The following is a 55,542-nucleotide window of genomic DNA, read 5'->3' as shown; positions in this document are numbered from 1 at the left end:
CGCGGCATGGTGTTGCTCTGCACCGAAAGCAGCATGATCGGCGCATCGGCCGGGTTGGTCTTCCGGTAGCTCGGCGGTGTCGTCATGTTGTCGGGCAGCTGCCGCGTCGCATGCGAAATGGCCGCCTGCACGTCGGCGGCGGCCGCATCAATATCGCGGTTCAGGTCGAATTGCAGCACGATGCTGGTGCTGCCGAGCGAGCTCGACGCGCTGATTTCGCTGATGCCGGGGATCGTCTCGAACTGCTTGATCAGCGGTGTCGAGACCGAAGTCGCCATCGTCTGCGGTGAGGCGCCGCTCAGCTGCGCGGAAACGTTGATGGTCGGGAAGTCGACCTGCGGCAGAGCCGCAACCGGCACGAGCCGGTAGCCCGCGAGGCCCGCCAGAATGACGCCGATCGCAAGCAGCGTCGTTGCGACCGGGCGCTGAATACAGAAATTCGGGATCATTGCTCAGCCCCCACCGCGATCGTCTCGGCCTGTTGCTGCTGTTGCTGAGGCACGTCAGCGGACGCGACGTTGAGCGTCTTGTCGTCGAATTGTTCGTTGACCGCCTGCTGGTCGCTGAGCTGACCCTGGCCTTCGACGACCACATGGTCGCCCTCCGAAAGGCCTGACGCGATGGCGGTGAAGCCGCCGTTGGCCCGGGCGACGGTAACAGGCGTCAGATGCGATTTTCCGTCCTTGGCCACGAAGGCAAAGAAACCGTCGGGGCCGGGGCTGACGGCAACCGTCGGCACGACCACCTGCTGCTCGTCATTGTTGAAATGCACGACGATATTGACCGACTGGCCAGGCCACAGAGCGCCGGAGGCGTTTTCGAACTTCGCCTTGGCGAGGATCGTGCCAGATGCTGTGTCGACCGTGTTGTCGTAAAAGCTGACCGCGCCCTTGCGCACTTGCCCCTTGGTGGAATCGGGCGCCGTGCTGACCTCGACCGGACCGGAGGCCAGCGCCTTCTTCAGGACCCGCAGGTAGCGCTCCTGCAGGTGGAACTTCACATAGATCGGATCGTATTTGGCGATGGTGACGATGGCCGCACCGGCATTGACGAAGGCGCCCTTGCTGAGAGCGATATCGCCGAGCCTGCCATCGAAGGGCGCACGTATATCAGTATGCTCGAGGATGACCTGGTCCGAAGCAAGCGTGGCCTTGTCGGCTTCGACGGTTGCAGCCGCGGTATCGCGGGCAGCCCGGGCCTGATCGAGGCTCTGCTGGGTGCCGGCTTTCTGGTTGAAGAGATCCTGCGCCCGGGTCAGCGCCGTCTCGGATTCTGCGAGCGTCGCCGTATCGCGCACGATCATCGCATTGTCCTTGTTGACGGCGGCCTTGGCCGTCCGGTCGTCCAGCTTGGCGATCAAGTCGCCTTCCTTGACCGTCGCACCGTCTTCGGCCTCGATGCTGACGACGAGGCCCTGTTCCTGTGCGGCGATGGTCGTATTATCCTCGGCATCGGCCCAACCGGTCGCCGTAACATCCATGGGCAGAGCGGCCTTCACGGCCGCCACGGTCTTGATCATGGTGGGACCACCGTTCGCGCCGCGCCTGCGCCCGCCACCCTGTTGTTGACCACCCTGCTGCCCGCCGCCGCTCTGGGCCTGATCGGCCTGCGCTTGCTGATGGCCGTTGTTTTGGCCGCCCTCAGGCTTGTTGATGAACTGTGACAGATAGGGGATATCAGAAGCATAGGGGATCTTGTCCCCGAACTGCCAGAAGCCAACCGCGGCCACAGTTACAATACTGACGGTGATCCAAAATTTCTTCATGAGCGAAACCGGTTTTGTTGGGCAGATTGCGTGATTTTCTGCGGTGATTGAGCCGCCTATATTGCGGCGCAAAAAAGACATAATCACCCCGGCGATGATCACTAACCGGTTATAATGGCTTAAATTTTCGTAATGAACATCCTGTAATATTCAAACTATTCTAATATATAATCGGGTAGGCAGCGTCCTCCGCCTTGGTGACTGCCAGCGCAGGCTGTATTGGCGAAACACTATTTGATCCGAGTTGCAGGTCTTGTGCGCGGGATAGACCCTGGAAAACGCAGAGGCAGACGGTCATGGCCGAGTTGAATGCCGGTGAATTTCGCTCACTCATCACCAACATCTTTCCGGAGCTGACGGCCTCCGTTTTCCGGCTCGCGACGAAGGGCTGGGATTCGATAGCCATCGATGTGGATGACAGGCTGATCTTCAAGTTCCCGCGTGATCTGGCCGCGGAGAGGGCACTGGTAAAAGAGGCGGCCCTTCTCGGCATCATCAGGCAGTCGCTGTCGATGGCGGTTCCCGATATGCGCATCCATGACGGCCCGCCGATCTTCTCCAGCCATGCCAAGATCCGGGGCGAACATCTCATCGCCGGCGATTACGAGCGTCTGCCGGAAGCGGCCCGCCAGCGCCTCGGCGACGATCTCGCCCGCTTCTATGCCGAACTGCATGCTCTCGATGCCGACCGCCTGCGGGCGCTCGGCGCCGGACCGATCCTGCCTTGGCAATCACCTGACGCGGTGCGGGAAAAGGCGCTGCCGCTGCTGTCATCAGAACTGGTAAGTTATGCAGAGAGGATCATCTGGGATTTCATTGCTTTACCGCCAGATCCTTACGGGGTCATTTACGGCTTCTTCGACGGTCATGGCTGGAATATGGCGTTCGACCATGCCGAGTGCAGGCTGAACGGCCTCTATGATTTCTCGGATTCAGGCTTCGGCCCGCTGCATCAGGAGTTCATCTATTCGAACTTCATCTCGCCCGATCTGACATCACGCATCGTTTCGGCCTACGAGACACTGACCGGCCGCCGGCTCGACCGCCGGCGCATCGCTATCCTCACCGGCTTCCACCGCCTGTCGGAACTCGCAGAATTTGCAGACGATCCGACCTATGCCGGCGAGATGATCGACAGCGTCAAAGCATGGGCCGCTGCTGGATGATGCAGTTGCTCAGACGGAGCGCGCAGCACCCCCATCGCAACGGATCAGCGAGCCGGTGATGTAGCTTGCCGGCTGGCTGCAGAGGAAGGCCGCCGTTGCGGCGAATTCCTCCACCTTGCCATACCGCCCGACCGGAATGCGCGCTTCCTTCTCCACGCGGATCTCCTCGACGCTCTTGCCGGTTCGTTTGGCGGCCGCACCGTCGAGGTCGTCGAGCCGTGCGGTGAGAATGCTGCCGGGCAGAAGCAGGTTGGTGGTGATGCCATGGCCGGCCACTTCCGATGCGAGCGTCTTGCTCCAGCCGGCAAGGGCCGGGCGCAGCGTGTTCGACAGTGCCAGATTGGCGATCGGTTCGATCACCCCTGACGAGGCGACTGTCAGGATGCGGCCCCAGCCCTGCGCCTTCATGCCGGGCAGCAGGGCGTTGGTCAGCGTGATGACGCGCGCGACCATGGAGAGAAAATAGGTTTCGAGCTTTTCCGGCGACATGTCCTCGGTCGTGCCGGGCGTCGGGCCGCCGGTATTGTTGACGAGAATATCGAGCCCGCCGAATTTCTCCTGCACGGCCGCCGTTACGCTCGCAATGAAATTGTCCTCGGAAAGGTCGGCCCAGATCCAGTCGGCCCGGCCATTTCCTTGCTCATTGATCGCCTTGCAATTGGCGTCCAGCTGCTCGCCGCTGCGCCCGCAGAGAAGAACGTTTGCCCCTTCCTGCGCCAGCGCCTTCGCAATGCCGAGCCCGAGGCCGCGCGAGGAAGCCAGTACGAGTGCGCGTTTGCCCTTGATGCCGAGATCCATGATTTCCTCCATTTCCTGTGCCCTTTCTATAGGGCGCAAGTCCCGTGAAAGAAAAGCGCGAAGAGCGCTTTCACGGTACTCCAATAATTGACGTTAACGTAAGCGTCATATAATCTTCTGTGCGGAGGAACATCATTGTGCGAATTGGAGGATTGGCTGTCGCTTCCCGGCTCGACAATGTTTTCCGGTTTTGACAAGAGAGTACCTCAGGAATGGGGATGAACGGCCTTGAGAGAGCCGAGCGGAGACGGATGGATGACCGAAATGACTGAGCTGCCGGAACGCGAGAGCATGGAATTCGACGTGGTGATCGTCGGCGCCGGTCCGGCCGGCCTTTCAGCCGCCATTCGCCTGAAACAGGTCAATCCGGAATTGTCGGTCGTGGTATTGGAGAAGGGTTCCGAAGTCGGCGCCCATATCCTCTCCGGCGCCGTCGTCGACCCCATCGGTATCGATCGCCTGCTTCCCGGCTGGCGCGCGGAGGCTGACCACCCCTTCAAGACCGAGGTCAATGCCGATCACTTCCTGCTGCTCGGCCCCGCCGGCTCCATCCGCCTGCCGAACATCATGATGCCGCCGCTGATGAGCAATCACGGCAATTATATCGTCTCGCTCGGAAATGTCTGTCGCTGGCTGGCGACCAAGGCCGAAGAACTCGGCGTCGAGATCTATCCAGGCTTTGCCGCGACCGAAGTGCTCTACAATGACGAGGGCTCCGTCATCGGTGTCGCTACCGGCGACATGGGTATCGAGAAGAACGGCGAGCCTGGCCCGAATTATGCGCGCGGCATGGCGCTCATGGGCAAATATGTGCTTGTTGGAGAGGGCGTGCGCGGCTCGCTTGCCAAGCAGCTGATCGCCAGGTTCGAGCTCCAGAGCGGTCGCGAACCCCAGAAGTTCGGCATCGGCCTCAAGGAGCTCTGGGAGGTCAAGCCCGAGAACCACCGCCGCGGCCTCGTGCAGCATTCCTTCGGCTGGCCGCTCGGCATGTCGACCGGCGGCGGCTCCTTCCTCTACCACCTGGAAGACAATCTCGTCGCCGTCGGCTTCGTCATCCACCTGAACTACAAGAACCCCTATCTCTATCCCTTCGAGGAATTCCAGCGCTTCAAGACGCATCCGGCAATCCGCGGCACTTTCGAGGGCGGCAAGCGCCTCTCCTATGGCGCGCGTGCCATCACCGAAGGCGGCTATCAGTCGGTGCCGAAGCTCTCCTTCCCCGGTGGCGCGCTGATTGGCTGTTCGGCGGGCTTCGTCAACGTGCCGCGCATCAAGGGCAGCCACAATGCCGTGCTCTCGGGCATGATGGCCGCCGACCGCATCGCCGAGGCGATTGCTGCCGGCCGCGCCAATGACGAGGTAGCCGAGATCGAAACCGACTGGCGCAAGAGCGATATCGGCAAGGACCTGAAGCGGGTCAGGAACGTCAAGCCGCTCTGGTCGAAGTTTGGCACGGCCCTGGGTGTCGCCCTTGGCGGTCTCGATATGTGGACCAACCAGCTTTTCGGCTTCTCCTTCTTCGGTACGCTTGGTCATGGCAAGACGGACGCAGCCTCGCTGGAGCCGGCTTCACAGCACAAGAAGATCGACTATCCGAAGCCCGACGGTGTGCTCACCTTCGACCGCCTGTCCTCCGTCTTCCTGTCGAACACCAACCATGAGGAGGACCAGCCGGTCCATCTGCAGGTGAAGGACATGGCCCTGCAGAAATCGTCCGAGTTCGGCATCTATGCCGGCCCGTCGACCCGCTACTGTCCGGCCGGCGTCTATGAATGGGTGGAAAAGGACGGCGAAGAGACCTTCGTCATCAACGCCCAGAACTGCGTCCACTGCAAGACCTGCGACATCAAGGACCCCAACCAGAATATCAACTGGGTGCCGCCGCAGGGCGGCGAGGGGCCGGTCTATCCGAATATGTGATGCCGGTCGGTTGTTAGGCGCCGTAAATCCGGCGCCGAAATAACCTCGGAAAAATCTTGCCGCAGATCAATATCTTGGGCCGGCGAGTAGTATTGAAATCTGCGCCGAGCAATGCGCCGCCTATACCTGATAACGCATTCGTTATCTCTTTCTGCCGCGCCCGTTTATCATTTCATTAACCATAATCTCCTTAGCTTGCGACATCTTCTTGACGCGTTAAGGACACATTCATGACGATCTCGCGCCGGGGCTTTCTGATCGCTCTGCCCCTTTTTGTCGCCGGTTGCTCTTCGACCACTCTGAACAGCCAGACGAATTACGCCGCACTTCCGGATGAGAAATTCCCGCTGAGGCCGGTGCCGATCGATCAGATCAAGCCGGAGTTGCGCCGCACCGAAGTTGCCTATGAAAGCAGCTATGCGCCGGGCACTGTCATCGTCGATACGCCGGCGCGGCGCGCTTACTATATCCTCGGTGACGGCAGGGCGATGCGTTATGGCGTCGGTGTCGGTCGCGAGGGTCTGGCCTTTGCGGGCAATGCCTATGTCGGCCGCAAGGCGGAATGGCCGAGCTGGACGCCGACCGAGAACATGCAGCGTCGCGAGGAGCGTTATCGCAAGCTCGCCGGCGGCATGCCGGGCGGCCCGAACAATCCGCTCGGTGCGCGCGCCATGTATCTCTATCGCGGCGGAGGCGACACGCATTTTCGCATCCACGGCACCAACCAGCCGCAATCGATCGGCCTTGCCATGTCGAGCGGCTGCATCCGCATGATGAACCACGATGTGATCGACCTCTACAGCCGCGTCGAAGTCGGCGCCAAGGTCGTCGTCATCCAGGCGACAGCCTGAACCCCCAGGCCCGAACGATAGGCATGCAAAAGCCGCCGCAGCGGATCGCTGTCGGCGGCTTTTGTTTTTGGCGAATGTTTAGCGGCGCTTGGCGGCGATGCCGGTCGAAAGCGCCACGCCGATGCCGGTGATCACGGCCGCACTGATTTCTGCAAGGCCCATCTGCTCGCCGAGCAGGAAGCCACCGCCGAGCGTGGCAAGCACCGGTGTCAGCGCCGTAAAGGCGGCAGCCTGCGTTCCGCCGAGTGTGCGCACTGCCGTGCCATAGGCCACCATGGCGACAAGGCCGGAAAGAATGCCCTGGCTCAGCACCTGCAGGCCGATTTCCGGAAGAGGGGCCTGCGGCAGCGAGATGCCGAAGACCAGCGCAAGGGCGGCCATGATCAGGAAGGACCAGATGGCGATCAGCGCGCTGGCCTGGATGGCGGTCAGGCCTGAGCGGCGGAAGGCATGCGTATAGCTTGCCCAGAGAACGGCACCTGATGGTAGCAGCACGAAGCTCGTCCAGGGCAGGGAAGCATCGGCAAGGCTGCGGACGAGCAGGATCATCACACCGGCGACGATCGCCAGAAGCCCGGCAATCCGCGTGGCATCCGGCCGTTCGCGAAACAGCAGAATGCCGATCAAGGCGGTGGCAAGCGGCATGGAGCCGCCGAGCAGGATGCCCGACGAGGCGGCCGGTGTGGAGTGAATGGCAAGCGTCGTCACCAGGAAGAAGATCGCACCGCAGCCGGCGACCATGATCGTCAGCAGATGAAGCGGAAGGCCCTTTGGCAACAACCCGGTGCGCAGCCAGACGGGCGAGAGAACGAGTGCCGGAATGCCGAAGCGGATGAGGCCGATATCGATCGAACCGAGCGGCGTTGCAGCGCTGTGGCGGGTCGCGAGAAACCATGTCGACCAGATCAGCACGGTCACGGTGCCGGCCGCATAACCCAAGCCTTGCGAAGGCGATTTCTCGTTTGAAAATGCGATCGTGCTCATCGTCCTGTCCTTTCCTCCATCCGGATGTCATCCGGTTGACAAGAAGATTAGCGCCAGAGGCCAGGGCATGTCCTTGCTATCTGTGGCTCAAAAAACGTGTTATGCGCAATGATCTGCCAATTCATGCTGATGGGTTTCGCAAATATGCCAAATCTCGATAAATTCGATATTGCCATCCTGAAATGCCTGCAGGAGGATGCGCGCGCCACCAATGTCGAGATCGCCGAGAAGGTGAACCTCTCGCCATCACCCTGCCTGCGCCGTATCCGTAATCTCGAAAAGCTCGGCGTCATCCGCCGCTACACAGCCGATATTGATCGCAAGGAGGTCGGGCTCGGCCTCACCGTCTTCGTCGAATTCAAGGTTGCCCGTCACAGCAAGGAGAATTCCGAGGCCCAGCAGGCGGCACTGCTTGCCATTCCCGAAATCGTCTCCTGTTTCCTGATCTCGGGCACGGCCGATTTCCTGGCGGAAGTCGTGGTCGAAGACCTCTCGGCCTATGAGCGGCTGTTGACGGAAACGCTGCTGACCCTGCCGAATGTCACCGATATCCGCTCGAATTTCGCCATCCGCAGCATCAAGACGCATGGACCGCTGAAGCTGCCCGAGCGCAACTGACGCACCTCTCAACAAGGCATCCCAATAAGGTGATTATTTTTGTAAACTTTACTTGAAAAATTCACTTCACTTCTGTAGCGGGTGTCTCATCCGGTGTGAGGGCCGGTGATCATTTCAGTATGAGGACATTTGCCGTGAGCGTTTTTGATATTCCGCTGTCGCGCCGCCAGTTCGGCCTGTTGCTCTCTGCTGGTGCGGTTGCTGCCGTACCGAGCCTTGCCTTTGCCGATGATGACAAGCGCACGATCAAACACGAGCTCGGCACCACCGAAATCTCCGGCAAGCCGCAGCGTGTCGTCGCCCTCGAATTCTCCTTCGTGCAGGCGCTGAATGCAGTCGATGTCGTGCCGGTTGGCATTACCGACGACAACCAGCCGAAGCGTATCGAACAGCTTCTCGGCAAGAAGATCGACTACAGTTCGGTCGGTACGCGGCTGGAGCCCAATCTCGAGCTCGTTGCAGCGCTGACGCCCGATCTCATCATTGCCGATGAACTCCGCCATTCGGCGATCTACGAACAATTGAGTGCCATTGCGCCGACCATCGTGCTGAACAGCTGGGAAGGCAGCTACGAGACGATCAAATCTTCGCTCGTGACCATTGCCGATGCCCTGGGCGAAAAGGCGAAGGGTGAACAGGCGCTCGCCGCCCATGAAGCCGTCATCGCCGGACTGATCGCAAAGATCCCGGCCGGCGAAAAGCGCCGCTTCCTGCTCGCCGTCGCCAATCCGGATTCCATGAGCCTGCATAGCTCCTCCTCCTTCACCGGTTCCGTCTTCAAGGCCATGGGCCTGACGCCGGCGATCGATTCCAGCGATGCCGTGGAAAGCGGGGCAGGGATCGAGCGTCTTGTCGCCATCAATCCGGACGTATTTTTGGTTGCGACCGATACCGGCGCCACCGTGTTCGACCAGTGGAAGAGCAACACCGCCTTCAACAACATTGCGGCGGTGAAGGCCGGTATGGTCTTTCAGGTCGACCGCAACCAGTTTTCCCGTTTTCGCGGGTTGACGACGGCAGAGATGATCGCCCGCGAAATCCTCGCCAAGGTCTATCGGGCCGGATAAGCGCCAATGACGACAAAAGGCGGCGCAGCCACGCGGCATGAAACCGGCAGCCCCGTGCTGCTGGCGATCTGCCTGTTGCTGGCGCTCGCCGCAGTTATTCTGGCCGGCATTTCCTTCGGCGTCTCCGGATTGCCGGTCGCCCGCGCACTTCATCTGCTCTTTGCACCCGACGGCTCGCCGGATGGCGCGCTGGTCTGGGATGTGCGCCTGCCGCGGGCAATGCTTGCCATGCTGGTCGGCGCAAATCTCGCCATTGCCGGGGTACTGATTCAGACGCTGACCCGCAATTCACTCGCTTCGCCGCAGACCTTCGGCATCAATGCCGGGGCCTCACTGGTCATCGTCATCTCTCTTATCGCCATGCCGGACTTGGGCGCCGGCGGCACGGTCTGGCCGGCCTTCATCGGCGCGGCTGCCGTAGGTCTCGCCATGTGGGCACTGTCGGTATCGGGCGCCATGAACGAGATGAAGCTGGCCCTTGCAGGCATCTCCATCCAGCTCGTGCTTGCCGCTCTCGTGCAGGCGATTCTCATTGCCAACAATGCCGGTCAGGATATCGTCTATTGGCTCGCCGGCTCCATCAACGGCGCGCAATGGAGCAAGGTCTGGATCATACTGCCCTTCACGCTTCTCGGCGGGGGGATCGCCCTGATCGCCGGTCGTCATTTCGGGGTGCTGGCGCTCGATGAGACAACCGGTGTTTCGCTTGGCCAGAATGCCCGGCGTGTCGGCGGCCTTGCTGCAATGCTGATCGTCATTCTCGCCGGCTCCGCCGTTGCCGTCAGCGGCCCGATCGGCTTCATCGGTCTGCTGGTGCCCCATATCGTGCGGCGTCTCGCCGGCAACGACCAGCTGACAGTGATTGTGCTGAGCGCCATCACCGGTCCCTTGCTGCTGACTGCCGCCGATCTTTTGGGCCGTGTCGCCGCGTTTCCGGCCGAAACCCCTGTCGGCATCGTGACGGCCCTGATCGGCGCACCGGCTTTCGTCACCATCCTCTGGTGGCAGAGGGCATAATGACGAGTGCGGCCTTGCCATCGAAGAGCCTGCGTGCGGCAAGCGTCTGCCTTGCCGTCGCTGTTCTCATCCTCATCATTGCCGTGCTCGGCATGACGATCGGCGCCGTGACCCTGTCGGTCGGCCAAGTGCTGGACGGTGTTGCCGGCGGCAAGAGCGCCTTCATCGTCATGCAGTACCGCGCCCCGCGCGTCATCGTTTCCATCCTCGCCGGCGCCTCGCTCGGCATTGCCGGCACCTTCCTCCAAGGTGCGTTGCGCAATCCGTTGGCCTCGCCCGATGTGGTCGGCATCACCAAATGGGCCGGCCTCGGTGCCTTCCTCGCCGGCCTCTTCACCCCGCCGGCCTGGGCCGTCTGGGCCATTCCATCAGGTGTTATCGCTGGTGCGGTTACCGGCGCCTTGGTGCTGCTCGCGATCGGCCGCACATTCGGCGGCGGCATAGCGGCGTTGGCGCTTGTCGGCGTCGCACTCGGCATGCTGGCCCAGGCGTTGATGCAATATGTCATGGTGCTCGTCCCGACACGCGCCGACCAGTCGATGGTCTGGCTTGCCGGCAGTGTCTATGGCTCGACGATGACCGATGTGGTCGCTCTCTCGCTCTGGCTCCTCGCCTGTCTGCCTTTCGTGCTGATCGCCACCATCCGGCTTGATGCCGGCGGTTTCGGCGACGATACGTTGACGAGCCTGGGTATCTCGCCCGGTCTCCTGCGCGGCGGCCTCATCGTCGTCTCGGTGCTGCTCTGCGCCGGCAGCGTCGCCGCCGTCGGCTCCATGGGCTTCCTCGGCCTGCTGTCACCGCATGCCGCGCGCCTGCTCGTCGGCTCGCGCGCCCGCCACATGGTGCCAGTAAGCGCCCTGATCGGCGCCCTGACGCTTTCCACTGCCGATCTGATTGGCCGGCTGGTTGCCCTGCCGAACGAGATCCCGGCCGGCATCGTCGCTGCCCTGATCGGCGGTCCCTATGTCATTTTCCTGCTGATCAAGGAGGCAGGCCGCCCATGACTGATGCAGGTATGATTGATGCCGCCCATTCGCGCCTGTCGGCCGAGGATCTGACGCTCGGTTATGCCGCGATCAAGGTCCTCGACCATGTCGATATCGCGATTCCCGATGGCAAGATCACCGCCCTGATCGGCGCCAATGGCTCCGGCAAATCGACACTCTTGCGGGCGCTTGGCCGCATCATCCAGCCGCTTGGCGGCACCGTGACGCTGGACGGCAAAGCGATCGCCGCCATGCCCGGCAAGACGATTGCGCAGACACTGGCGCTGCTGCCGCAAAGCCCTGTTTCACCCGATGGTCTCACCGTGCGCCAGCTCTGCCGCTTCGGCCGCCACCCGCACAAAGGCATGCTGTCGCGCACGACGCGCCATGACGAGCAGATCGTCGAGGCATCGCTTGCCGCAACCGGCCTGACCGATCTCGCCGAGCGCCCGCTTGACCGCCTCTCGGGTGGCCAGCGCCAGCGCGCCTGGATCGCCATGGCGCTGGCGCAGGAAACGCCGATCCTGCTGCTCGACGAGCCGACGACCTATCTCGACATCGCCCATCAGCTGGAAGTTCTGGAACTGTTGAAGGAACTGAACGAGAAGAGTGGACGCACCATCGTCATGGTCGTCCACGATCTCAATCACGCCGCCCAATATGCCGACCACATCATCGCCGTCGCCGATGGCGGCATTCACGCGTCAGGCAGCCCCGCCGATCTTCTGAAGCCTGAGCTCATTCGCACCGTCTTCGGCATCGACGCCGTCGTGATATCCCATCCCGTTGATGGCACACCGCTCTGCCTGCCCTTCGTCGAACGTTAGAGCCATCCCAGCAAAAACGTGCAACGGGTCTGCGTCGAACCGATGGGATGGAGCTGTTCTTGTACAGAACGAACCAGATCACTGGTAATGTGCATAGGATGCATAGGTTGCATAGGATTTTTTATACGCCGCGTGGGAATTGTCAGATAGTGACATGACAGGTGTGTATCTGACATTTCCTAGAGAGCGCGGAAAAATGCCTATGCATCCTATGCATCCTATGCAGGCAGTTAAGGCCCTGCTCGAAATTGCGTCAGAACAAGGCTTTGGATGGGGATGATTTCAGGCCGGCCGGCCTGAAATCTGAAGCAGGATCTACAGCAGCGTCCCGCTGAGGATCAGCAGCGCCACCGAGAAGTAGATGACGAGCCCGGTGACGTCGACCAGGGTGGCGACGAACGGAGCCGATGCCGTTGCCGGATCGAGCCGCAGTTTCTGCAAGATGAACGGCAGCATCGAACCCGATATGGAGCCGAAGGTGACGATACCGACCAATGCGGCAAAGACCGTCAGGCCGACCAGCTGCCAGTGCGGGCCGTAATCATAGAGCCCGGCCGTCTGCCAGAAGATCACGCGCAGCAGGCCGACAAGCCCGAGAATGGCGCCGAGCACGATGCCCGTCGGCAGTTCGCGCAGCAGCACCCGCCACCAGTCGGTCAGCTTCAACTCGCCGACAGCAAGCGCCCGGATGATGAGCGAGGTTGCCTGCGAACCGGAGTTACCGCCGGAGCTCATGATCAGCGGAATGAAGAGTGTCAGCACGACGGCCTTTTCCAGCTCGCCTTCGAAATGCTGCATGGCGCTTGCCGTCAGCATTTCGCCGAGGAAGAGGGCACAGAGCCAGCCCGCACGCTTGCGGATCATGCCGCCGAAGCTGATCTTCATATAGGGTTTGCCGAGCGCTTCCATACCGCCGAATTTCTGCGCGGCTTCGGTCGTATCAGCAATCATCGTGTCGATGACGTCATCGACCGTGACGATGCCGAGCACCATGCCGTGATCGTCGACGACGGGCAGTGCCAGGAGGTCGTGCTTGCGGATCAGCCGTGCGACATCTTCCTGCTTCATCAGCGCATTGGCCGAAACCGGCGTGCCCTTTTGAGCAACGGACAGGATCGAGGCATCGGGCTCGCCGGTGATGAGGCGGCGCAACGTGACGACATGCAGCAGCGCGCCGGAATTATGATCCAGCACATAGATGGCATAGACGGTCTCGCGCGAGCGTTCGACCTGGCGCACATGGTCCAATGTCTGGGCGATCGTCCAGTCATCGGGCACGCTGACGAATTCCGTCGTCATGATGCTGCCGGCCGTGCGCGGCGGATAGCCCATCAGATGCTGGATGGCGATGCGGACAGGTTCTTCCAGGCTGGAGAACAGGCGCACGCGGTCATCGACGCCGAGTTCCAGCAGGACGTCGGCGACGCGGTCGTTCGACATGCCGTGCAGCAGGCGAGCCGAATCCGCACTGTCCATCAGCGCCAGAATGGCCGGTGCGTTGCGCAGTTCCGGACGGTCGAGAATGTTGACAGCATAGTCCTGCGGCATCCGCGAGAGGATGCGGCCGGCTTCAGCCGGGGCGAGCCCGTTCAGCGATTCCACGCGCTCGGCGATGGACGCAACACGGCTGTTATTCATAAAGGCACGGGCGGCATAGCCGGCCCGCAGGGGGAAGCGATTGATATTCATTGGCTCGCCTTTCCGTCGATCCGCCGTAGCGTCCGAACGGGCGAGCCTGGAGCATCCAGGTCAGCGCACGACGGCCGCGTACGGCAAAGGCAATCGACTGCTACTGTCGCTTGGCATCTTGATGATGGCTCCGTTGATATCCGTGCAAAACGTGTGTCACGCACGTGTCGCACTAGGTGGTCTCGAATGCGGAAAAAGTCAAGTTGCTTAAATGCTTAACGCCACAATGCCGCACCCTCGGCGCGGCATTGTAAGTCAGTATCGTTTACGTATTATTTCAAACGATTGAAAAAGCTGGTTCCGAAGTCCGAAAATTCAGAATCCGGCGAGAACCACCTTGCCCTTCATCCTGCCGCTCTCGACCATGGCGTGCGCCTTTTTCAAGTTCACGGCATTGATCTTTCCGACGGTTTCCGACAGCGTCGTGCGGATCTTGCCGGTGTCGACCAGCTCGGAAATCCTGTTCAGGATCTTGTGCTGCTCGATCATGTCGGGCGTGCCGAAGAGCGGACGGGTAAACATCAGCTCCCAGTGAACCGAAGCGGCCTTGCGCTTGAAGGGAACGATATCGAAGGTCTTGGGATCGTCGATCAGCGCGAACCGGCCCTGCGGCGCGAGCGCTTCCACGATGTCGGCGACATGCTTGTCCGTATTCGTGGTGGAAAAGATGAAGCCCGGCGCGCCGATGCCGAGGGCTGCGACCTGCGGCGCGATCGGCCGCGAGTGGTCGATGACGTGATGGGCGCCGAGCTCCTTCACCCAGTCCTGCGTTTCCGGACGCGAGGCCGTGGCGATGACCGTCAGATCCGTCAGCACACGGGCGATCTGGATGGCGATCGAACCGACACCACCCGCACCGCCGATGATGAGCAGGGCAGGAGCCGCACCCGGAACGGGATCGGTGACGCGCAGCCGGTCGAACAAGGCTTCGTAAGCGGTGATGGATGTCAGCGGCAGGGCGGCCGCACCGGCGAAGTCGAGAGTCTTCGGTTTCCTGCCGACGATGCGCTCGTCGACGAGCTGGAATTCTGCATTCGATCCGGGGCGGTTGATGACGCCGGAATAGAAGACTTCGTCGCCTGGCGCAAACAGTGTGACATCGGAACCGACGGCCTTGACGATGCCGGCGGCATCGAAGCCGAGCACCTTTAGCTCATCGACGGGCGGCGCCATGTTGGCGCGGACCTTCACGTCGACGGGGTTGACGGAGACCGCCTTGATCTCGACGAGCAGGTCGTGGCCCTTGGCCTCGGGTGTGGGCAGTTCGACATCGATCAGCGAGGTTTCGGCGGCGATTGGCTGTGGGGTCTTGTAAGCGATGGCGCGCATCTCGGGAAGCTCCTGTGTTCATTGTACGAGAGCTAGATGCGACCTATGTTCCGGCAACGCAAGAATGCACAAATTCTGTACGTAGTACCAAAAAGGATACTGTAAATGTCACGCCCGCGCGCCAAACTGGTCGAGAATTTCCCCGGTTGCCCGGTGGAGGCGACGCTGACTTATCTCGATGGAAAGTGGAAGGGCGTGATCCTTTTCCACCTGATGGACAAGACTTTGCGCTTCAACGAGCTGAGACGCCATCTGCCGGCGATCACCCAGCGCATGCTGACCAAGCAGTTGCGCGAGCTGGAAGAATCCGGCGTGATCTCACGAACTGTTTACCCGGTCGTACCGCCGCGCGTCGAATATGCGCTGACACCGCTCGGCTCCACGCTGAAACCGGTCATCCGGGCGCTTGCCGCCTGGGGTGATGAATTCGTCTTCTGCAGCCCCGAGGGACGGGAGCTGCGCATCGCAAAGGCTCTAAGCGCTCCGGCTGCGGAGCTCCAGGCGTAGCGACGCTGCGAAGACGAAGAGGCCGAGGAAAGACAGAACCGCGCCGACGTAGCCGGTCGCCGCAAAGCCATAGCCGCCGGCAATGACGAGACCGCCGAGCCAGGCGCCGAGTGCGTTGGCGATGTTGAAGGCCGAGTGATTGGACGCGGCCGCCAGCGTCTGCGCATCGGCAGCAACATCCATCAGGCGTGTCTGAAGCGCTGGGCCTGCCGCAAAACCGCAGCCGACGAGGAAGACACAGAGCCCGAGCATGTAGGGGTTCGAAGCGGTCAGCGAGAACATCGTCAGCACGACGATATTGTAGACCAGCGAACCGCCGATCGTGCCGAGCAGCGACTTGTCCGCTAGCCACGAGCCGATGACATTGCCGGCATTCATGCCGACGCCGAACAGCACGAGCATGAGGGCAACGGCCGTTTCCGGCAGCATCGCTACCTGCGTCGTCGTCGAGGCGATATAGCTGAACATGGCGAACATGCCGCCATAACCGACAGCGGCGATAGCGAGCGTCAGCAGGATCTGCGGACGACGGAAGGCGCTGAGTTCACGCAGCGCGCTTGCCCCTTCCGAGACCTTGTCGTGCGGCACGTAGAACCAGATGAGAGCGACCGTCACGAGGCCGATGATGCCGACGGTCAGGAAGGCCACCTGCCAGTCGAGTGCCTGGCCGAAGAACGTCGTTAGCGGCGTGCCGAGCAGGGTTGCGACCGTCAGGCCGAGCATGACACGGCCGACGGCCCGTGCGCGGCGATGCACTGGCACCATAGACGCGGCGACGAGTGCTGCGACACCGAAATAGGCGCCATGCGGCAGACCGGTGATGAAACGCAGCACCGCGAAGCTCTCAAAGGTCGGTGCGACGGCGCTCAGGATATTGCCGACGGCAAAGAGCAGCATGAGGCAGAGCAGCAGCGTGCGCCGCGCCATCTTGGCGGCGAGCACGGCAATGACGGGTGCGCCGATGACGACGCCGAGCGCATAGGCGCTGATGACATAACCTGCCTGCGGGGTCGTGACCGAGAAAGTATCCGCTACATTCGGCAGCAGGCCCATGATCGCGAATTCGCCGGTGCCGATGCCGAAGCCGCCGGCGGCAAGTGCGAGTTGGACCAGGGCAACGGTCATGGCCGAGGGAAGCGCTGCCTCCGGCCCGGAATCGATAGAAGCATCGATGGAATCGTTGACGGCAACCTGGCTCACGGGCGGTCCTCGGAGGATCTGTGCTTGGTGACGGCCGCTGGCGGGACGCGCAGGGCCGGTCATTTGCAATTGGTGGGCAGAAATGGCGGGGGGCGGAGATATCATCTCAATCATCCCATCTATTGAACGGCAAGCTGGAAGCGTCGAGTGCTCTTTTTGCAGTGCAGCGTCCTGCTATCTGCATACGTCCATTGCAATATTTGTGTTTCGGCGGTGTGACCGGGAAAACCATCCGGCTTGAAATCGCAGGTGCATCAACCATTTCTTGAGGGCAGAGATAGCGGGATAGGAACAGGCACCTCATGAAGCTCGTCGGTTTTTTCAATCGCGACGGCGGTACCTTCAGAACGACAGACATGCAGGCATATGAAAGGCGCGCGGAAGAAGTCTTCCGCGAAGCAGGCCACGATTTCGATGCCATCGTCTTCTCCGGCAACGAGATCGTTCCCGCCATGGAACGGGCCGCACGGCGCGACGATATCGACGGTATCGTTGCCGGCGGCGGCGACGGCACCATTTCGGCAGCAGCATCGATCGCATGGAAGAACGGCGTGGCGCTCGGCGTCGTGCCGGCCGGCACCATGAACCTCTTTGCCCGCTCCCTGAAAGTGCCGCTCGATATCTGGCAGGCGCTCGATGTGCTGGCTTTCGGTGAGCTCGACAATATCGATATCGCCAGCGCCAACGGAAGGCCGTTCATCCATCAGTTCTCCGCCGGCCTGCATGCGCGCATGGTGCGCTACCGCAATTCCTACAGCTACCGCTCCCGCCTCGGAAAGATGGGCGCCAGCACTCGCGCTGCCTTCGGCGTCGTCTTCAATCCGCCGGAATTCGAGGTCGAGTTCGAGGCGGCCGGCATGAAGGAGACCCGACGCGTCTCGGCGATATCAGTCTCCAACAACCCCTTCGGCGAAAACGCGCTGCTCTATGCCGACAATCTGCGCAGCGGCGAACTCGGCTTCTACACGGCAAAACCGCTGAAACCGCTCGGCGTCGCACGGTTGGCGATCGACATGCTGCGTGGCAAGTTCCGCGAAAACGATGCGGTCATGGTCCTGCATCCGGCCGAAGTGCATCTGCACTTCCCGAAGCTGCGCGCCAAGGCGAACTGCGTGATGGACGGCGAGCTTCTGCCGCTGGAGCGCGATGTCACCGTCAAGCTGCATCCGGGCGAGCTGAAGGTACTGGTCAAGCAAGGTCTCGCCGCACAGGAAGGCGAACGGGAACGGCGCGAACCGGCCGCGTGACTTTCAGAACGAAGCGGAGCGCCTAGCCCTGAAAGGAATGAGAGCGCTTTCGACGATATCCCGGTCCGCCTCGTCGCCGAAAACACAGGTGCGATTGCGCCCCTTCTTCTTCGCGCAATACAGCGCCTCATCGGCCGATGCGATGAGCTGTCGCCAGCCTTCGGCACCGCAGGCGACGCCGATGCTGACGGTGATGGAGAGATCGACGCCGGTTTCCGCGTCACGGATGACATGCGCCTGAATGCGGCTGCGAAGTTCTTCGGCAAAATCCAGGGTGTTCGAAAGATCGGATGTGGAAACGAGAACGGCGAATTCCTCGCCCCCATAACGCGCGACGATGTCAGTCGGACGCATTGCGCCCTGTAGCAAGGTGGCGATTTCGATGAGCACGGCATCGCCCGTCAGATGGCCATAGGTGTCGTTCACCGTCTTGAAGTGATCGATATCGATCAGCATCAGGCAGATATCTTCCTCGCGCTCCGAAGGGGCATTGCCGAAGCCTTCCAGCGCCCGGCGGTTCCAGACACCGGTCAGCCCGTCCTTTTCGGCCTGCATCTTCAGGCGGGCCTCATACTCGGCCCGTTCGTCCAGCTTGCCACGCAACAATTCCAGCGCCTCGAACAGGCTGCGCATCTCCGGCGCCTTGGAGATCGTCTCCACGTCGGTCACGGGACTGCCGTCTGCGAACTCGATGATCTGGCGTCGTGCCGTCAGCAGCGGACCGAGCATGTGAAGGCGGATGGAGCTGAAGAGCGTAAACAGCACGGCAAGAGCGGAGGCCGTGATCACAGCGATGACCGCCAGGCGATAGGAAGCGGCGTAGTGCTGGGCCCTGTAGCGTTTCACGACATCGTCGAGAAAGACCGTGCGCAGCCGTTCGAGCGGCTGCAACGTCGGAACATAATCGCGCGTCAGATCAACGGCGGAAACCGAATAGTCCCCCGAGATCTTGCCTTGCTCGATCAATATCTTAACGAGTTCGAGGCCAGACCCGAAAAAGATCGTATCGACATCCTTCATGAGCTGCGCAGAGAGCGCATCGTGATCGCTGACGATCGTCTGGCCCTGCATCAACGCGCGCAGTTCCAGAAGCCGGCCAATGGTGCGGTTTGCGTCGGTGATATGGCTGTCGCGCAAAGGCTGGCGGGTGGCAATTGGGCCCATGATCTGCGAGGCAGCCCGGCCCCCGTATTCGCGCATATCGCTGATCATCCGTCCCGTCAGGAATGGTGCGGTCAGTTCCGACCGGCGGGTGGTGAAAGCGGCTATGTGCCAGTCCACGACATGCTGGAATGTTTCGATCACCTGGATCATTTCGCCGATCGCGTTCTGCACATCGTCGGGGTCGCGGTCGGCGAGCGGTGTTGCGGCAACGCGGTCGACGGCTTGGCGAGCCCTGCGAAGCTGCGCCCTTGTCTCAGCGAGCGCCGCCTGGAGATCGGGAAGGGAGGAGGATACATCGACTTCGGGCGGCTCATCGAGCGCCTCGAGCGAGAGATCGCTGATGCGCCGGAAGACCTTCAAACGCTCCGTTGCGGGCGCGCTGCTATTTGGCTCGATCGCCATGATGTCGTTGGCCGGTCCGCGCTCCGCCGACATGCGGCTTGCCGCTTCCAGAACCTGGCGGAAGCGCTCGACAGCCAGCAGATTGTCATTGGCGGAGCGGTAGCTTTCATAAGTCGGAATGAGAGCGCTGGCTGTCAGAATGAGGGTCAGAAACGCCACGATGACGGTCGCAAAGAGCAGCTTTCCCTCAAGAGTGATGCGGTTCATCAAACCGATCCCTTTCAACTCGTCACCCAATCCGGCCCCGTTGCCGGCTTACTGAATATGCTGATATCGGGCATATATTACCGATTTTGAGTATAGATCATCGATAATGCCAACAGGGTTAAGAAAAGCGTTTAAGTGAAAGCTATGTGGCCGGCTCTATTAACTAGAGGCGCGCAAGATATGTACGATAGTCGAAATCCGACACGGTGCGCAGGTACGCTATTGCTTCCTTGTACTTCGTATCGCCATACAACTTTCGATACTTGTCGCCGAAGATATTGGCGATGAACGCCGACTGCCGGAAGGCATCGACCGCCGTCAGGAAATCATGCGTCAGACGCTTCGCGCCCGGTGATGTAGAGGCGGGCGTCGTTTCCTCGCCGGGATCGAGATCTCCATCGAGGCCGAGCAGCATGCCGCCGAGAATGGCCGCCAGCAGCAGATAGGGATTGGCATCTGCACCCGCCACGCGGTGCTCGATGCGCGCCGCCGGCCCGTTGCTATCAGGAATGCGGATTGCCGTGCCGCGATGCCCGCTACCCCAGGTCAGATCGGTCGGCGCAAACGAGCCCGGCTGGAAGCGGCGATAGGAATTGGCAAAGGGGGCGAAGACGAGCTGCGCCTCCTGCATGGTCTGCAGCAGGCCTGCGGTTACCGATTTCAGAAGTGTTGGCTCGCCGCCCTTGGCATCGAGGATATTGTTGCCATCCCTGTCGATGATGCTGGCATGCACATGCAGACCCGATCCGGCCTGGTCCGAATAGGGCTTGGCCATGCAGGTCGATTTCAGCCCATGCTTTCGCGCCGCCTGCTCGGCAACGCGTTTCAGGTAGAGGCAATCATCGGCCGCAGCCAGCGCATCGGGCCGGTGCAGCAGGTTGACCTCGAATTGGCCGGGGCCGAATTCCGCCGTCGTCGCCTCCGCCGGCAGGTTCATCGCCTTGGCATAGGCGCGCAGCGTCTGCAGATAGCCGTCGAGCGCATCGACAGCACTCATGTCATAGAGCTGGAAACCATTCGGCTCGCGGCGATAGGTGAGGCTTGCAGGCGGGGAGGGAATGCCCGTCTCGCGCCAGTTCTCCTCGACCACATAGAATTCCAGCTCGGTCGCGACGACGGGCGTCAGCCCGCGTTCTGCATAGCGTTCAAGCACGGAAGCGAGAATGCCGCGCGGATCCATGAAGCTGCGGCTGCCGTCGAACTCGTGCATCGTGGCAAGCACCTGCATCGATCCCTCGGGCGCCCAGGGCATCGGCGTCAGGCTGCGCTTATCGGGAATGACATTGCCGTCGGGGTCGCCGATCGTCAGCGACAGGCCGGTGATGTCGTCATTGTCATCGCCCCAGATATCGAGCGACTGCGTGGAGGTCGGCAGGCGGATATCGCCGGCCCAGACTTTCTTTTCGGCAGAAAGCGGCAGTTGCTTGCCGCGCAGATCGCCATTCATGCCGACAACGAGGATCTCGAAACGCGGATCGTCCTCTCCAGCCTGTTTGCCGTTGCTTGCCATGACCTTGAAAATCCTCTCGCAGAAGGCCAAGGTCGTAAACCATCACCGAAAGCCTTTCAATCCGAAGGTCTAATCATGTCCGATACTTATCCGCTGTCGAACCTTGCCGCGATCGATGCCGCCCATCATCTGCATCCCTTCTCCGACATGAAGAAACTGAATGCCGACGGCACGCGCATCATCCAGCGCGGCGAGGGCGTGCATATCTTCGATGCCAACGGCAAAAAATATCTCGATGGCTTCGCCGGCCTCTGGTGCGTCAATATCGGCTATGGCCGCAAGGAAATCGCCGATGCCGTCGTCAGGCAGATGAACGAGCTTCCCTACTACAACACCTTCTTCGGCACGACCTCGCCGCCAACGACCCTGCTGGCTCAGAAGGTGACGTCCAAGGCCGGGCCGCACTTCAACCATATCTTCTTCACCGGCTCAGGCTCGGAGGCGAACGACACCTGGTTCCGCATGGCCCGCGTCTATTGGGCCGCCGTCGGCAAGCCCCAGAAAAAGACGGTCATCGCCCGACGCAACGGCTATCACGGCTCGACGGTCGCCGGCGCCAGCCTCGGCGGCATGAAATATATGCATGAGCAGGGCGACCTGCCGATCCCGGGCATCGTCCATATCGGCCAGCCCTACTGGTATGGGGAGGGAGGCGATCTCACGCCGGCCGAATTCGGGCTGAAGGTCGCCCGCGAGTTGGAAGCCAAGATCGATGAGCTCGGCGAGGAGAACGTCGCCGCCTTCGTCGCCGAGCCGATCCAGGGTGCCGCCGGCGTCATCATCCCGCCGGAGACCTACTGGCCGGAGATCGACCGCATCTGCAAGGCGCGCAATATCCTGCTCGTCACCGACGAAGTCATTTGCGGTTTCGGCCGCCTCGGCGAATGGTTTGGCCATCAGTATTTTGGCGTCGAGCCGGATTTTGCACCGATCGCCAAGGGGCTGTCGTCAGGCTATCTGCCGATCGGCGGCGTGCTCGTCAGCGATCGCATCGCCGATGTGATGATCAACGAGGTCGGCGATTTCAATCACGGCTTCACCTATTCCGGCCATCCGGTCTGTGCTGCCGCAGCGCTCGAAAACCTGCGTATCCTCGAGGAGGAGAAGCTGGTCGAGCGCGTTCGCGACGATATCGGTCCCTATTTCGCAAAGAAGTGGGGCGAACTTGCCGAGCACGATTTCGTAGGACAGGCGGAAAGCGTCGGCCTGATGGGCGGCCTGCAGCTTGCCGCCGACAAGAAAACCCGCACCCGTTTCGAAAAGCCCGATCCGATCGGTTCGCTGGTGCGCAATCACGCGCTCGCAAACGGCCTCGTGCTGCGCGCCACCGGCGACCGCATGCTGGCCTCGCCACCGCTCGTCATCAGCCATGAGGAGGTCGATGAGATGGCACGCATCACCAAGATTGCGTTGGATGCTGCCTGGAAGGAGTTGCGCGCTTAAAGGCGAAGCGGCAGCAGAAATCCGCTGCCGTTTTTCACCTGGCATTGTCTAGCCGACCCAAACGGAAACAATCCGCTCGCTCGTGGGGTTGAGCTCGATGTTTGCTCTGTCGCGCACATAGTCCTGCGTAAGCATGTCGCCCGTATGGTATACACGCAGCTTCATGCCCACCAAATCATGCGCTCCTTGGTTCGTCGGTGCTAGGTCCGCAAAACGAAATGGAAACGGGAGCTCCCCACCGCCAGCCTTCGTGATAGTGCGCCAGGGGAACGGCCAAGGGACAGGTAGGCCTTCTGCCATGGGGGACATCTCTGACTTTTCCTCAAGCGGCACCTCGATGTCGTTTTTGCGAGCATGGATGCGTACTCCTTTGAGCGGCTTGCCCTGACCCCAGTAGTTGTCTACGTCCAGCTGCGCGGCAGCCTCCGCCACTATCGGCAGTACTATCGGCAACGAGATCCCCGTCGGAGGGGTTGCGTAAAAGTCAAAATCCTGGACGCCGTCGCTCGGCGCGACGATGTAAAACCGGGGGGACAATTGTGGATTCGTCCATCCGCTCGATGGTACCTTACCCACGCTATGAATCACCAACGTGCTCGGCTTTTTGCCGAAGTAGGTTGCTGTGCCTGATACAACTTCCATAACCTGTTCCATAAGGTGCCTCCCGCGCTTGCTGTCGAGCAAGCAACTCCTCTGAATTTTGCTGGGCTTGGACTGGTATTTACTGCGCATTTTACAACGAAAGCGCTGCCTGACCTCTTGAGTACAGAGCCTCAAGACATTGTCACTTGAAATACATAATTTATATATTGCTAATATATTGGTTGCGCGAAGTCAACCAGATGTTGTGAGTGTAAAAAGTACAATTCTGCGTCTCGAGGCTACGCCAATATGCGGAGCCTGCTAATTTCTTCGGCGATGCGCAAAGAGTGTCATGGTGCCTATCTGGCGGGCCGCAACAATCCGGCCCTCAGGGGTAGGCGACGGCATAAGCGAATTGATAGGTGTCACCCGGCTGGCCATAGATATATGGCAGGGCAACGATATGCGTCTCCGGCTGCTTCAAGCCGTTTTGCGCAATGACATCCTTAAAATAGTAATCCGGCCAGGCCGGCGGCGTTCTGCCCTTGTCGTCGCGCCAGACGAAGACGACGGGATGTTTCGCATCCAGCTGGAACTTCGGCTTGAAGTCCGGATAGAAATAGGACTGCACCGGGGTGCCCGGCATTTGCAGACGCATATTGCCGTCGAGATGCGGATCATAGCCGACGATCAGCCCGGGCTCGCCGCCGATATCCCTGCGGATGATCTCGGCAAAACTGTCGTAGGGAATGTTCAGGCGCTGATAATCGCCGAGGAGCGGCCCCCAATAGGCCCGCATGGCAAGCACGGCGAGCACCGCGCCCATGATGACGCCACTTACCGCAAGCGATGCCCGTAAGGGCGCGCCTGCATCGACTTCGGCACTGTCGGCCTTCATGCAGATATAGAGCGGCAGGATGAGGAAGAGTGGTGTCAGCCATCGGTCGGCGACGTTGTCGACGCCGGCAAGCAGGATCATCAGCGCAATAGCCCCGATCTCGATCAACAGGATGCGTCCGGCAATTCGTGTCCAGCGGCTGGAAGCGCGCCACATTGCCCGCAGCGATTTGGCAAAGAGCGCCAGAAAAATGACGACCGAGACGCCGGCGATGCCGACCATCGCGGAGATGAAGCGGAAAAAGCCGGTCGATACCTGTGACAGAAAACCTTCGCCCGCACCGGTCATCTTGTGCAGCGTGCGATCGACGGCAAGGTCGAGATGCTGCAGGAACCACAGCGCGTGCGGCAGCACAATAGCGATCGACAAGACGATCGTCAGCGCAAGCCGCCAGTCGAAAATCCGCTTGCGAAAATCGGTGTCGATGAGGGCGGCGACCAGAGCGGCGGCAGGAAGAAGCGCGAAATTATACTTCGATATCATGCCGATGCCGGTCGCAATGCCGACAATGGCATAGGAGATTGCCGAGGGCGTCTTCAGTGTGCGGAAAAAGCCGTAGAGGAACAGCGAGCTGGCAAAGATCGTCGCCACCGAATGCGTCAGATCGCGCTGCGCCTCGAAGACGACCTGCGGCACGGTGAGCAGGCCAAGCGTCGCCAGCACCACCAGGCTGCTGTTCTTCAATGTCAGCCGCGCCGTCAGCCAGTAGAAGGTGTAGGAGAGGAACAGCATGCTGCATTTGAGCAGCGACAGCGAAAAGAGCGACACGCCAAGCAGCGATGTCACCCCGTACTGCACCCAGTTGTAGAAGGGCGGCTGCGAATTATAGCCGAAGGCGAACCACTGCGAGAGCAGCATCTGCTCCGCCTCGTCCAGCTCCAGCGCATTGGGGATGCTGAGCCGCACGATCAGGTGGAGCAGAAAATAGGTTCCGAGCACCGCCAGGATCAGATGTGGCCGGCGGCTGAAAAGGCTCTGCACGTCAGCTTTCTCGAGAGAAGATCTGGCGCACGATATAATTCGGCGAGGCGTCGTCGCGGTAGTAAGTCCGGGCGATCATCTCCGCCAGGATGCCGGTCGTGATCATCTGCACGGACGAGAGCAGCAGCACGACGCCGACCATCAGCATCGGTCGCGTGCCGATATCGTTGCCCATGATGAACTTGTCGAAGCCGAGATAGATGAGGATCAGCGCTGCAAGGCCGCCGAGGCCGAGGCCGAGCGAGCCGAAGAAATGGCCGGGACGCGCCTTGTAGCGCATGAAGAACATCACCGACAGCAGGTCGAGGATAACGCGGAAGGTGCGCGAGATGCCGTATTTCGAGGTGCCGTGCTGGCGTGCGTGATGGGTGACAGCCATTTCGCCGATGCGCGAGCTCGGCACGACGCCGGCAACCCAGGCCGGGATGAAGCGGTGCATCTCGCCCATCAGCTTCACCTGCTTGATGATCGAGGCGCGGTAGATCTTCAGGCTGCAGCCATAGTCGTGCAGCTTCACGCCGGTGATGCGGCCGATGAGGTAATTCGCGCACCAGGAGGGGATTTTGCGCAGCAGCAACCCGTCCTGGCGGTTCTTGCGCCAGCCGACGAGCAGGTCGAGTTCGCGCCGTTCCAGCTCCGAGACCATCGAAGGGATATCCTTCGGGTCGTTCTGCAGGTCGCCGTCCATGGTGGCGATCAACCGGCCTCGCGCCGTATCGATGCCGGCCTGCATGGCGGCGGTCTGGCCGAAATTGCGCTGCAGCTCGACGATGCGCAGCGTCAGCTCTTCGCGGTTGACGAACTTGCGGGCATTGACGAGCGTTGCGTCCGTGCTGCCGTCGTCGACGAGGATCAGTTCCCAGCGATGCGGATAGTCCACCATCGCCACGGCAATGCGCTCGACGAGCGGGCCGATGCTTTCTTCCTCGTTGAATACAGGAACGACCAGCGACAGTTCGAGCGGTTGCACCTGATCATTCGCATCGCGAATGGACTCTACCGTTGTCTGCAACTTTCATTTCTCCTAAAAGGCGCGGCAATGGAAGCCAATGGAAACCAGCCGCCGCAGCCAAACTTAGGAAGCCTGATACATGAAGACCCCGAGTGTTGAAAGCGGGCAATCCTGGTTTCTGCGCAATCGCATGAGCCTCCTGACGGTCGCAATCGTCGCAGCCTATGCACTTTTCATCGAATGGTTCTGGGGCTGGTCGGTCATACTGGAACAATGGGCAGCCGTCGGTCCACGTCCGGTCATCGGCGCGCTGATACTCCTGACCAGCACCTATTTCCTGCGTACATGGCGCATCTACGATTATTTTCCACGGGAGACGGCAGGCCGTTTCGCAACGCTCTTCCGGGTGACCCAAATCCATAACCTTCTGAACATCATGCTGCCCTTCCGCGCCGGCGAGACCAGCTTTCCGGTGCTGATGCGCACGGAATTCGGCATTCCCCTGACACGCGGCACCTCCGCCCTGCTGGTCATGCGGCTGTTGGACCTGCATGCGCTGCTGGCCGCCGCCGGCCTCGGCTTTGCTGTGGCCGCCCCGAACGCAGCCCTTGCATGGCTTGTCTGGGTCATCTTCCTGTTCCTGCCGGTCTTTGCCTTTGCCGCCCGCAAGCCGCTGCTGCGCCTCGGTGCAAAACTTCTGCCGCGCAAGGCGCAGGCACTGCTTCATGAAATCGAGAATGGACTGCCATTCGATGCCGTCGCCTTTAGCCGTGCCTGGGCGATGACCATCGTCAACTGGCTGGTGAAGGTGCTGGTGCTCGCCTGGGCGCTCGGGCTGATGGGCGTGATGCCGATGGCCGCAAGCTTCGGTGGCGCGCTGGGCGGTGAGCTTTCCTCCGTCCTTCCGGTCCACGCGCCCGGTGGCGTCGGCACCTATCCGGCCGGCATCACTGCCGGCGCTATCGCCTTCGGTGCTTCAAGCGAACGCGCTGCGCTGGGTGCGCTGGCCCAGGCAAGCGTCAACGCCCACCTGCTCATCATCGTCTCGGCTCTGACCGGGACCGCCATCTCGCTTCCCCTCGGCCGCCGCCGCAAGGCTAGGTCGTAAGCTCCAGAATGCGCTTGCGCAGAAAGACCTGTTCCGGTTCCTGCCGGCAGAATGTCAACGCCGTCTCATAAGATTCGATCGCTTCGGCCCGGCGTCCGAGCCGGCGCAGGAAATCCGCCCGCGCCGAATGGGCGAGGTGATAGGTCGTCAGCTCTCCCTTGCCGAGAATGGCGTCGACAAGCGCCAGTCCTTTTTCCGGCCCCTCGGACATGGCGATTGCCACGGCGCGATTAAGCTCGGCAATTGCTGAAGGGTGGGCGGCAATCAGCAGGTCGTAATAGAAGGCGATGCGCCGCCAGTCCGTTTCCTCGATGCTGCCGGTCTTCGCGTGCTCCGCCGCGATCGCCGCCTGGACCGTATAGATGCCGATATCAGGCGTGCGCATGGCGCTTGCGAGCAGCGAAAGCCCCTCTGAAATCTTGCTTCGGTCCCAGCGCGAGCGATCCTGATCGGCAAGCAGCACCAGCGCGCCATCGACATCCTGCCGTGCAGCACGGCGCGACTCCTGCAGGAGCAGCAGCGACAGCAGGCCCGCGACATCTGGATGCGGCAGCAGAGTTGCCAGCAACCGCGCCAGCCGGATCGCCTCGGCCGTCAGGTCGGCGCGGACGATCGTGTTGCCTGAGGATGCCGAATAGCCCTCGTTGAAGACGAGGTAGATGACATGCAGCACCCGGTCGAGACGCTCCGGCAGTTCCGCCCCGACAGGCACTTCATAAGGGATATTCTCCGTCCTGATGCGGTTCTTGGCGCGCACGATGCGCTGCGCGACGGTCGGCGCCGGCACCAGGAAGGCATGGGCAATCTCTTCCGTCGTCAATCCGCAGACCTCGCGCAGCGCCATCGCGGTCTGTGCATCGGCGGCAAGAGCCGGATGGCAGCAGATGAAGATCAGCCGCAGCATATCGTCCTCGATCGGTTCCATGTCGCCGATCTCCGTTTCTGTGCCATCAGGGTAAAGGCCGTCCTCGATATGCTGCAGCGAGGCGTTGAAGCGCGCCCGCCGCCTGAGGTGATCGATCGCCTTGAAGCGGCCGGTCGAAACCAGCCAGGCGACGGGATTGTTGGGCATGCCGTCAACCGGCCATGTTCGCGCCGCCGCCGCAAAGGCGTCGTGCAATGCTTCCTCGGCCCGGTCGAAATCACCAAGCAGGCGGATCAGCGTCGCCAGAACCCGGCGCGAATGTTGCCGGTAGATATCCTCGATCACCTGTTCCCCGATCACCTGTTTCAACGGCCGACCCTCACTGCGGCAGGGTGAGCAGTCTTACTGGCCGCAATTCGACCGCTCCGACCCGGACGCTTGGAATGCCCGCAACGACCTTGCGTGCATCTTCCAGATCGGCCGCCTCGATGATGTAGATGCCGGCCAGATGTTCCTTGGTCTCGACATAGGGGCCGTCAGTCGAAGACAGAGTGCCATCGCGCACCCTCAACACCGAGGCACTGTCGGGACCTTCCAACGCATCGGAATGGATCATGATGCCTTTGCGCTGAAGTTCCTCGTCATACTGGAAATGCGCCCTGACGAGCTCGTCGCCCTCGGCCTGGCTGAGTGTGCCGTCCGTATCGGCGGAATTATAGATGAGGCAGACGAAGCGCATGGCTATCTCCCATCCTTGATCGAATAGCCGGGCCGGATTTCGATCGATGCATATTTGAGGATCGGGAAGGTGGAGATGATCGCCTTCGCTTCCTCCATATCCCCAGCCTCGATCACCACGAAGCCGCCGAGATGTTCCTTAATTTCGGCGAAGGGTCCATCCGTCGCGGCAACGGTGCCGTTGCGAACCCTGAGCGTCACGGCCTGCTCCGGCTCGTAGAGCGCCAGCGCGCTCAGCATATGGCCGCTTTCGCGCCAGCTGTCGTCGCTGACAATGCATTCTTGGGTGACGGCCTCCCATTCCTCTGGCGTGACCCGCTTGCTCTTTTCGGTATCGAACCAGATCTGGCCCAGAAACTTCATGGCGTCACCTCCTCAGCCGAATTCATGAATGGGGCGAACCTCGATCGCGCCGAGCTTTGCCAGCGGAATGCCGGCGGCAACACGGATCGCGTCATTGAGGTCCTTGGCGTCGATCAGGATGAAGCCTCCAAGCGCCTCCTTCGTCTCGATGAAGGGGCCGTCGGTGACCGACATCTCGCCGCCGCGCACCCGGACCGTGACCGCCGATTGCGGCGATTGCAGCGCCTGGGCAACGATCATATGACCGCTGTCGGCAAGATCGCGGTCATAGGCGAGCGAATCCCGGTCGAGCTTGTTCTTCTCTTCCTGCGACATGGCCGACAGCACCGTGCCGTCGAACCAGACCTGGCAAAGATATTTCATGCTTATCCTCCACGCTGTGCTTTCACAGCCCTTGGACGAACAGCCTAGGCGCTTTTCGACAGGGAAGAAAAATATCTTTTAAGCGGCCTGAATGTCGAACAGCCGAGGCAGCGCTCGACAAAGCTTCATCTGACAACATCGAGGAGATGGAGCAATGAGCATGCTTGAAATCGGAATAGCACATCTGATCGTCACACGCGGCGCACGCAAGATGCCGCCGCTTGAGAATGCCGAGGTGATAAAGGTGCTGGTCAGGACCGTGATTGCGCTGGCGGCGTTTGCCGGCCTGATCGCAGCGCTGCAGCTTGCCGCAAGCGCTTGAGAACAGTACGCGGCCCGACGGACAAGGCCGGGCCGCGCCTGATATCTTATTGAAACGCCGTTTCGAAGAAGCTGCGCAGCTTGCGCGAATGCAGGGCTTCCGGCGGCATGGCGGCAAGCTTCTGGATCGCCCGGATACCGATCTGCAGATGCTGGTTCACCTGTGTACGGTAGAAGGCGGTCGCCATGCCCGGCAGCTTCAGTTCGCCATGCAGCGGCTTATCGGAAACGCAGAGCAGCGTTCCGTAGGGTACGCGGAAACGGAAGCCGTTGGCGGCGATCGTTGCCGATTCCATGTCGAGCGCGATGGCGCGAGCCTGCGACAGGCGCTTAACCGGGCCTGCCTGGTCGCGCAGTTCCCAGTTGCGGTTGTCGATCGTGCCGACCGTGCCGGTGCGCATGATGCGCTTAAGCTCGAAGCCTTCGTAACCGGTGATCTCGGCAACGGCAGCCTCGAGCGCCACCTGCACTTCGGCAAGTGCGGGGATCGGCACCCAGACCGGCAGGTCGTCATCGAGCACATGGTCTTCGCGCATATAGGCATGCGCCAGAACATAATCGCCGAGCCGCTGGCTGTTGCGTAGGCCGGCGCAATGGCCGAGCATCAGCCAGGCATGCGGGCGAAGCACGGCCACATGGTCGGTGATCGTCTTGGCGTTGGAAGGACCGACGCCGATATTGATCATGGTGATCCCGGCATGGCCCTTCTTCTTGAGGTGATAGGCCGGCATCTGCGGCAGGCGGGCAAGCGTCACATCCGTTTCGGGACCGCTTGATCCTGCGAGCGTGACGATGTTTCCGGGCTCCACGAAGGCCGTATAGCCGTCGCCGCCTTCGGCCATCATCTTGCGCGCCCAGGAGCAGAACTCGTCGATATAGAACTGGTAGTTCGTAAACAGCACGAAGTTCTGGAAGTGCTCGGCACCCGTCGCCGTATAGTGCGACAGGCGGGCCAGCGAATAGTCGATGCGCTGTGCGGTAAAGGGCGCCAGCGGTGAGGGCTCGCCCGGCGGCGGCAGATACTCGCCATTGGCGATCTCGTCATCCGTCGTGTTGAGGTCAGGCGTATCGAAGAGATCGCGTAGCGGAATATCGACGAAAGCCGCCGCAGACGCTTCCACATGCGCGCCTTCGCCGAAGGCGAAGTGCAGCGGGATCGGCGTCGAGGATTCGGACACCACGACAGGCACATTGTGGCTCTTCATCAGGAGCAGCAGCTGCTCCTTCAGATAATGTTTGAAGAGCTTTGGCCGCGTGACCGTCGTCGTATAGACGCCCGGTGCCGTCACATGACCATAGGAAAGGCGGGAGTCGACGTGGCCGAAGCTTGTCGTCTCGATGCTGACCTGCGGGTAGAAAGCGCGGTAGCGGGAGGTGACCGGCGCCCCTTGCGCGAGCTTCGTGAAGCTGTCGATCAGAAACGAGGTGTTTCGCTCGTAGAGCTCCGTCAAAGCTTCGACGGCTTTTGCCGGATCATCGAAGGCTTGCGGCTCGAAAGGGTGAGGGGACGAAATGTCGAAAGCGGACAGGGGATAGATTCGTTTGCTCATGGCGCATTATAGGGGGTTGTTTTTAACAAGCAAACGACGCGCGAAGGCTGAGACCCAGATTTTTCCGATATCTTTCCAGGTCTCAGCGGATGGTGGTGCAGTAACCGCCGCTGCTTTCCAGGCAGGTATAGTTCGCGCCGAAATGCGACTGCAGTGCGCCGCCGCCGCCAGTGCGCACGACGACTGCCGAAAACGAAATTGCGAAGATCGCCGCAAACAGCGTTATGATTGTAAACCGTCTCGCCAGAATGAACACGTCCACGTCCTTACCCCGATATACGCCCTTCATGGTGTTGTTTTGCCATGATGTGGCTGAACGGGTGCTGAGATAGCGGTTCATTTTGCGTTCAGTTTCTGAGGCCGGCTAAGGTTCTCAGAACCTGCCTGAGCGTTTCAGAGACGGGTCCAGGTTTGCGTTTTGCAGAAGACCTGCATCACGCAGCCCTGCATCTTGAGCGAGCGGCCGGAGATGCTGCCCGAGCCGCTATAGGTCTTGTCGTCGGCAGGATCGGTGATCTCACCGCTATAGCTGCCGCCGGTGCCGGACAGTCTGCCGATCTTCTTGCCGGCATATTGGCCAGTCTTCAGCGTGATGCAGTAAGCGCCGCCGCAGGGCGCAATCACCGCCGTGTCGCCGGCGCGGGTCTTCCAGTTGCCGACGATCGGTTCATCCGCCTGTGCAAGGCCTGCAATAAGTGCCAGCGCGCCGGCGAGAACGAGGGTACGGATCATCTCTTCCTCCATGAGATATGAAATGGCGCGAAAATAACTGACGCGAACGTAAAGGTAAATACGCTGCGGGAAGGGCCTGAAATCGGGCTTTCGCCAGCTGTTTTTTCTGCGGATCGTCTGATCGATGCTGATTTCACGGTAAACAAATCCTCAATTTCCAAATCTGAATTTTTCGTAAAAGGCGCGCAAAAATCCTTAATTTGCAGGGATTCCGATGTTTAACAAAAACCCAAGTTTACCAAGCATTTGCACTTTGTTTGCGTCAAATTAATCATGCATTTTAGGCGTTTTTTGAAAGCCGTTCGGCATAGTGAACCCATCAAACGAGCGGGGCAAACCCGCCGGACCGGAGAGGCCGAAAGCCGCAGAAGATGGCAAGGCCCAAAGGTAAAACAGGGTACGTCTTAACAGGCTAAACAGGGATAGAACCGATGGCACGCTTTGAAATGCACAATGCTGAAATGGCCACCATGGGTGGCGAAAACAACAGCGCCGATGTCTTCTGCGAAATGGGTCTGATGTATGCGACCGGCCGTGGTTGCGAGATCGATCTCGTCTCCGCTCACAAGTGGCTGAACATCGCCGCAATCAAGGGCAACGACCGCGCCGCCGAGCTGCGCGCCGATGTGGCCGCTTCGATGAGCAAGATGCAGCTTGCCGAAGCGCTCCGCGCCGCCCGCGAATGGATGACGATCCACTAAAGCATGTCGTCGCCTGGCGCGACATGCACTGAGGACCGTCTCCAACAAGATAATTCGAAATAACAACCTCAAAAGAGGGGAGCTGGCGGGGCGCTTTGGACGGGGCCGATGCCAGGAGAAGGAAACCGCGACCGGCGCCTCCCGCCGGCCGCGGTTTACCCATTTTGGTTTCCCATCGTCAGGCTAGTTTTTTCAAGACCAGCGGGAGCGCTTCTTCGAGCAGCGCCATATCGGCTTCCGGCCCGACGCTCACACGAATGCAGCGGTTGAGCGGCGCAACACCCGGCATGCGAATGAAGACGCCGTGCTCCATCAATCCGTCGACGATGGCCCGTGCGTGAGCGCCGTCGCGCCCGGCATCCACAGCCACGAAATTGGTGGCCGATGCCAGCGGCTGCAGGCCGTTGGCCCTGGCAATATCAGCGATCCTGTCGCGCGCGGCATGGATTTTCCCGATCACTTCGGAAAGATAGGCCTGATCCTTGAGGGCTGCGAGTGCGGCGACCGTCGCAAGCCGGTTCATGCCGAAATGATTGCGGATCTTGTCGAAGGCCTGCGCCGTGCCCGACGTCGAGATGGCATAGCCGACGCGGGCGCCGGCAAGCCCGTAGGCCTTGGAGAAGGTGCGGGTGCGCACGATGTTCGGCAAGTCGATGAGCGACCCGATCGACGGCAGGGCGGAGGCCGGGCCGGTCTCGCTATAGGCTTCGTCGAGGATCATCAGGCAGGTTTCCGGCAGGGCACGCGCGAAGGCGACGATCTTGTCGGCATCCCACCAGCTTCCCATCGGATTGTCAGGGTTGGCGAAATAGACGAGCGGCGCGTTCTCGCGCTTGACTGCATCGAGCAGCGCGTCGAGATCTTCACGGTCGCCGGCATAGGGAACGGTGACCAGTCGGCCGCCGAAACCGTTCACATGGAAATTGAAGGTCGGATAGGCGCCGAGCGAGGTCACGACGGTGCCGCCGGGCTCGATCACCAGCCGCACGATCTGGCCGAGCAGCTCGTCGATGCCGCCGCCGATGGCGATATTGGCCGGTGTCACGCCGAGATGGACAGCCAGCGCCTCGCGCAGCACGTAGTTTTCCGGATCGTTATATTTCCAGATATCGCCGGCCTGTTCCCTCATGGCGGCAATGACCGAGGGAGCCGGGCCGAAGCCGTTTTCATTGGCGCCGATGCGCGCTTCGACCTTCAGGCCGCGCTGGCGCTCGATGGCCTCGGGGCCGATGAAAGGAACAGTGGAGGGCAGGGCGCTGGCAAGCGGCGTAAAGCGCGAGAAGGCAGACATGCGAGGGCAATTTCCCGGAATTATTGAAAAAGCCGCGCAACAATAGGCTCTCGCTTTGCCAAGGCAAGCAAGATTATTTCTCGTTCGTGACGGCTCAGACGCGGCTGCCGTTGCGGCGGGCGTCGATCGCTTCCGTGTTGCCGATCATGAAGTCGGCGCGCACTACCTTGCGTAGAACATCCGGCTCTATCAGGTTGATGAACCGAACGCCGATACGCTCATGATGGCGGTAGACCTCGGCACAGCCGATGCGGTAGGCAAGCCCCAGGATGTTGAGATAATAATGTTTGGGCAGGCCTGCCGTGGTCGACACGACGAAAGTCGCGCCGCCCTGGGAAATATCGAGGATTTCGGCGCTGCGCATCGAAATCCCGGTCAGACAGGGGCGAACGGCGACGATACGAGCCGGTCGTTTGACGTTGAACTCCTCCCAGCGAATGTCGTAGACAGCCGACTTCACCGTGGCGAGGTGCGTTGCGCGGAGCATTTCCATTTCGCATTCTCCGTCAGACAGTTCAAATTTCAGGCTGTTCGACGGAGAGGCTCACACGAATGTTTTTCACATTCGTCAAATATAAAACTACAATTTTAACGAGTTTGAAATTTGTGCGTTAGCGGCACATCTATTGTGCCCTCTTGGGAATAAACCATCGGCGCTCAGGCCAGCAATCTTGCCGCGCAATAGCCCCCCGCAGCACTAAGTGCCGTCAGAAAGGTTCCCCAGACCATATCTACAAGGCTCATGGCGAGCGGCCAGTTCTTCAGTGTCGACAAATTAGTGATGTCGTAGGTGCCGTAAGCCGCCAGTCCCAAAATGGCACCATAGAGCAGCGCCGTGCCGATCGAGCCGCTGGAAAGCCCAGGCAAAACCGCAAGTATGACAATTGCAACCGTGAAGAGCAGATAGAAAAGCGCCGCGATGGCAAGGTTCGGCGAGGGCAGCATCAGCTCGCCCAGCTGATCGCGATAGAAGGTGCGGGCGACGATGCCGAGCCATATTGCGTCGATGACGGCAAGGGTCAGAAGGCAACCGGCATAGGCGACAAGCGCTGTCTTCATCGTCTTTGATCTCCCGCTTTGTCCCTTTTACGCCATGGCCTGCCCTCCGGATCGCCGTTGATTCTCTTTCCGCAGATTTTTCCCGAACTCTTTCAATTGCCGGGCGTTTTTCCTCAAGCGGTACGCTGCTTCCAATCATGAAAGCGAGGAAATCAAATGACTGATGTCAAAGTCCCCTGGGAATCCTGGGTCGTTGTCTGCGATGGAGCGAAAGCCCTGATCCTGCAGAATGCTGGCGATGCGGAACTGATGAATCTCCAGGTCCGCGAAACGCTCACGCAGCCCAGCCAGCCTGACCGTGAACTCGGCACAGACAAGCCAGGGCGCTCTTACGCGCCTGACGGACTGAGCGGAAGCGCCATGGAGGAGACCAACTGGCAGGACCAGGCCGAAGCCGACTTCCTGAAGGAAGTTGCCGTAAAGCTCGATGAGCTCGTGCATGAGAAGGAGGCAAGCCGCATCGTTCTGGTGGCACCGCCGCGCGCGCTCGGTACGCTGCGGCCCAATCTCAGCGCCGATGCGCAGGCAGCGATCTCGGCCGAAGTGGCGAAGGATTACACCAATCTGCCAATCGACCAGATCGAGCGGCACCTCGCCGCTTGATCGCGATAAACCATCGCTGTTCGAAACGCGGGTCGTATGGCCCGCGTTTTCTTATGCGGAGAAGGCTGAAAATCAGAGGCTGGTTTCGAAGCTCAGCCGCAGCACGTGATGCAGGAATTCGGGATTCAGCAGCATGTTGAAGCTGATGGTCACGAACTCGTCTTCGCGCTTGACCACGGTCGCGCCGATCTCGTCATGGATGCCGAGGATTTCCAGGAAGAAATTCTGCGGCATTTCCAGGCTGGGGCTGACTTCCAGCAGCGCGCCGGCGAGCGTGATGGTGCGGATCAGGCAGCGGACTTGCGTGCCGGTGCTGAGGTGATGGCCGACGAAGATAATGTTGCCGGGCCGATCGAGGTTGAATTCTCTGTAAGCCTGTTCGGGCTTGGGATGTTCTGTGTCGAGGTGCATCTGAAAGGCCATGTCAGCCTCCGCTTGTTGTATGATCAGACTTTAACGCAGGATTGCTCACATCTGCTGAACAATATCTTTAAAATTGAAAGCTTGTGCAAAATCTAACGGCATAACGCTTTTATTGTCGCCGATACTGTCCAGAATCTGCCCATTTTTTCACCAGATGTGTGCCGATCTTGACTTGGCGTCTGTCGTCGCGCATAGAAAAGCCGGTTCGAGGCACCGGCCGCTCGCGGATGAAGATCCATGGTGAAGCCCTCGCGATCATGGTCACAGCCCCTGTGCATGCTGACTGACGGCAATGCGAGCCCCCCTGACAGTCGAATGGCATGCCTTTGAAAGGCTGAACCCATGACTCGTATACCCATGACTGGGACCTATCCACCGGTCGACGAACTGAAGGCCCAGGCAAAGCGCCTGCGCCAGGCCATGACTGAGCGCGGCAGCGAGATGAGCCATGCCGCCGCTCTCGAACTGATCGCCCGCCAATATGGTGCCCGCGACTGGAACACGCTGTCGGCCCTTGCAGCCAAGCCCAATGACAAGCCTACCTCGCCGATCTTCGTCGGCGCCCACATTCGCGGACGTTACCTGAACCAGCCCTTCACCGGCAAGGTTCTGGCGCTTTCGGCTATCGCAGGCAGCGAGTTCTACAGGGTCACAATTCATTTCGATGAGCCTGTCGATGTCGTGACCTTCGAGAGCTTCTCGGCCTTCCGCCAGCGCATCCACGCCCAGATCGACGAGAACGGCGTTTCACCGCGCAAGACATCGAACGGTCTGCCGCATCTCGTTCTCGATATCTGATCGCCAAATCGTTGCCCGCAACACCCGGATTCCGTCCATGACCTCGAGTTCTGAAACCAATGCCTTTCTGACCGGCCCGCTGCTTGCCGTTTTTGCACGCACGGCGCTGCCGATCATTATGATCACTACCATCAACGGCCTATTCGCCGTGGTGGACGCCTATTTCCTCGGCGCCTATGTCGGCGCTGGCGCACTGTCAGCCGTTACCCTGATTTTCCCTGGCCTGATGATGCTCGTTGCCCTGCAGTCGCTCGTCTCGAACGGCATGGCAAGCATCCTTGCCCGCGAGCTTGGCGGCGGCAATCGCGATGCCGCCCGGCGCACCTTCGCGGCTGCCCATGTGCTGGCAATCGTGGTGGTGCTTGTCATCAACGTGATCTACTGGACCGTCGGCTGGCACGTCGTCGCAAATGCGGCAGGTGGTGACCTCACAGTAGCCGAAAATGCCCGCACCTTCATGGGTATCATGGTCGGTGCCGCGCCCATCGCCTTCTTCCTGTCGCTCAATATCGACGCCCTGCGCAGCGAAGGCCGGATCGGCTTCATGACCATGGTGATGCTCGCCGCCACCGCACTCAACATCGCCGCCAACTGGTTCTTCATGGCGATCCTGCAATGGGGTGTGGCCGGCTCGGCATTGGGTTCCGTGCTGGCACAGGCGATCTGCCTCGTTGCCGTGCTGATCTACCGCTGGCGCAATGAGCGCGCACTTCGTCCGGCATCCCGCTTTCCGCTTTCGGATTGGCGGCCGATCCTGGCGCTTGGTGCGCCGATGAGCCTCGGCTTTATCGGTATCTCGCTCTGCTCGGCAGCCGTCATCTTCAACCTGTCGATCTGGGGCGAGGGCGATTATGTCGCAACCATCGGCGCCTACGGCATCATCACCCGTGTCATGACTGTCGCCTACCTGCCGCTGCTCGGCCTCAACATCGCCTTCCAGACGATCTGCGGCAACAATTATGGTGCAGGCCTTTCCGAACGCGTCGGCCGCAGCCTTCAGATTGCCCTGATCGCAGCCCTCGTCTACTGCACCGGCGTAGAGATCACGGTGGAATTGCTGGCGACCCGCCTCGGCCACGTCTTCGTCGCCGACCCGGTCGTCATTGCCGAGGTCTCCCGCATCCTGCCATGGACGGTCGGCGCCTATTTCCTGTTCGGGCAGATGATGGTGCTGTCAGGCTATTTCCAGGCGATCGGTGATGCCAAGCGTGCGGCGATCTTCGGCCTGTCGCGCGCCTATCTCTTCACGCTGCCGCTGACTTTCCTGCTGCCGCATGCTTTCGGGGAGATGGGTATCTGGATGGTGCCGGTCTTTGCCGAAGCCTGCATGTTCCTGCTGGCCTTTGCCGTGCTTGCCCGTAATGCCAGGCGGCTCGGCTGGCGTTATGGCCTGCTGCCCGCTTGAAGACAAAGCAATTCCAGCAAAACTGTGCAGCGGTCTTGTATCCGGAATTGCGTAAAAGAAGGCCACGCCTTTTGGGGGCGCGGCCTTGTTTTCAATCCTTGGCGGCTGCGGGTGTAGCAGCCTCCGCTTCCCCCAGCGCCTGCGCGCATTCCTCGCAGCAAACCTCGACGGTCTTGCCGCCAAGCTTGACGCTGATGGCATCAGGCCCGAGTTCACAGTCGCAGGCAGCGCATGTGGTCTTCTTCATCTTGTAATCCTCCGGTTGGGTCCCCGTCTGGGGTAGGATCATAAGACCACTGCTGGCCCTTTCGTCGCTGTCGAATTCTTTAGCGACTTTACGCCCGCAGCCGCGTTGCGCGCTGGAACTCTGCCGGCGTCTGGCCATAGGCCTGGCGGAAGGATGAGGTGAAATGGCTGTGGCTGGAAAAGCCGAGATCGAGGCCGAGCGCAGTCAGATCCTCATACTCACCGAGCAGATCGAGCGCACGGGCAAGGCGAAGCCGAAGCTGATAGCGGTAGAGCGGCGTCGCCTCCACCTGCTGGAAAACCTGCGTGAGATAGACAGGCGAAACGCCGACTTCGGTGGCGATTTCCGCCAGCGTCCACCGCCGGGCAAGATCGGAGGAGAGAACGAGCTTTGCCCGATCGACAAGCTTCTGCCGTCCAGCGCTGGCACCCGCCGCATGCGAGGTGCGCTCGCCGAGCGAGCGGCGCACGAGCGTCAGCGCCAGCGTTTCCGCCTCCAATGTCTCGGCAACGTTGCGGCGAAGGCCATGGCGCAGAAGGGCGACAAGCGCCTGCGCGCGCGGATCGACACGCCGGCGCTGGCGTTTGAAGCCGAATAACTCGCCGGCCTGTACCTGATCCCTGGGCGCAAGCTCGGCAAGCAGGGATTCGTCGATAGACAGATCGATGCAGGCATCACCGCCATCGACCGGATGGCTGATGCGGTAGCCTTGTCCGGCATTGAAGAACAACACCTGATTGGCTTCCGCGACAGTGTCGTTGCGCCCGACATGGCGCATGAAGACGCCGCGATAGGGATAGACGAGACTGGTCTTGTGGGCGCATTCCTCGTCGCCCTTATGACGGCATTCGCCATTGCAGACGATGTCACGGATCGTGACGGTCTTCGTCTTCAAGAGCAATGCGGTCGAAAATTGCGACATCGTTCTTTCCGGAATTCGGGCGGCGAGCATCACCCGCCGCACCAGCCTATCACAATCCTTTGTTGTTCCAGTAGTGGCTTGAGATATGCACGTCGCTTTCGATCTGGCCGCGGGAAAGACCGATATCTTTAAGCTGATCGTCGGACAGTTCCATGACGGCGCTGCGATTGCGCTGCTCGACAATCTTGCGCGCCAACCAGCGCAAACCATCAAGGAGTTTGGCAAGAAGACGGGATTGCCTGATTTCTGTCCGGCGAGCGGTCTGAGAGTAAACGGTAAGGCTTGAGCCGCGCATGGTGTTCCTCCATCCATTGCGTTTGAATGGGAGGATTGAACCATTTGCGCGGCTCGCCCGCTGTCAGATTATTTAGCGATCTGCGGCCGGTTCAGGCCTTCAGCAGCCACTCATGTTCCGGCGCATTGTAGAATTTCCAGACACGCTTCGGCCCGGCCATGACATTGAGATAATAGAGATCATAGCCATGCGTCGCCGCGCACGGGTGATAGCCCTTCGGCACCAGCGTCACATCGCCGTCTTCGATGGCCATCGCCTCATCGAGCGAGCGGTCGTCCGTATAGACGCGCTGAAAGCCGAAACCCTGCGGCGGGTTGAGGCGGTGATAATAGGTTTCTTCCAGCATGCTCTCATGCGGAAGATTATCCTGATCATGCTTGTGCGGCGGATAGGAGGAGGTATGACCGCCAGGCGTGATGACCTCGACGACGAGCAACGAATGCGCCGAGCTGTCATCCTCCGGCATGATGTTGTTGACGTGGCGCACATTCGTGCCCTTGCCGCGCGTCACCGGCGGGTGCGTGCCGGGCGGAATGGCCTTCGCCTCATAGGTACCGCCGCCGGGTGCGGAGCAGACAGCAAGCTCGAGATCGGTCTCGGCCGTCACCGACCAAGTCGATTCCATCGGTATATAGAGAGCATGCGGCGCGCCGTCGAAGGGGCTCATGCGCTCGCCGAGCGTGCCGAAATCCCTGGTGCCGGCCGAAGCCTTGCCCTTGCCGCTCACCCAGACGAGGCAGACCTCACGTTCGCCCGTCTCGCCCGAGGCCGTCTCGCCCGGCTTCAGGCGGTACATGTCGAAGCCGACATAGGTCCAGCCGGCGCTTTCGGGCGTCACATGCGTGACGCGGCCGGTCTTGCCTGACGGTTTTACCTTGAGGTTTGGCATTGGTGTTTCTCCTCCGTTATCCCTTCGGGAAACCTTCCGTCTCCACCGTATAACCAGCCGCCGTCATGACGCGCATCAATTCCGCATGGCCGATCTCCGCCATCTTCTGCGGCGGCGCCTTGCGCGGATCCTGCTCGGCCTCGACGACGAACCAGCCCTCATAACCGTAATCGGCGAACCGCTTGACGATGGCGCCGAAATCGAGCGAGCCGTCGCCCGGCACGGTGAAGGCGCCGAGCGCCACAGCATCGAGGAAGGATTGCTTGCTGCGATCCAGCCCGTCGACAACGGACTTCCGGATATCTTTGACGTGCACATGGTTGATGCGGGCGTGGTGATTGTCGATGGCACGCAGCACGTCGCCGCCGGCAAAGGCCAGATGCCCGGCATCGAGCAGCAGCGGAATGCCGGCACCCGAATTCTTCATGAAGGCATCGAGTTCCGGCTCGGTCTCGACGACGGCCGCCATGTGGTGGTGATAGGAAAGCGGCATGCCCTGATCGGCGCACCATTCGCCAAATTCGGTGACGCGGCGCGCATAGGCCTTCATCTCGTCATCGGCAAGACGCGGCTTGGTCGCGAGCGGCTTGGAACGATCGCCCTGGATCGAGCGGCCGACTTCGCCATAGACGATGCAGGGCGCATTGACCGCCTTGAACAGTTCGATCATCGGCGCAATGCGGTCCTTGTTGGCCGCAAGCTCCTCGTTGACCAGCGTACCCGAGAACCAGCCGCCGCAGAGCGTCACGTCGGCAGCGCGCAGAATGGGCAGCATCTCCTCAGGGTTGCTCGGGAACCGGCGACCCTGCTCCATACCAGTAAAGCCGGCGGTGCGGGATTGCCGCAGGCATTCTTCGAGGGACACGTCGTCGCTGAGTTCAGGAAGATCGTCGTTCCACCATGCGATGGGCGACATGCCGAGTTTGGCCTTCATCGATAGTCTCCTTAAAATAGTGCGGAGGAGCGCTTCCGCTCCTCCAGAAAATGAAAGCAATCCGATCAACCGACGCGCTGGGCGGCGCGTGCCTTGACATAGGCCTCGTGGGCCTTGTTGACCTCGCCGCGCGGGCTGACTTCCGGCACCGCGACATCCCACCAGTGGCCGCCGGCATCCGTCGTGATCAGCGGGTCGGTATCGATGACGAAGACCGAGGTACGGTCGTTCTTCTTCGAATCGGCGATCGCCTGTTCCAGCTCGGCGATGGAGGAAACCTTCACCGCAATGGCGCCCATCGCTTCCGCATGCGCACGGAAATCGATCTCGGGCATTACCTCATGATAGGAGTCCTTCAACAGGTTGTTGAAGTTGGCGCCACCGGTCGCCATCTGCAGGCGGTTGATGCAGCCATAGCCTCTGTTGTCGAGCAGCACGATATTGAGCTTGAGGCCGAGCATGACCGAGGTCGCAAGCTCGGAGTTCATCATCATGTAGGAACCGTCGCCGACCATGACGACGACGTCCTTTTCCGGATGCGCCATCTTGGCGCCGAGGCCGCCGGCAATCTCGTAGCCCATGCAGGAGAAGCCGTATTCCATGTGGTAGCTGCCGGGAACGGTGGCCGGCCACAGCTTGTGCAACTCGCCCGGCAGGCCGCCCGCCGCACATAGCAGCGTCGTCTTCTCGCCACCGATGGAACGAACCACGGCACCGATGACCTGAGCGTCGGAGGGCAGGGCGGCATTGGTAGTGCCCATAGCCTTCGCGGCAGCCTCCATCCAGACATTCTTTTCCTTGGTTGCCTTCTCGGCAAGCGCCGCAGGCGCCTTCCAGCCAGAGAGACCGGCCGAGAGTGCCTTCAGTCCCTCGCGCGCATCGGCGACCAGCGGATGGCTGTCATGCTTCAGGGCGTCATAGGCTGCGATGTTCAGGCTGAGCAGCTTGAAACCTTCATTCTTGAAGAGCGCCCAGGAACCGGTGGTGAAATCCTGGCAGCGCGTGCCGACGGCAATCACCAGATCGGTTTCCTCGGCAATCGCATTGGCAGCCGATGTGCCTGTCACGCCGACGGAACCGAGCGCCAGAGGATGACGCTCGTCGATCGCCGACTTGCCGGCCTGTGTGACCACGACGGGAACGCCATGCGCTTCCGCAAAGGCCGCAAGCTCCTTCGTCGCCTGCGAATAGAGGACGCCGCCGCCGGCGACGATGACAGGTTTCTGCGATGCCTTGATCAGCGCAATGGCATTGGTAAGCTCGTCGGCATCCGGCTGCGGACGGCGCACCGTCCAGACCTTTTCCTCAAACAGGCTCTCCGGGTAATCGAAGGCTTCCGCCTGAACGTCCTGGCAGAGCGACAGCGTCACAGGGCCGCAATCGAGCGGATCGGTCAGCACCTGCATGGCGCGCTTCAGTGCCGTGATGATCTGCTCCGGCCGGGTGATGCGGTCGAAATAGCGCGAGACCGGGCGGAAGGCGTCATTGGCTGACACCGTGCCGTCGCCGAAATCCTCGATCTGCTGCAGCACCGGATCGGGCGCGCGATTGGCGAAGATATCGCCGGGCAGGAAGAGCACCGGGATGCGGTTGACATGCGCCACACCGGCCGCCGTCACCATGTTCAGCGCGCCGGGGCCGATCGAGGTCGTGCAGGCCATGAAGCGCTGGCGGAAGCTCGCCTTGGCATAGGCGATCGCCGCATGTGCCATGCCCTGTTCGTTGTGCGCGCGATAGGTCGGTAGTTCCTGGCGCACCTGGTAGAGCGCTTCACCCATGCCGGCGACATTGCCATGGCCGAAAATCGCCCAGACGCCGCCGAAGATCGGCACCTTTTTGCCGTCGACGATAGTCATCTGTACTTTAAGGAAATGCGCGACGGCTTGCGCCATCGTCAATCTTACCGTCTTGCCCATCAGGCGCCTCCCAAATTCACTCTCTTAATTGAGGCCACGCGTTTTCAGCCAGGCCTCTGTCAATTGTTTGAAGCGGCCTGCCATATCGGCGATCGCTTCCTCGTCGTTGATCTTGCCCGAAAGCCATCCGCGTGCGGCATCGGCAAAGATCGTGCGGCCAACCGCAAAGCCCTTGACCGAGGGAGCAGCCAGTGTGGCCTCGAAACCCTTCAACAGTTCGTCGGCGGGAGCCTCGAGCCCCAGCAGCACGATACCGCGGCACCATGGATCATTTTTGGCAATCACTGCATCGATCTTCTTCCAGGCCCCGGTTGAGGCCTGCGGCTCCAGCTTCCACCAGTCGGGCTTGATACCGAGCGCATAGAGCTCTTCCAGCGCCGTCGAAACCGTATCGTCGGTCAGCGGTCCGTTCTTGCTGGAGATGATCTCGACCAGCAGTTCGCGTCCGACCTTGCGCGCGGCTTCAAAGAGCGTGCGCAGCTTCTCCTGCTGCTCGCTCTTCAGCGCTGCCGGATCGTCGGGATGGTAGAAGCACAGGCACTTGATGCAATGGTCGAGCGGCCATTCCACCAGCTGCGAGCCGATATCCTGGCTGAATTCGAAGCGCAGCGGCTTGGAGCCCGGAAGCTCTACCGGCCGGCCGATCCAGGTGAAATCCTTCGTGGCGGCATCGAAGAAGGCATCGCGTCCGAAGCGCTCGTCGATCAGCATGCCATAGCCCTGCCGCCCATCTGCGACGCGGGAGGCTGCTTCCACCGCCAGCCGCTTGAAGGCGACGATCTGCTTGTAGTCGACGCCGAGCTCGTCGCAGACGCTGGTCAATTGCGAACGGTGATCGATGGCAAGCGCCATCAGAAGCGGGACTGCGCCCTTGCGGGTGGAGGCCCAGTGAATGTGGTTGATCGCCTCGTCCTTGCGCAGCGCGCGGTGTTTGCTGCCGTTCTTCAGGAAGAAGTCGAGCTCCGCCCAGGTCGGATATTCCGGCGAGCAGAGCAGGCGGGAAACGGCAAAGGCGCCGCAGGCGTTCGCCCAGGTGGCACAGGTCTTCAGGGGCTCATCCTTCAGCCAGCCGCGCAGCAGGCCGGACATAAAGGCATCGCCCGCGCCAAGTACGTTGAACACCTCGATCGGGAAGCCCTGACCGATGATGCCGTCTTCCAGATTGTCGCTGATCGGGCCGTCATAGACGATGCAGCCCATCGCCCCGCGCTTCAAAACGATGGTCGCCGGTGAAAGGCGACGAATCTCCTTGAGCGCACCGAGTACGTCATCCGCGCCCGATGCAATCAGGATTTCCTCTTCCGTGCCGACGATCAGATCGCAATCCGGCAGCGTCTCCTTCATCTTCGAGGACACGCGGTCAGACTTCACATAACGCTCGAAACCCTCGGCATGGCCGGCAAGGCCCCAGAGATTCGGCCGGTAGTCGATATCGAAGATCACCTTGCGGCCATTGGCCTTGGCAATCCGGATTGCCTTTCGCTGTGCTGCCTCGGTATTCGGCCGGGAGAAATGCGTGCCCGAGACGAGCACGGCGCGCGACGACTTGATGAAGTCCTCATCGATATCGCCTTCGTCGAGCGCCATGTCGGCGCAGTCGGAACGATAGAAGATCATCGGCGAGACGCCTTCAGCCTCTACCGCCAGCAGCACCAGCGCCGTCAGCCGATCCTTGTCGGTCTTGATGCCCTTGGTCTCGACACCTTCACGCGCCGACTGTTCGATGATGAAGCGCCCCATCTGCTCGTCGCCGACGCGGGTGATCAATGCCGATTTCAGCCCGAGCCGCGCCGTGCCGATCGCGATATTAGCGGGGCAGCCGCCGACGGACTTCGCAAACGAGCCGATGTCTTCCAGCCGCGAACCGATCTGCTGGCCGTAAAGATCGACGGATGAGCGACCGATGGTGATTACGTCGAGGGTCGGCTCCGGCTGTGAGCCCGGATTCGATTGTACCATGATGTCCTCCCGCTAGATTTTTACGCGGCCTGGAACGCCCGCGAATTTTGAATAATGAAACATCGGTTCCGTCTCTTTGTCAATTCGGAATGTTTATTCCATTTTGGTCTTTACGGGTTTTGAATGCTGTAACTTGCGCCGCCGCTCGGCAATGGCAACCGGCAGCGCCATGGTGAGCGCCATCGAGGCCGAGAGTGAACGAAAACCGCCGAAATCAGCCTCCGCTACCTCGAACCAATGAGTCGCGCAGGCCGCCAGCGGCGAAAAGGCCGAATCGGTGATCGCAATGACCGGCACGCCGCGATCGGCAAGTTCCTGGCTCTGGGTGAGGCTGTCGGCGGCATAGGGCGAAAAGCTCGCCGCAATCGCCGCATCGCGCGGCGTGGCGAATTGCACCATCTCCGGATCGACGCCGTTCGGTGAGGCAACGATCTGATGGCGGATGTTCAGCTTGGAAAAGGCATAGGTCATATGCGCCGTCAGCGGATAAGAGCGCCGCTTGGCGATAAGATAGATGGTCTCCGCCGCCGCCAGGATATCGACAGCCTTGGCAAAAGTGTCCGTCTGCACCGTCGCCGCAAGCCGGTTCACGGATTGGCTGGCCGCCGAAATGAAGCCGGAAAGCAAGGTCGCATCCTCGTCATCCCCGCCGGACTGTTCCAGCGTGACGAGGCGTTCCTCATAGCTTAGCGTCCGGTCGCGCAATCGCTCGCGAAAAATGCTCTGGAGATCGGAGAAGCCCTCATAGCCGAGGTGATGGGCGAGGCGCACCAGCGTGGACGGCTGCACATCGGAGGCTGCGGCAATGCTCGCCGTCGTGCCGAAGGCGATCTCGTCGGGATTGCCAAGAGCAAAGGCGGCAACCTGCGCCAACCGCTTCGGCATGCTCGCCTTGCGCTCGATGATCGTACTGCGCAGGCTTTCGAAATCGCGCGGCACACGCGCTCTTTGGGGGTCACTATCCATGCTGACAGCTCAGAAGATGAAACAAATATTCCATATTTCGGAGCATAAACGATTTCCTCGAAGCCGCCTAATTGTTTTTAATAGGCTGAAAATGAAGGGTTTTAGACAGTTTTCGACAAGGCGAGGCGAAATGATGCATCAGGACGTGCTTGTCAAAATGGTCCAAATATTCCAAAAATTCTCCGGATTTGAGGAGGAGACCCTAACATGAAGCCACTCGGCATAGGTTTGATCGGCACCGGTTATATGGGCAAGTGCCATGCGCTGGCATGGAATGCAGTGAAAACGGTCTTTGGCGATGTCGAGCGCCCGCGCCTCGTGCATCTTGCAGAGGCGAATGCAGAGCTCGCAAGCGCCCGCGCCGCCGAATTCGGTTTCGAGAAAGCAACGGCCGATTGGCGGGCGCTGATTGCCGATCCTGAAGTGGATGTCGTCTCTGTCACCACGCCCAACCAGTTCCATGCCCAAATGGCGATCGCTGCCCTGCAGGCCGGCAAACATGTCTGGTGTGAAAAGCCGATGGCGCCCGCTTATGCCGATGCCGAGCGTATGCTTCAGATCGCCAGGCAGTCCGGCAAGGTCGCTGTGCTTGGCTACAACTATATCCAGAACCCGATCATGCGGCATATCAAGACGCAGATCGGCGAAGGCGCGATCGGCTCCGTCAATCATATCCGCGTCGAAATGGACGAGGATTTCATGGCCGATCCCGACGTACTCTTCTACTGGAAGAGCGAGCTGTCGGCCGGTTACGGCGCGCTCGACGATTTCGCCGTCCATCCGCTGTCGCTGCTCTGGTATCTCTTCGGCCATGTCGAGGCCGTCACCACGGATATGGTCAAACCCTATGCTGACCGTCCTCAGAAGGAAGGCGGCAGACGCGCGGTCGAGAATCACGATGCGGCCAATGTCTTGATGCGCCTCGGCGGCGGTATCTCCGCCGTGCTGATGGCAAACCGCGCCGCCTGGGGCCGCAAGGGCCGCATCGCGCTGCAGATCTACGGCTCGAAGGGCTCTATTCTCTATGATCAGGAGCGCATGAACGAATTCGAGCTCTATCAGGCCGAAGGACGAGGCTCTGAGCAGGGCTTCCGCAAGATACTGGCGGCTCCCGCCCATCATCCCTATGATCGCTTCATTCCGGCGCCCGGCCACGGCCTCGGCTTCAACGATCTCAAGATTATCGAATGCCGCGAGCTGATCCGAGCGATTTCCGGAGAGCCGGCGTCTATCGTGACATTCGAAGACGGTCTCAGGATAGAGAAGTCGGTTCATGCCATGGCACAGTCCTTCCATGAGCGCCGCTGGATCGAGATCGGCTGAGGCAATGGCCTCGCTTCCGTTGACGGCGTTTGGGGCAGGGGATAGGCCTTGTCCCTGTGGAAGAGCTGATATTCGGGAGTGACATCGTGACGGATAGACTGGTGATCATCGGCGCGGGGCAGGCAGGCTTCGCATTGGCAGCCAAGCTGCGTGCGCTGAAGGATGCGCGTCCGATCACGCTGATTGGCGCCGAAGACGTGCTTCCCTACCAGCGCCCGCCGCTGTCGAAGAAGTATCTGCTCGGAGAGATGGCCTTCGACCGCCTACTGTTCCGTCCCGAGCATTGGTACCCAGACAATAATGTCGAGATCCGTCTCTCGACCTGGGCCGAGCAGATCAAGCGCGATACGCAGCAGGTCCTGCTGCAGGATGGCTCCGTTCTCGACTATGGCACGCTGGCACTTGTGACGGGCTCCACGCCCCGCCGCCTGCCGGCGGCGATCGGTGGCGATCTGGAAGGCGTCTATGTCGCCCGCGACAAGCGTGACGCCGATTTGCTGGCAGGGGAAATGCGGCCCGGCCGCCGTGTGCTCATCATTGGTGGCGGTTATATCGGCCTCGAGGCTGCGGCCGTCGCCCGCCATCTCGGTCTTGAGGTGACTGTCATCGAGATGGCCGACCGGATCCTGCAGCGTGTCGCAGCGAAGGAAACCGCCGACATCATGCGCGCGATCCATAAGAGCCATGATGTGACGATTCGCGAAAAGACCGGCCTGAAGCATCTGATCGGCAAGGATGGCCGGGTGATCGGCGCCGAACTTTCCGACGGCAGCACCATCGACGTGGATTTCGTCATCGTCGGCATCGGCGTGGTGCCGAACGACCTTCTGGCGAAGGACGCAGGGCTTGAAGTCGGTAACGGAATTATCGTCGACGAATTCGCCCGCACATCCGACCCGTCGATCTTTGCGGCCGGCGATTGCGCGAGCCTGCCCTGGCAGGGCGGCCGCATCCGGCTCGAATCGGTGCAGAACGCCGTCGATCAGGCGGATGCCGCCGCCGCTGTCATCGCCGGCGGCAACGAACCCTATGATCCGAAGCCCTGGTTCTGGTCGGATCAGTATGATGTGAAGCTGCAGATTGCCGGCTTCAATATGGGCTATGACGATACGTTGCTGCGCCCCGGCGCACGCGAGGGGGCAAGCTCCGTCTGGTATTTCCGCGAAGGCAGGCTGATTGCCGTCGACGCCATCAATGATGCAAAGGCCTATGTGACAGGCAAGAAGATGCTGGAATCAGGCATCAACCCCGACCGGGCAATTCTGGCCGATCCTGCAGCCGATCTGAAGCAGTTGCTGGCCTGAGGTTAAGCCCGGCGTAAAGCGCTCGGCAGGCGATCTCTGTTTTGAGCTGTCGTCATCACGTTTGCCGGCTTTATAAAGGCCGTGTGAAAAACTTTAAAAAGAGCTTGATCGTCCGGGAGAATACCCATATCAGGGCTCCCACCGGAGAGGTGGCCGAGTGGTCGAAGGCGCTCCCCTGCTAAGGGAGTATACCAGGAATGGTATCGTGGGTTCGAATCCCATCTTCTCCGCCATCAACCAATTGCCCGATATTGCTGCCGATTGCCGCGCGCCCCCAACCGGCATAGCGAGCCGCCGAATGTTCGCCGTGGCCCGATAGTGTCTCCGCCGAAGGCGGATGAGCCTGGTGTCTTTACTTCGGTGGGAGATCCTCGTCCTTCGCTCAATCAGTCGGGGCCGTAATTGATGTCCCCCTTTCGCTTCCGACGACGTCCCGGCGTAAAGTGCTGGGAGCTGTCGACCATTCAGGCGCGAAAGCAAGCCAGCTACGTCCAGCAGGGGCGCTGTTTGCGGCTTTGCGGAAACGATATCAGGAGCCTGCTGCGAAAATGGCCTCAGGCTCATCGCCATGCTGGCGATCGGCGCGATGCGCCTCCCATCAGATGCCTTTAGTCGGGAAAGCGGGAAACGCCTGATCGAGGAAGTGCTTCACGGGGCGTTCGACGCACTGGAAGCGGAAATCGATCCCGATCACCAGAAGTCTTCTCTTTGCCGGAATGAATGGCCGCTTCGCGTATGCCCGTCTTGGCGATTGTAGGCGTTGGGCGGATAACGCCCTGCCTTCAAACTCATGGGATGTTTACGGCTTACTGCTTGTCGCCGTTGCAGGCAGTTTTCCTGTTCGTGAAGCCGGGCGCCGATGATCGGAGCGAGAATCGGGCTGGACGCGAACCGAATCGCAGGCAGGAATCAACGGCTCCCCTTGGCGTGAAAACTGAAATCGGTTTCGACTCAAATATTGCGCGGCCTCGCGCAACCGATCGCCGGTCTTGCCGAAAAGGCGGATTCAGGCAGGAAAATAGTGCCGATTTGGCACGGCGGGACGCGCTGCCCTCTTATAAAGCCCAATAAATACCGGGAAAATAAGCACTTTCTTAACAAAGCCTAAACAAGCGGCGGCCCCGTTGCCCAACTTGTGGCCTTTCAGCAACAGGGTTTCGGTAAGGCTTTCGTAAACCCCTCCCGAACACAAGTTGGTGATTGCGTGACAGCTTTCGTCTTGTATTTTCACTCTCGGAAGCAAGGGCTTGACCGCCCGACTTCTTCAAACACCGGAGATGGGGCAGGGAAACGCTGTCCAGGCGTGACCTATCTCCGATCGAAACTTGAATTGGAGGTCATTATGAACATCAAGAGCCTTCTTCTCGGCTCCGCTGCTGCTTTGGCAGTAGTATCCGGCGCTCAGGCAGCTGACGCAATCGTTGCTGCCGAGCCGGAACCGGTTGAATACGTTCGCGTCTGCGACGCCTACGGCACCGGCTACTTCTACATCCCGGGCACGGAAACCTGCCTGAAGATCAACGGCTACATCCGTTTCCAGGTTAACGTTGGCCAGAACTCCGGCGGTCGCGACACCAACGACTCCGATTGGGATGCGACGACCCGTGGTCAGGTTCAGTTCACGGCCAAGAGCGACACCGAATACGGCCCGCTCACCGGCGTGATCGTTCTCCAGGCCAATGCTGACAACGCATCCAGCCAGAACACGAAGCTCGACTCCGCTTACCTCGACGTCGCCGGCTTCCGCGCTGGTCTCTTCTACTCCTGGTGGGACGATGGTCTCTCCGGCGAAACGGACGACATCGGCTCTGTCGTAACGCTGCATAACTCGCTCCGTTATCAGTACGAAACCGGTTCCTTCTACGCTGGCCTCAGCGTCGACGAACTGGAAGACGGCGTCTTCCAGACCGGCGAACGTCCGAACAACGTCGGCGTTGCCTTCGGCCTCGGCGGCAAGGCTGGCGCCTTCAGCTACCAGGTCACCGGCGGCTGGGACTTCGACAACGAAGACGGCGCAATCCGCGCTATGGGTACGGCTGAACTCGGCCCGGGCACGCTCGGCCTCGCAGCTGTCTACTCCAGCGGCCCGAACTCCTACTACTCGCAGTCTGAATGGGCAGTTGCTGCCGAATACGCCATCAAGGCAACTGACAAGCTGAAGATCACTCCTGGTGTTCAGTACTACGGCAACTACTACGGCACGCCGAAAAAGGTTGGTGTTCCGAGCGATTGGGATGGTCTCAGCGATGCCTGGAAGGCCGGTCTGACGCTCGACTACCAGATCGTCGACAACTTCTACGCCAAGGCTTCCGTACAGTACCTGAAGCCGGAACATCAGGACGACACTTGGACGGGTTATTTCCGTCTGCAGCGCTCGTTCTAATTCGAGTTGACTTCGGTCATAGAGAAGCCCGGCTTTTGAGCCGGGCTTTTTTGTAATTGCCACCTTCGCTGTGGCGGGGGGTGTTTTGATGTGTCGGCGCCAAGCGCATCACGAAAGCTCAGCGCAGTCTGCCGATAAATGTCCTGATCAGCTCCGGAATGTCTCCTAGATGCAGAAGGGGTGCGTGGCCTTGGCCCTTCGCCACGATCTGCACCATGTCAGGATGTCGTTTTGCCATTTCATCCACAGTCTGCCGCGATAGCAGATTGGAATTCTCTCCCCTGATAACCAGCAGCGGTGTGGATCGCAGACCCCCGAATTGCGGCCAGAGGTCGGGCAGGGGATTGCTGAAATCGATTGTTTTCAGCTGCTCGGCAATGGTTGGATCGTAATCCGTGGCCGGCATACCGTCTCGTTCCCTATAGATGGTGTGCGCCATGCCCTCCCAGTCATCGAGACCGAGTGCGGGAAAGACAGCACCGTGATTCTCTTTGAGAATATCGACCGCCTCACTCCAGCTTTGAGGTTTGCGGTCACGGTTGAGATAGTCCCTGATCGCCATCAGCCCGGATGGCTCGATGACCGGGCCGATATCGTTGAAGATAACGCCTGCAAGCAACTCCGGCTTCATTGCCGCCAGCAGATGCAGGATCAGTCCGCCGCGCGAGGTCCCAATGAAGATGGCGCGGTCGATGTCGAACGCAGCGCAGGCGGCAATCACATCGCCGCATTCGACAGCGAGATTGTAATTCGCCTTGTTATCATCCCGATCAGACAGGCCACGTCCGCGATAGTCCAATGCCATGACTCGCCGTGGGAAAGCTGCGTCCCGCGATAGAATCAATGCAAGCTCGTGGAAATCGCGGGTATTGCGCGTAAGGCCCGGCAGGCAGACGATTGGCAACCGGTCGGTATCTCCGCCGGTGAACTGGTAATTGCGGGCATAAAGCCTCAGCCCATCGGCCGACCTAAAGAATTTTTCGGTAAACCCGTTCGTGACTGCGTCAGCCATGACATCTCCATCCCGTCTGCCAGAACGAGATGTAGCGTGCTTTCGGCAAGTCTGCCAATCGGCCTCAGGTCGCGCCGCGACCCCCGATGAGGTCGCGCTCGATGTCAGGTGTCTGACCCAGGCGGGCCTTATAGACCTCGTAATTCTCCATCACCCGCTGCACGTAGTTGCGCGTTTCGGGGAAGGGGATGCGCTCGATCCAGTCGACGATCTCGTCGACCGGCTTGCCGCGTGGATCGCCGTAGCGGCCGATCCATTCCGGCACGCGCTTCGGTCCCGCATTATAGGCGATGAAAGTCAGAATATAGGAGCCGCCGAAGGCGTCGATCTGCTCGCCGAGATAATGCGCGCCGAGCGTCGCATTGTAGCCGGCATCGGCCGTCAGCTTGTCCTTGGAATAGGTGATGTTGTGCCGCTTGGCGACGGCCTGAGCTGTGCCCGGCAGGAGCTGCAGCAGGCCACGGGCATTGGCGGCGGAAACGGCAGCCGGATTGAACGCGCTTTCCTGGCGGGCGATCGCATAGGCGAGCGCCTTGCCCGAGCCGGATATATTGGCGTTGGCCGGAATGACGCCGACAGGGAAGGCCAGCGCCGCGACATCGATGCCGCGCCCGTACGCGATCTTGCCGATCTGCAGCGAGAGATGATGGTCGCCTGCTTGTTCGGCCTTGGCTGTCAGGATTGCCAGTTCGCCGGGGCTTTGAAGCTGGTCGGCCAGTGCCAGATAGATGGCTGCCGCACGCCAGCCGTGACCGGCCGATTCGAGCCGTCCGATCGCCTGCACAGCCTCGCGCTGCTGCAGGTTCTGTCGGTCTGTCGTCGTCGGCGACGGATAGGTGACGTTCAAGGTTTTGCGCCCGAGCCGCTCAGCCGCCAGCTGGCCGTAAAAAGTGCCCGGAAAATTCGCGGCCTTGGCGAAAAAATCGCTGGCCTTGCCCGGCCCGCCGGCTTCCGCCGATCGCCCGAGCCAATACCAGGCACGGGAAACGGAAAGCGGGCCGTTCGAAACCTGCAGGATCTCGCGGAAATGCGTCTCGGCCGTCGTCGGGTCCTGCAGTCCGCGCAGCGCATACCAGCCGGCATGGAACTGTGCTTCGACGATATCCGTCGGCACCGTTGCGACGGAGGCGGAAACGATCTGGTAGGCCGCCTTGAACTGTCCCTGGTCGACGAGACCGCGGCTGATGATCCGCTGCTCGTTCCACCATTCGCCCGAGTTCATCAGCTCAGTCCGGTCGCGGGGTATCTCCTGCAGCAGCTTGGCGGCGTCGAGATACTTGTCCTGCTTGCGCAGATATTCGATGCGGGCGAAGAGAAAACCCGGATCGCTGCGCCATTTCGCATCAACCGCATTCAGCAATGCGCCCGCGTTACCCGCATTGTTGTCGACGGCAGCCCAGGCCTTGTAGAGCGACTGTGCCTGGCCCATGTCGCCGAAGCGCTTGGCCTGTGCCACGCGACCGCGATACATCAGGTAATCCATCCGCGTCTTGTGGTCGGCGGCGGTCAGCAGGCCGGCAAATTCGCCGAGAATCTTGTCTTCAGTTGCCTTGTCGAGCGCCTGTCCGCGCCAGATCTTGCCGATATATTTCGCCGCCTGCGCAGACTTGCCAGTCGCGATGAGCGCACGCGACATAATGATCGCGCCCTGCCACGTCTCGGGCGCCGTATCGCCGAAGGCGTTCAGCACGGCAGCAGGGGCTGGGTTCTCGTCATAGAGCGCGCGCTCGGAATTGCCGCGCAGACGTTCCAGACCTGGCCAGCCATTCAGCTCGTCCGAAGCACTGGCGATCTCATAGGAGGGAACGCCTTTCAGGCCGGAGGTCGCGATTGCCCAGGTCAGGATATGGCGGTCGAGCGTACCTGCCGCCATGGTGTTGCGGATGGCAAGCGCCTGTTGCGGATCCTTGTTGGAGAGCGCATCGAGACCAGCCTTCAGATCGCTGTCGACAGGGGCGATCGCCGCATTGCGCGGAATGGACCCGGTGGTGATCGCCTCGGGGAAAGACGCGGTTTCCGGCACGAAGCCCAGCGGCTTGACGACCGGCGCAGGGGCGCCCTCGCCGGGGAGCGGCGACGCAACGCTGCCCCATGCCGCGGCCACCAGGCCGAAGACGGACAGGATCAGAACGGCTCTCTTCATCCGGATTACTCGCAACGAAACCATGCCCCTCCATTTGGCTGGAGGCATCTTAATGAAACCTTACCGTCTCGGGTAAAATTCATTCACATTTGCTATCGGAATTTGCCCTAACCGATCTATGCGCGCTTGTCGCAGCCTTTTTGCCGCTCTATGGTGCGCAACTCTTATTCATGGAATGCGGCTGAAGCAAGGATATCGGCCGTGAGGAGCTTTGCATGTTCAATGGGTCCATCCCCGCGCTCGTAACCCCCTTCACCGATGCCGGACTGATCGACGAAGACAGCTTCGCCGCCCATGTCGCCTGGCAGATCGGGGAGGGCAGCAGCGGCCTCGTTCCGGTCGGCACGACCGGTGAGTCGCCGACGCTGTCTCATGCCGAGCACAAACGGGTGGTGGAGCTCTGCATCGAAGTTGCGGGCAAACGCGTACCCGTCATGGCCGGTGCCGGCTCGAACAATACGCGCGAAGCGATCGAACTTGCCCAGCATGCCGAGAAGGTCGGCGCGGACGCTGTTCTGGTCGTCACGCCCTATTACAACAAGCCGACGCAGAAGGGTCTGATCGCTCATTATTCGGCGATCGCCGAAGCTGTGAAGCTGCCGATCTATATCTACAACATCCCCGGCCGTTCGGTTGTCGACATGACGCCGGAGACGATGGGCGCGCTTGCCAAGGCGCACAAGAATATCGTCGGCGTCAAGGATGCGACCGGCAAGATCGAGCGCGTCTCCGAGCAGCGCATCACCTGCGGCAGGGAGTTCCAGCAGCTTTCCGGCGAGGACGCGACGGCTCTCGGCTTCAACGCCCATGGCGGCGTCG

At 60.7% G+C, this 55,542-nt stretch carries 55 protein-coding genes and 1 tRNA gene (2 of these 56 cut by a window edge); 23 read left to right on the top strand and 33 right to left on the bottom strand.

The window, feature by feature from the left end:
• Both AC1DM5_RS19410 and AC1DM5_RS19405 read right to left on the bottom strand, forming a co-directional pair.
• Window positions 1-449: part of an efflux RND transporter permease subunit coding region (locus tag AC1DM5_RS19410; RefSeq protein ID WP_477822657.1), annotated on the bottom strand (this coding region is incomplete at its 3' end). Its footprint begins 1,182 nt before the window's first position; the window shows 449 of its 1,631 annotated nt.
• Window positions 446-1,765, bottom strand: coding sequence for an efflux RND transporter periplasmic adaptor subunit (locus tag AC1DM5_RS19405; RefSeq protein ID WP_477822658.1), 1,320 nt, complete (start codon window positions 1,763-1,765; stop codon window positions 446-448). The genes AC1DM5_RS19410 and AC1DM5_RS19405, both read right to left, overlap by 4 nt.
• 296 nt (window positions 1,766-2,061) lie before the next feature.
• On the opposite strand from AC1DM5_RS19405, the gene AC1DM5_RS19400 reads away from it, so the two are divergent.
• The gene (locus tag AC1DM5_RS19400) at window positions 2,062-2,931 is read left to right on the top strand and encodes a phosphotransferase family protein (protein WP_477822659.1); all 870 of its coding nucleotides are present in this window, start codon (window positions 2,062-2,064) and stop codon (window positions 2,929-2,931) included.
• A gap of 9 nt (window positions 2,932-2,940) precedes the next feature.
• On the opposite strand, the gene AC1DM5_RS19395 is transcribed toward AC1DM5_RS19400, so the two are convergent.
• Entirely contained in the window at window positions 2,941-3,729 is a 789-nt protein-coding gene (locus AC1DM5_RS19395; protein ID WP_007825239.1) for an SDR family oxidoreductase, read from the bottom strand.
• A 255-nt stretch (window positions 3,730-3,984) separates the two neighbouring features.
• Between AC1DM5_RS19395 and AC1DM5_RS19390 the strand changes: the two genes are divergently transcribed.
• Both AC1DM5_RS19390 and AC1DM5_RS19385 read left to right on the top strand, forming a co-directional pair.
• Window positions 3,985-5,649, top strand: a complete 1,665-nt coding sequence (locus AC1DM5_RS19390) for an electron transfer flavoprotein-ubiquinone oxidoreductase (protein WP_477975433.1) — start codon at window positions 3,985-3,987, stop codon at window positions 5,647-5,649.
• A gap of 230 nt (window positions 5,650-5,879) precedes the next feature.
• A complete protein-coding gene (locus AC1DM5_RS19385) occupies window positions 5,880-6,500 on the top strand; it encodes a L,D-transpeptidase (protein WP_477822661.1) in 621 nt (206 codons plus the stop codon).
• A gap of 78 nt (window positions 6,501-6,578) precedes the next feature.
• Here the strand turns inward: AC1DM5_RS19385 and AC1DM5_RS19380 are convergent, their stop codons facing one another.
• Window positions 6,579-7,484 (bottom strand): DMT family transporter, encoded by a 906-nt coding sequence (locus AC1DM5_RS19380; protein ID WP_477975431.1) that lies wholly within the window; start codon window positions 7,482-7,484, stop codon window positions 6,579-6,581.
• A gap of 144 nt (window positions 7,485-7,628) precedes the next feature.
• Between AC1DM5_RS19380 and AC1DM5_RS19375 the strand changes: the two genes are divergently transcribed.
• The 5 genes from AC1DM5_RS19375 to AC1DM5_RS19355 all read left to right on the top strand — a co-directional run bounded on the left by AC1DM5_RS19375 (window position 7,629) and on the right by AC1DM5_RS19355 (window position 11,999).
• Window positions 7,629-8,102, top strand: a complete 474-nt coding sequence (locus tag AC1DM5_RS19375; protein ID WP_037071926.1) for an Lrp/AsnC family transcriptional regulator — start codon at window positions 7,629-7,631, stop codon at window positions 8,100-8,102.
• A 134-nt stretch (window positions 8,103-8,236) separates the two neighbouring features.
• A complete protein-coding gene (locus tag AC1DM5_RS19370) occupies window positions 8,237-9,169 on the top strand; it encodes an ABC transporter substrate-binding protein (RefSeq protein ID WP_477822663.1) in 933 nt (310 codons plus the stop codon).
• 6 nt (window positions 9,170-9,175) lie between these two features.
• A complete protein-coding gene (locus AC1DM5_RS19365) occupies window positions 9,176-10,186 on the top strand; it encodes a FecCD family ABC transporter permease (RefSeq protein WP_477975429.1) in 1,011 nt (336 codons plus the stop codon).
• A complete protein-coding gene (locus AC1DM5_RS19360) occupies window positions 10,186-11,190 on the top strand; it encodes a FecCD family ABC transporter permease (RefSeq protein ID WP_477822665.1) in 1,005 nt (334 codons plus the stop codon). The genes AC1DM5_RS19365 and AC1DM5_RS19360 overlap by 1 nt, the downstream gene beginning before the upstream one ends.
• Window positions 11,187-11,999 carry an ABC transporter ATP-binding protein gene (locus tag AC1DM5_RS19355; protein WP_477822666.1) on the top strand — a complete coding sequence of 271 codons (813 nt, stop codon included), beginning with the start codon at window positions 11,187-11,189 and terminating at the stop codon, window positions 11,997-11,999. Before AC1DM5_RS19360 ends, AC1DM5_RS19355 begins: the two co-directional genes overlap by 4 nt.
• A gap of 315 nt (window positions 12,000-12,314) precedes the next feature.
• On the opposite strand, the gene mgtE is transcribed toward AC1DM5_RS19355, so the two are convergent.
• Window positions 12,315-13,688, bottom strand: a complete 1,374-nt coding sequence (gene mgtE, locus AC1DM5_RS19350; protein WP_477822667.1) for a magnesium transporter — start codon at window positions 13,686-13,688, stop codon at window positions 12,315-12,317.
• Between the two features lie 315 nt (window positions 13,689-14,003).
• The gene (locus tag AC1DM5_RS19345; RefSeq protein ID WP_477822668.1) at window positions 14,004-15,017 is read right to left on the bottom strand and encodes a zinc-binding alcohol dehydrogenase family protein; all 1,014 of its coding nucleotides are present in this window, start codon (window positions 15,015-15,017) and stop codon (window positions 14,004-14,006) included.
• Window positions 15,018-15,122: 105 nt separating this feature from the next.
• On the opposite strand from AC1DM5_RS19345, the gene AC1DM5_RS19340 reads away from it, so the two are divergent.
• Window positions 15,123-15,524: a winged helix-turn-helix transcriptional regulator gene (locus tag AC1DM5_RS19340; protein WP_477822669.1), complete on the top strand. Its 402-nt coding sequence runs from the start codon at window positions 15,123-15,125 to the stop codon at window positions 15,522-15,524.
• Here the strand turns inward: AC1DM5_RS19340 and AC1DM5_RS19335 are convergent.
• On the bottom strand, window positions 15,492-16,724 hold the full coding sequence (locus tag AC1DM5_RS19335; protein ID WP_477822670.1) for an MFS transporter: 1,233 nt from the start codon (window positions 16,722-16,724) through the stop codon (window positions 15,492-15,494). The two genes, AC1DM5_RS19340 and AC1DM5_RS19335, sit on opposite strands and share 33 nt — an antisense overlap.
• Window positions 16,725-17,026: 302 nt before the next feature.
• Here AC1DM5_RS19335 and AC1DM5_RS19330 point away from each other — a divergent pair, with 302 nt between their 5' ends.
• Window positions 17,027-17,971: a diacylglycerol/lipid kinase family protein gene (locus AC1DM5_RS19330; protein ID WP_477822671.1), complete on the top strand. Its 945-nt coding sequence runs from the start codon at window positions 17,027-17,029 to the stop codon at window positions 17,969-17,971.
• A 3-nt stretch (window positions 17,972-17,974) separates the two neighbouring features.
• Here AC1DM5_RS19330 and AC1DM5_RS19325 read toward each other — a convergent pair whose 3' ends face one another.
• The gene (locus tag AC1DM5_RS19325) at window positions 17,975-19,744 is read right to left on the bottom strand and encodes a GGDEF domain-containing protein (RefSeq protein ID WP_477822672.1); all 1,770 of its coding nucleotides are present in this window, start codon (window positions 19,742-19,744) and stop codon (window positions 17,975-17,977) included.
• A gap of 163 nt (window positions 19,745-19,907) precedes the next feature.
• Entirely contained in the window at window positions 19,908-21,284 is a 1,377-nt protein-coding gene (locus tag AC1DM5_RS19320) for a glutamine synthetase family protein (protein ID WP_477822673.1), read from the bottom strand.
• A 45-nt stretch (window positions 21,285-21,329) separates the two neighbouring features.
• On the opposite strand from AC1DM5_RS19320, the gene AC1DM5_RS19315 reads away from it, so the two are divergent.
• Window positions 21,330-22,697 (top strand): aspartate aminotransferase family protein, encoded by a 1,368-nt coding sequence (locus AC1DM5_RS19315; RefSeq protein WP_477822674.1) that lies wholly within the window; start codon window positions 21,330-21,332, stop codon window positions 22,695-22,697.
• Window positions 22,698-22,745: 48 nt separating this feature from the next.
• Here the strand turns inward: AC1DM5_RS19315 and AC1DM5_RS19310 are convergent, their stop codons facing one another.
• From AC1DM5_RS19310 to AC1DM5_RS19300, 3 genes are all read right to left on the bottom strand, one after another.
• Window positions 22,746-23,351: a hypothetical protein gene (locus tag AC1DM5_RS19310; RefSeq protein ID WP_477822675.1), complete on the bottom strand. Its 606-nt coding sequence runs from the start codon at window positions 23,349-23,351 to the stop codon at window positions 22,746-22,748.
• Between the two features lie 316 nt (window positions 23,352-23,667).
• A complete protein-coding gene (locus AC1DM5_RS19305; protein WP_477822676.1) occupies window positions 23,668-25,158 on the bottom strand; it encodes an ArnT family glycosyltransferase in 1,491 nt (496 codons plus the stop codon).
• Window position 25,159: 1 nt separating this feature from the next.
• Entirely contained in the window at window positions 25,160-26,170 is a 1,011-nt protein-coding gene (locus AC1DM5_RS19300; protein ID WP_113324177.1) for a glycosyltransferase family 2 protein, read from the bottom strand.
• Between the two features lie 79 nt (window positions 26,171-26,249).
• On the opposite strand from AC1DM5_RS19300, the gene AC1DM5_RS19295 reads away from it, so the two are divergent.
• Window positions 26,250-27,218 carry a lysylphosphatidylglycerol synthase domain-containing protein gene (locus AC1DM5_RS19295; RefSeq protein ID WP_477822677.1) on the top strand — a complete coding sequence of 323 codons (969 nt, stop codon included), beginning with the start codon at window positions 26,250-26,252 and terminating at the stop codon, window positions 27,216-27,218.
• On the opposite strand, the gene AC1DM5_RS19290 is transcribed toward AC1DM5_RS19295, so the two are convergent.
• The 4 genes from AC1DM5_RS19290 to AC1DM5_RS19275 are packed head-to-tail and all read right to left on the bottom strand — an operon-like array spanning window position 27,208 to window position 29,547.
• Window positions 27,208-28,443: an RNA polymerase sigma factor gene (locus tag AC1DM5_RS19290; RefSeq protein ID WP_477975437.1), complete on the bottom strand. Its 1,236-nt coding sequence runs from the start codon at window positions 28,441-28,443 to the stop codon at window positions 27,208-27,210. The two genes, AC1DM5_RS19295 and AC1DM5_RS19290, sit on opposite strands and share 11 nt — an antisense overlap.
• Before the next feature lie 19 nt (window positions 28,444-28,462).
• Entirely contained in the window at window positions 28,463-28,822 is a 360-nt protein-coding gene (locus AC1DM5_RS19285; protein ID WP_477822678.1) for a YciI family protein, read from the bottom strand.
• Window positions 28,823-28,824: 2 nt separating this feature from the next.
• The gene (locus tag AC1DM5_RS19280) at window positions 28,825-29,184 is read right to left on the bottom strand and encodes a YciI family protein (RefSeq protein WP_439014472.1); all 360 of its coding nucleotides are present in this window, start codon (window positions 29,182-29,184) and stop codon (window positions 28,825-28,827) included.
• 12 nt (window positions 29,185-29,196) lie between these two features.
• Window positions 29,197-29,547, bottom strand: a complete 351-nt coding sequence (locus AC1DM5_RS19275; protein ID WP_007821693.1) for a YciI family protein — start codon at window positions 29,545-29,547, stop codon at window positions 29,197-29,199.
• Between the two features lie 154 nt (window positions 29,548-29,701).
• Between AC1DM5_RS19275 and AC1DM5_RS19270 the strand changes: the two genes are divergently transcribed.
• Window positions 29,702-29,869 carry a hypothetical protein gene (locus AC1DM5_RS19270; protein ID WP_477822679.1) on the top strand — a complete coding sequence of 56 codons (168 nt, stop codon included), beginning with the start codon at window positions 29,702-29,704 and terminating at the stop codon, window positions 29,867-29,869.
• Between the two features lie 46 nt (window positions 29,870-29,915).
• On the opposite strand, the gene amn is transcribed toward AC1DM5_RS19270, so the two are convergent.
• The 3 genes from amn to AC1DM5_RS19255 all read right to left on the bottom strand — a co-directional run bounded on the left by amn (window position 29,916) and on the right by AC1DM5_RS19255 (window position 32,150).
• Window positions 29,916-31,418, bottom strand: coding sequence for an AMP nucleosidase (gene amn / locus AC1DM5_RS19265; protein ID WP_477822680.1), 1,503 nt, complete (start codon window positions 31,416-31,418; stop codon window positions 29,916-29,918).
• Window positions 31,419-31,500: 82 nt separating this feature from the next.
• Entirely contained in the window at window positions 31,501-31,680 is a 180-nt protein-coding gene (locus AC1DM5_RS19260; RefSeq protein ID WP_477822703.1) for a hypothetical protein, read from the bottom strand.
• Between the two features lie 131 nt (window positions 31,681-31,811).
• On the bottom strand, window positions 31,812-32,150 hold the full coding sequence (locus AC1DM5_RS19255; protein WP_477822681.1) for a DUF2147 domain-containing protein: 339 nt from the start codon (window positions 32,148-32,150) through the stop codon (window positions 31,812-31,814).
• Window positions 32,151-32,581: 431 nt separating this feature from the next.
• On the opposite strand from AC1DM5_RS19255, the gene AC1DM5_RS19250 reads away from it, so the two are divergent.
• Window positions 32,582-32,851: an SEL1-like repeat protein gene (locus AC1DM5_RS19250; protein ID WP_007821684.1), complete on the top strand. Its 270-nt coding sequence runs from the start codon at window positions 32,582-32,584 to the stop codon at window positions 32,849-32,851.
• A gap of 178 nt (window positions 32,852-33,029) precedes the next feature.
• Here the strand turns inward: AC1DM5_RS19250 and AC1DM5_RS19245 are convergent, their stop codons facing one another.
• From AC1DM5_RS19245 to AC1DM5_RS19235, 3 genes are all read right to left on the bottom strand, one after another.
• Window positions 33,030-34,142 (bottom strand): pyridoxal phosphate-dependent aminotransferase, encoded by a 1,113-nt coding sequence (locus tag AC1DM5_RS19245; protein ID WP_477822682.1) that lies wholly within the window; start codon window positions 34,140-34,142, stop codon window positions 33,030-33,032.
• Between the two features lie 94 nt (window positions 34,143-34,236).
• Window positions 34,237-34,635: a hypothetical protein gene (locus AC1DM5_RS19240; RefSeq protein ID WP_007821677.1), complete on the bottom strand. Its 399-nt coding sequence runs from the start codon at window positions 34,633-34,635 to the stop codon at window positions 34,237-34,239.
• 164 nt (window positions 34,636-34,799) lie between these two features.
• Entirely contained in the window at window positions 34,800-35,201 is a 402-nt protein-coding gene (locus tag AC1DM5_RS19235) for a DUF2177 family protein (protein ID WP_477822683.1), read from the bottom strand.
• Window positions 35,202-35,357: 156 nt separating this feature from the next.
• Here AC1DM5_RS19235 and AC1DM5_RS19230 point away from each other — a divergent pair, with 156 nt between their 5' ends.
• A complete protein-coding gene (locus AC1DM5_RS19230) occupies window positions 35,358-35,804 on the top strand; it encodes a baeRF12 domain-containing protein (protein ID WP_477822684.1) in 447 nt (148 codons plus the stop codon).
• A 72-nt stretch (window positions 35,805-35,876) separates the two neighbouring features.
• Here the strand turns inward: AC1DM5_RS19230 and AC1DM5_RS19225 are convergent, their stop codons facing one another.
• Window positions 35,877-36,215 (bottom strand): hypothetical protein, encoded by a 339-nt coding sequence (locus AC1DM5_RS19225; RefSeq protein WP_112544807.1) that lies wholly within the window; start codon window positions 36,213-36,215, stop codon window positions 35,877-35,879.
• A gap of 369 nt (window positions 36,216-36,584) precedes the next feature.
• Between AC1DM5_RS19225 and AC1DM5_RS19220 the strand changes: the two genes are divergently transcribed.
• The gene (locus tag AC1DM5_RS19220; protein ID WP_477822704.1) at window positions 36,585-37,025 is read left to right on the top strand and encodes a glyoxalase superfamily protein; all 441 of its coding nucleotides are present in this window, start codon (window positions 36,585-36,587) and stop codon (window positions 37,023-37,025) included.
• A gap of 37 nt (window positions 37,026-37,062) precedes the next feature.
• Window positions 37,063-38,430, top strand: coding sequence for an MATE family efflux transporter (locus AC1DM5_RS19215; RefSeq protein WP_477822685.1), 1,368 nt, complete (start codon window positions 37,063-37,065; stop codon window positions 38,428-38,430).
• Between the two features lie 91 nt (window positions 38,431-38,521).
• Here AC1DM5_RS19215 and AC1DM5_RS19210 read toward each other — a convergent pair whose 3' ends face one another.
• The 8 genes from AC1DM5_RS19210 to AC1DM5_RS19175 form a co-directional block, all read right to left on the bottom strand.
• Entirely contained in the window at window positions 38,522-38,677 is a 156-nt protein-coding gene (locus AC1DM5_RS19210; RefSeq protein ID WP_477822686.1) for a hypothetical protein, read from the bottom strand.
• A gap of 88 nt (window positions 38,678-38,765) precedes the next feature.
• Window positions 38,766-39,599 (bottom strand): helix-turn-helix transcriptional regulator, encoded by an 834-nt coding sequence (locus AC1DM5_RS19205; RefSeq protein ID WP_477822687.1) that lies wholly within the window; start codon window positions 39,597-39,599, stop codon window positions 38,766-38,768.
• A 49-nt stretch (window positions 39,600-39,648) separates the two neighbouring features.
• A complete protein-coding gene (locus tag AC1DM5_RS19200) occupies window positions 39,649-39,894 on the bottom strand; it encodes a DUF1127 domain-containing protein (RefSeq protein ID WP_477822688.1) in 246 nt (81 codons plus the stop codon).
• 91 nt (window positions 39,895-39,985) lie between these two features.
• Window positions 39,986-40,783 carry a 5-deoxy-glucuronate isomerase gene (iolB, locus tag AC1DM5_RS19195; protein ID WP_007821653.1) on the bottom strand — a complete coding sequence of 266 codons (798 nt, stop codon included), beginning with the start codon at window positions 40,781-40,783 and terminating at the stop codon, window positions 39,986-39,988.
• 16 nt (window positions 40,784-40,799) lie between these two features.
• On the bottom strand, window positions 40,800-41,717 hold the full coding sequence (gene iolE, locus AC1DM5_RS19190) for a myo-inosose-2 dehydratase (protein WP_477822689.1): 918 nt from the start codon (window positions 41,715-41,717) through the stop codon (window positions 40,800-40,802).
• A 65-nt stretch (window positions 41,718-41,782) separates the two neighbouring features.
• Window positions 41,783-43,633, bottom strand: coding sequence for a 3D-(3,5/4)-trihydroxycyclohexane-1,2-dione acylhydrolase (decyclizing) (gene iolD / locus AC1DM5_RS19185; protein ID WP_477822690.1), 1,851 nt, complete (start codon window positions 43,631-43,633; stop codon window positions 41,783-41,785).
• A 24-nt stretch (window positions 43,634-43,657) separates the two neighbouring features.
• The gene (locus AC1DM5_RS19180; protein ID WP_477822691.1) at window positions 43,658-45,592 is read right to left on the bottom strand and encodes a bifunctional 5-dehydro-2-deoxygluconokinase/5-dehydro-2-deoxyphosphogluconate aldolase; all 1,935 of its coding nucleotides are present in this window, start codon (window positions 45,590-45,592) and stop codon (window positions 43,658-43,660) included.
• 93 nt (window positions 45,593-45,685) lie between these two features.
• Window positions 45,686-46,558 (bottom strand): MurR/RpiR family transcriptional regulator, encoded by an 873-nt coding sequence (locus tag AC1DM5_RS19175; RefSeq protein WP_439014480.1) that lies wholly within the window; start codon window positions 46,556-46,558, stop codon window positions 45,686-45,688.
• Between the two features lie 207 nt (window positions 46,559-46,765).
• Between AC1DM5_RS19175 and AC1DM5_RS19170 the strand changes: the two genes are divergently transcribed.
• From AC1DM5_RS19170 to AC1DM5_RS19150, 5 genes are all read left to right on the top strand, one after another.
• Window positions 46,766-47,881: a Gfo/Idh/MocA family protein gene (locus tag AC1DM5_RS19170; RefSeq protein ID WP_477822692.1), complete on the top strand. Its 1,116-nt coding sequence runs from the start codon at window positions 46,766-46,768 to the stop codon at window positions 47,879-47,881.
• An 86-nt stretch (window positions 47,882-47,967) separates the two neighbouring features.
• Complete coding sequence (locus AC1DM5_RS19165; protein WP_477822693.1) at window positions 47,968-49,185, top strand: NAD(P)/FAD-dependent oxidoreductase; 1,218 nt, start codon at window positions 47,968-47,970, stop codon at window positions 49,183-49,185.
• A gap of 143 nt (window positions 49,186-49,328) precedes the next feature.
• A tRNA-Ser gene (locus AC1DM5_RS19160) sits at window positions 49,329-49,418 on the top strand.
• 335 nt (window positions 49,419-49,753) lie between these two features.
• Window positions 49,754-49,942 carry a hypothetical protein gene (locus tag AC1DM5_RS19155; RefSeq protein WP_477822694.1) on the top strand — a complete coding sequence of 63 codons (189 nt, stop codon included), beginning with the start codon at window positions 49,754-49,756 and terminating at the stop codon, window positions 49,940-49,942.
• A 585-nt stretch (window positions 49,943-50,527) separates the two neighbouring features.
• Window positions 50,528-51,568 (top strand): porin, encoded by a 1,041-nt coding sequence (locus tag AC1DM5_RS19150; RefSeq protein ID WP_477975427.1) that lies wholly within the window; start codon window positions 50,528-50,530, stop codon window positions 51,566-51,568.
• A 118-nt stretch (window positions 51,569-51,686) separates the two neighbouring features.
• On the opposite strand, the gene AC1DM5_RS19145 is transcribed toward AC1DM5_RS19150, so the two are convergent.
• Both AC1DM5_RS19145 and AC1DM5_RS19140 read right to left on the bottom strand, forming a co-directional pair.
• Entirely contained in the window at window positions 51,687-52,580 is an 894-nt protein-coding gene (locus AC1DM5_RS19145; RefSeq protein ID WP_477822696.1) for an alpha/beta fold hydrolase, read from the bottom strand.
• Window positions 52,581-52,644: 64 nt separating this feature from the next.
• A complete protein-coding gene (locus AC1DM5_RS19140; RefSeq protein WP_477975425.1) occupies window positions 52,645-54,723 on the bottom strand; it encodes a lytic transglycosylase domain-containing protein in 2,079 nt (692 codons plus the stop codon).
• Between the two features lie 215 nt (window positions 54,724-54,938).
• Here AC1DM5_RS19140 and dapA point away from each other — a divergent pair, with 215 nt between their 5' ends.
• On the top strand, window positions 54,939-55,542 hold the 5' portion of the coding sequence (dapA, locus tag AC1DM5_RS19135) for a 4-hydroxy-tetrahydrodipicolinate synthase (RefSeq protein ID WP_477822698.1). Its footprint extends 281 nt past the window's final position; the window shows 604 of its 885 coding nt (coding positions 1-604); the start codon lies at window positions 54,939-54,941; its stop codon lies beyond the right edge, outside the window.

Source organism: Rhizobium sp. 01T437 (genome assembly GCF_056398505.1).
Note: the sequence above shows the minus strand (reverse complement) of the source record. Positions and strands in the feature narration are given on the sequence as shown.

What these genes read in the sequence shown, in the direction of transcription:
- mgtE (WP_477822667.1), bottom strand. Translation starts at nt 13,688, where the DNA reads ATGAATATCAATCGCTTCCCCCTGCGGGCCGGCTATGCCGCCCGTGCC.
- AC1DM5_RS19255 (WP_477822681.1), bottom strand. Translation starts at nt 32,150, where the DNA reads ATGATCCGTACCCTCGTTCTCGCCGGCGCGCTGGCACTTATTGCAGGC.
- AC1DM5_RS19250 (WP_007821684.1), top strand. Translation starts at nt 32,582, where the DNA reads ATGGCACGCTTTGAAATGCACAATGCTGAAATGGCCACCATGGGTGGC.
- iolB (WP_007821653.1), bottom strand. Translation starts at nt 40,783, where the DNA reads ATGCCAAACCTCAAGGTAAAACCGTCAGGCAAGACCGGCCGCGTCACG.
- AC1DM5_RS19280 (WP_439014472.1), bottom strand. Translation starts at nt 29,184, where the DNA reads ATGAAGTTTCTGGGCCAGATCTGGTTCGATACCGAAAAGAGCAAGCGG.
- AC1DM5_RS19385 (WP_477822661.1), top strand. Translation starts at nt 5,880, where the DNA reads ATGACGATCTCGCGCCGGGGCTTTCTGATCGCTCTGCCCCTTTTTGTC.
- AC1DM5_RS19145 (WP_477822696.1), bottom strand. Translation starts at nt 52,580, where the DNA reads ATGGCTGACGCAGTCACGAACGGGTTTACCGAAAAATTCTTTAGGTCG.
- AC1DM5_RS19225 (WP_112544807.1), bottom strand. Translation starts at nt 36,215, where the DNA reads ATGCACCTCGACACAGAACATCCCAAGCCCGAACAGGCTTACAGAGAA.
- AC1DM5_RS19375 (WP_037071926.1), top strand. Translation starts at nt 7,629, where the DNA reads ATGCCAAATCTCGATAAATTCGATATTGCCATCCTGAAATGCCTGCAG.
- iolD (WP_477822690.1), bottom strand. Translation starts at nt 43,633, where the DNA reads ATGGGCAAGACGGTAAGATTGACGATGGCGCAAGCCGTCGCGCATTTC.
- AC1DM5_RS19240 (WP_007821677.1), bottom strand. Translation starts at nt 34,635, where the DNA reads ATGGAAATGCTCCGCGCAACGCACCTCGCCACGGTGAAGTCGGCTGTC.
- AC1DM5_RS19390 (WP_477975433.1), top strand. Translation starts at nt 3,985, where the DNA reads ATGACCGAAATGACTGAGCTGCCGGAACGCGAGAGCATGGAATTCGAC.
- AC1DM5_RS19330 (WP_477822671.1), top strand. Translation starts at nt 17,027, where the DNA reads ATGAAGCTCGTCGGTTTTTTCAATCGCGACGGCGGTACCTTCAGAACG.
- AC1DM5_RS19325 (WP_477822672.1), bottom strand. Translation starts at nt 19,744, where the DNA reads ATGAACCGCATCACTCTTGAGGGAAAGCTGCTCTTTGCGACCGTCATC.
- AC1DM5_RS19245 (WP_477822682.1), bottom strand. Translation starts at nt 34,142, where the DNA reads ATGTCTGCCTTCTCGCGCTTTACGCCGCTTGCCAGCGCCCTGCCCTCC.
- AC1DM5_RS19345 (WP_477822668.1), bottom strand. Translation starts at nt 15,017, where the DNA reads ATGCGCGCCATCGCTTACAAGACCCCACAGCCAATCGCCGCCGAAACC.
- AC1DM5_RS19215 (WP_477822685.1), top strand. Translation starts at nt 37,063, where the DNA reads ATGACCTCGAGTTCTGAAACCAATGCCTTTCTGACCGGCCCGCTGCTT.
- AC1DM5_RS19315 (WP_477822674.1), top strand. Translation starts at nt 21,330, where the DNA reads ATGTCCGATACTTATCCGCTGTCGAACCTTGCCGCGATCGATGCCGCC.
- AC1DM5_RS19205 (WP_477822687.1), bottom strand. Translation starts at nt 39,599, where the DNA reads ATGTCGCAATTTTCGACCGCATTGCTCTTGAAGACGAAGACCGTCACG.
- AC1DM5_RS19180 (WP_477822691.1), bottom strand. Translation starts at nt 45,592, where the DNA reads ATGGTACAATCGAATCCGGGCTCACAGCCGGAGCCGACCCTCGACGTA.
- AC1DM5_RS19170 (WP_477822692.1), top strand. Translation starts at nt 46,766, where the DNA reads ATGAAGCCACTCGGCATAGGTTTGATCGGCACCGGTTATATGGGCAAG.
- AC1DM5_RS19200 (WP_477822688.1), bottom strand. Translation starts at nt 39,894, where the DNA reads ATGCGCGGCTCAAGCCTTACCGTTTACTCTCAGACCGCTCGCCGGACA.
- AC1DM5_RS19310 (WP_477822675.1), bottom strand. Translation starts at nt 23,351, where the DNA reads ATGGAACAGGTTATGGAAGTTGTATCAGGCACAGCAACCTACTTCGGC.
- AC1DM5_RS19355 (WP_477822666.1), top strand. Translation starts at nt 11,187, where the DNA reads ATGACTGATGCAGGTATGATTGATGCCGCCCATTCGCGCCTGTCGGCC.
- iolE (WP_477822689.1), bottom strand. Translation starts at nt 41,717, where the DNA reads ATGAAGGCCAAACTCGGCATGTCGCCCATCGCATGGTGGAACGACGAT.
- AC1DM5_RS19140 (WP_477975425.1), bottom strand. Translation starts at nt 54,723, where the DNA reads ATGAAGAGAGCCGTTCTGATCCTGTCCGTCTTCGGCCTGGTGGCCGCG.
- AC1DM5_RS19270 (WP_477822679.1), top strand. Translation starts at nt 29,702, where the DNA reads ATGAGCATGCTTGAAATCGGAATAGCACATCTGATCGTCACACGCGGC.
- AC1DM5_RS19395 (WP_007825239.1), bottom strand. Translation starts at nt 3,729, where the DNA reads ATGGATCTCGGCATCAAGGGCAAACGCGCACTCGTACTGGCTTCCTCG.
- amn (WP_477822680.1), bottom strand. Translation starts at nt 31,418, where the DNA reads ATGAGCAAACGAATCTATCCCCTGTCCGCTTTCGACATTTCGTCCCCT.
- AC1DM5_RS19360 (WP_477822665.1), top strand. Translation starts at nt 10,186, where the DNA reads ATGACGAGTGCGGCCTTGCCATCGAAGAGCCTGCGTGCGGCAAGCGTC.
- AC1DM5_RS19275 (WP_007821693.1), bottom strand. Translation starts at nt 29,547, where the DNA reads ATGAAATATCTTTGCCAGGTCTGGTTCGACGGCACGGTGCTGTCGGCC.
- AC1DM5_RS19230 (WP_477822684.1), top strand. Translation starts at nt 35,358, where the DNA reads ATGACTGATGTCAAAGTCCCCTGGGAATCCTGGGTCGTTGTCTGCGAT.
- AC1DM5_RS19400 (WP_477822659.1), top strand. Translation starts at nt 2,062, where the DNA reads ATGGCCGAGTTGAATGCCGGTGAATTTCGCTCACTCATCACCAACATC.
- AC1DM5_RS19235 (WP_477822683.1), bottom strand. Translation starts at nt 35,201, where the DNA reads ATGAAGACAGCGCTTGTCGCCTATGCCGGTTGCCTTCTGACCCTTGCC.
- AC1DM5_RS19175 (WP_439014480.1), bottom strand. Translation starts at nt 46,558, where the DNA reads ATGGATAGTGACCCCCAAAGAGCGCGTGTGCCGCGCGATTTCGAAAGC.
- AC1DM5_RS19210 (WP_477822686.1), bottom strand. Translation starts at nt 38,677, where the DNA reads ATGAAGAAGACCACATGCGCTGCCTGCGACTGTGAACTCGGGCCTGAT.
- AC1DM5_RS19295 (WP_477822677.1), top strand. Translation starts at nt 26,250, where the DNA reads ATGAAGACCCCGAGTGTTGAAAGCGGGCAATCCTGGTTTCTGCGCAAT.
- AC1DM5_RS19340 (WP_477822669.1), top strand. Translation starts at nt 15,123, where the DNA reads ATGTCACGCCCGCGCGCCAAACTGGTCGAGAATTTCCCCGGTTGCCCG.
- AC1DM5_RS19220 (WP_477822704.1), top strand. Translation starts at nt 36,585, where the DNA reads ATGACTGGGACCTATCCACCGGTCGACGAACTGAAGGCCCAGGCAAAG.
- AC1DM5_RS19365 (WP_477975429.1), top strand. Translation starts at nt 9,176, where the DNA reads ATGACGACAAAAGGCGGCGCAGCCACGCGGCATGAAACCGGCAGCCCC.
- AC1DM5_RS19155 (WP_477822694.1), top strand. Translation starts at nt 49,754, where the DNA reads ATGCTGGCGATCGGCGCGATGCGCCTCCCATCAGATGCCTTTAGTCGG.
- AC1DM5_RS19380 (WP_477975431.1), bottom strand. Translation starts at nt 7,484, where the DNA reads ATGAGCACGATCGCATTTTCAAACGAGAAATCGCCTTCGCAAGGCTTG.
- AC1DM5_RS19150 (WP_477975427.1), top strand. Translation starts at nt 50,528, where the DNA reads ATGAACATCAAGAGCCTTCTTCTCGGCTCCGCTGCTGCTTTGGCAGTA.
- AC1DM5_RS19285 (WP_477822678.1), bottom strand. Translation starts at nt 28,822, where the DNA reads ATGCGCTTCGTCTGCCTCATCTATAATTCCGCCGATACGGACGGCACA.
- AC1DM5_RS19405 (WP_477822658.1), bottom strand. Translation starts at nt 1,765, where the DNA reads ATGAAGAAATTTTGGATCACCGTCAGTATTGTAACTGTGGCCGCGGTT.